At 67.1% G+C, this 56541-nt stretch carries 55 protein-coding genes (2 of these 55 only partly in view); 20 read left to right on the forward strand and 35 right to left on the reverse strand.

Annotated elements, in window-relative coordinates; all coding sequences use genetic code 11:
- The 7 genes from ACFXNW_RS01330 to ACFXNW_RS01360 form a co-directional block, all read right to left on the reverse strand.
- Positions 1 to 121, reverse strand: partial view of a helix-turn-helix domain-containing protein gene (locus ACFXNW_RS01330; RefSeq protein ID WP_379415033.1) — the 5' portion only. 254 nt of this gene lie to the left of the window's left edge; 121 of the gene's 375 nt are visible here — the first part of the coding sequence; its start codon is at positions 119 to 121; its stop codon lies off the left edge, out of view.
- Positions 118 to 420 (reverse strand): WhiB family transcriptional regulator, encoded by a 303-nt coding sequence (locus ACFXNW_RS01335; protein WP_379415034.1) that lies wholly within the window; start codon positions 418 to 420, stop codon positions 118 to 120. Before ACFXNW_RS01335 ends, ACFXNW_RS01330 begins: the two co-directional genes overlap by 4 nt.
- Entirely contained in the window at positions 417 to 668 is a 252-nt protein-coding gene (locus ACFXNW_RS01340) for a hypothetical protein (RefSeq protein WP_379415036.1), read from the reverse strand. The genes ACFXNW_RS01335 and ACFXNW_RS01340 overlap by 4 nt, the downstream gene beginning before the upstream one ends.
- 213 nt (positions 669 to 881) lie before the next feature.
- Positions 882 to 2288, reverse strand: coding sequence for a hypothetical protein (locus ACFXNW_RS01345; protein WP_379415037.1), 1407 nt, complete (start codon positions 2286 to 2288; stop codon positions 882 to 884).
- Positions 2285 to 2692, reverse strand: coding sequence for a hypothetical protein (locus ACFXNW_RS01350; protein ID WP_379415038.1), 408 nt, complete (start codon positions 2690 to 2692; stop codon positions 2285 to 2287). Before ACFXNW_RS01350 ends, ACFXNW_RS01345 begins: the two co-directional genes overlap by 4 nt.
- Before the next feature lie 61 nt (positions 2693 to 2753).
- Positions 2754 to 3515 (reverse strand): hypothetical protein, encoded by a 762-nt coding sequence (locus ACFXNW_RS01355; RefSeq protein ID WP_379415040.1) that lies wholly within the window; start codon positions 3513 to 3515, stop codon positions 2754 to 2756.
- Positions 3515 to 3715 (reverse strand): helix-turn-helix transcriptional regulator, encoded by a 201-nt coding sequence (locus ACFXNW_RS01360; RefSeq protein WP_379415041.1) that lies wholly within the window; start codon positions 3713 to 3715, stop codon positions 3515 to 3517. Before ACFXNW_RS01360 ends, ACFXNW_RS01355 begins: the two co-directional genes overlap by 1 nt.
- Before the next feature lie 122 nt (positions 3716 to 3837).
- On the opposite strand from ACFXNW_RS01360, the gene ACFXNW_RS01365 reads away from it, so the two are divergent.
- Together ACFXNW_RS01365 and ACFXNW_RS01370 are read left to right on the forward strand one after the other, a co-directional pair.
- The gene (locus ACFXNW_RS01365) at positions 3838 to 4281 is read left to right on the forward strand and encodes a helix-turn-helix domain-containing protein (RefSeq protein ID WP_379415042.1); all 444 of its coding nucleotides are present in this window, start codon (positions 3838 to 3840) and stop codon (positions 4279 to 4281) included.
- 118 nt (positions 4282 to 4399) lie between these two features.
- A complete protein-coding gene (locus tag ACFXNW_RS01370) occupies positions 4400 to 5470 on the forward strand; it encodes a tyrosine-type recombinase/integrase (protein ID WP_379416234.1) in 1071 nt (356 codons plus the stop codon).
- 56 nt (positions 5471 to 5526) lie between these two features.
- On the opposite strand, the gene ACFXNW_RS01375 is transcribed toward ACFXNW_RS01370, so the two are convergent.
- The 10 genes from ACFXNW_RS01375 to ACFXNW_RS01420 all read right to left on the reverse strand — a co-directional run bounded on the left by ACFXNW_RS01375 (position 5527) and on the right by ACFXNW_RS01420 (position 15854).
- Positions 5527 to 6147: a hypothetical protein gene (locus tag ACFXNW_RS01375; protein ID WP_379415043.1), complete on the reverse strand. Its 621-nt coding sequence runs from the start codon at positions 6145 to 6147 to the stop codon at positions 5527 to 5529.
- A gap of 36 nt (positions 6148 to 6183) precedes the next feature.
- On the reverse strand, positions 6184 to 7152 hold the full coding sequence (locus ACFXNW_RS01380; RefSeq protein WP_379415045.1) for a hypothetical protein: 969 nt from the start codon (positions 7150 to 7152) through the stop codon (positions 6184 to 6186).
- Between the two features lie 130 nt (positions 7153 to 7282).
- Positions 7283 to 8443: an MlaD family protein gene (locus tag ACFXNW_RS01385; RefSeq protein ID WP_379415047.1), complete on the reverse strand. Its 1161-nt coding sequence runs from the start codon at positions 8441 to 8443 to the stop codon at positions 7283 to 7285.
- The gene (locus ACFXNW_RS01390; protein WP_379415048.1) at positions 8440 to 9543 is read right to left on the reverse strand and encodes an MCE family protein; all 1104 of its coding nucleotides are present in this window, start codon (positions 9541 to 9543) and stop codon (positions 8440 to 8442) included. The genes ACFXNW_RS01385 and ACFXNW_RS01390 overlap by 4 nt, the downstream gene beginning before the upstream one ends.
- Entirely contained in the window at positions 9540 to 10619 is a 1080-nt protein-coding gene (locus tag ACFXNW_RS01395) for an MCE family protein (protein WP_379415049.1), read from the reverse strand. Before ACFXNW_RS01395 ends, ACFXNW_RS01390 begins: the two co-directional genes overlap by 4 nt.
- Positions 10619 to 11611, reverse strand: a complete 993-nt coding sequence (locus ACFXNW_RS01400; protein ID WP_379415051.1) for an MCE family protein — start codon at positions 11609 to 11611, stop codon at positions 10619 to 10621. Before ACFXNW_RS01400 ends, ACFXNW_RS01395 begins: the two co-directional genes overlap by 1 nt.
- Positions 11608 to 12636, reverse strand: coding sequence for an MCE family protein (locus ACFXNW_RS01405; protein WP_379415052.1), 1029 nt, complete (start codon positions 12634 to 12636; stop codon positions 11608 to 11610). Before ACFXNW_RS01405 ends, ACFXNW_RS01400 begins: the two co-directional genes overlap by 4 nt.
- Complete coding sequence (locus ACFXNW_RS01410; protein ID WP_379415053.1) at positions 12633 to 14165, reverse strand: MlaD family protein; 1533 nt, start codon at positions 14163 to 14165, stop codon at positions 12633 to 12635. The genes ACFXNW_RS01405 and ACFXNW_RS01410 overlap by 4 nt, the downstream gene beginning before the upstream one ends.
- Positions 14166 to 14168: 3 nt before the next feature.
- Entirely contained in the window at positions 14169 to 15032 is an 864-nt protein-coding gene (locus ACFXNW_RS01415; protein WP_379415055.1) for an MlaE family ABC transporter permease, read from the reverse strand.
- 3 nt (positions 15033 to 15035) lie between these two features.
- A complete protein-coding gene (locus ACFXNW_RS01420) occupies positions 15036 to 15854 on the reverse strand; it encodes an MlaE family ABC transporter permease (RefSeq protein WP_379415056.1) in 819 nt (272 codons plus the stop codon).
- Between the two features lie 550 nt (positions 15855 to 16404).
- On the opposite strand from ACFXNW_RS01420, the gene ACFXNW_RS01425 reads away from it, so the two are divergent.
- A complete protein-coding gene (locus tag ACFXNW_RS01425; protein WP_379415057.1) occupies positions 16405 to 17079 on the forward strand; it encodes a S1 family peptidase in 675 nt (224 codons plus the stop codon).
- Positions 17080 to 17198: 119 nt separating this feature from the next.
- Here ACFXNW_RS01425 and ACFXNW_RS01430 read toward each other — a convergent pair whose 3' ends face one another.
- Positions 17199 to 18656, reverse strand: a complete 1458-nt coding sequence (locus tag ACFXNW_RS01430; RefSeq protein ID WP_379415059.1) for an MFS transporter — start codon at positions 18654 to 18656, stop codon at positions 17199 to 17201.
- A gap of 21 nt (positions 18657 to 18677) precedes the next feature.
- Positions 18678 to 19316, reverse strand: a complete 639-nt coding sequence (locus tag ACFXNW_RS01435) for a hypothetical protein (RefSeq protein ID WP_379415061.1) — start codon at positions 19314 to 19316, stop codon at positions 18678 to 18680.
- A gap of 209 nt (positions 19317 to 19525) precedes the next feature.
- Between ACFXNW_RS01435 and ACFXNW_RS01440 the strand changes: the two genes are divergently transcribed.
- The 3 genes from ACFXNW_RS01440 to ACFXNW_RS01450 are packed head-to-tail and all read left to right on the forward strand — an operon-like array spanning position 19526 to position 22664.
- Positions 19526 to 20044 (forward strand): DUF6764 family protein, encoded by a 519-nt coding sequence (locus tag ACFXNW_RS01440; protein WP_379415063.1) that lies wholly within the window; start codon positions 19526 to 19528, stop codon positions 20042 to 20044.
- Positions 20045 to 20085: 41 nt separating this feature from the next.
- Positions 20086 to 21300, forward strand: coding sequence for a serine hydrolase domain-containing protein (locus ACFXNW_RS01445; RefSeq protein WP_379416235.1), 1215 nt, complete (start codon positions 20086 to 20088; stop codon positions 21298 to 21300).
- A gap of 32 nt (positions 21301 to 21332) precedes the next feature.
- Positions 21333 to 22664, forward strand: a complete 1332-nt coding sequence (locus tag ACFXNW_RS01450; protein ID WP_379415065.1) for a cytochrome P450 — start codon at positions 21333 to 21335, stop codon at positions 22662 to 22664.
- A gap of 152 nt (positions 22665 to 22816) precedes the next feature.
- Here ACFXNW_RS01450 and ACFXNW_RS01455 read toward each other — a convergent pair whose 3' ends face one another.
- Positions 22817 to 23008: a hypothetical protein gene (locus ACFXNW_RS01455; protein ID WP_163822471.1), complete on the reverse strand. Its 192-nt coding sequence runs from the start codon at positions 23006 to 23008 to the stop codon at positions 22817 to 22819.
- Between the two features lie 135 nt (positions 23009 to 23143).
- Between ACFXNW_RS01455 and ACFXNW_RS01460 the strand changes: the two genes are divergently transcribed.
- Complete coding sequence (locus tag ACFXNW_RS01460) at positions 23144 to 24031, forward strand: Ig-like domain-containing protein (RefSeq protein WP_379416236.1); 888 nt, start codon at positions 23144 to 23146, stop codon at positions 24029 to 24031.
- A 66-nt stretch (positions 24032 to 24097) separates the two neighbouring features.
- Here the strand turns inward: ACFXNW_RS01460 and ACFXNW_RS01465 are convergent, their stop codons facing one another.
- The 3 genes from ACFXNW_RS01465 to ACFXNW_RS01475 are packed head-to-tail and all read right to left on the reverse strand — an operon-like array spanning position 24098 to position 27387.
- Positions 24098 to 26101, reverse strand: coding sequence for a M13 family metallopeptidase (locus ACFXNW_RS01465; protein WP_379415066.1), 2004 nt, complete (start codon positions 26099 to 26101; stop codon positions 24098 to 24100).
- 43 nt (positions 26102 to 26144) lie between these two features.
- Entirely contained in the window at positions 26145 to 26525 is a 381-nt protein-coding gene (locus ACFXNW_RS01470) for a DUF397 domain-containing protein (RefSeq protein ID WP_379415068.1), read from the reverse strand.
- 10 nt (positions 26526 to 26535) lie between these two features.
- Positions 26536 to 27387 (reverse strand): helix-turn-helix domain-containing protein, encoded by an 852-nt coding sequence (locus ACFXNW_RS01475; protein ID WP_379415069.1) that lies wholly within the window; start codon positions 27385 to 27387, stop codon positions 26536 to 26538.
- Positions 27388 to 27519: 132 nt separating this feature from the next.
- On the opposite strand from ACFXNW_RS01475, the gene ACFXNW_RS01480 reads away from it, so the two are divergent.
- The gene (locus tag ACFXNW_RS01480; protein ID WP_379415070.1) at positions 27520 to 28044 is read left to right on the forward strand and encodes a hypothetical protein; all 525 of its coding nucleotides are present in this window, start codon (positions 27520 to 27522) and stop codon (positions 28042 to 28044) included.
- On the opposite strand, the gene ACFXNW_RS01485 is transcribed toward ACFXNW_RS01480, so the two are convergent.
- Positions 28022 to 28495 (reverse strand): DUF4190 domain-containing protein, encoded by a 474-nt coding sequence (locus ACFXNW_RS01485; RefSeq protein ID WP_379415071.1) that lies wholly within the window; start codon positions 28493 to 28495, stop codon positions 28022 to 28024. The two genes, ACFXNW_RS01480 and ACFXNW_RS01485, sit on opposite strands and share 23 nt — an antisense overlap.
- Positions 28496 to 28658: 163 nt before the next feature.
- On the reverse strand, positions 28659 to 29450 hold the full coding sequence (locus ACFXNW_RS01490; RefSeq protein ID WP_379415072.1) for a pirin family protein: 792 nt from the start codon (positions 29448 to 29450) through the stop codon (positions 28659 to 28661).
- 223 nt (positions 29451 to 29673) lie between these two features.
- Here ACFXNW_RS01490 and ACFXNW_RS01495 point away from each other — a divergent pair, with 223 nt between their 5' ends.
- Together ACFXNW_RS01495 and ACFXNW_RS01500 are read left to right on the forward strand one after the other, a co-directional pair.
- Positions 29674 to 30141, forward strand: a complete 468-nt coding sequence (locus ACFXNW_RS01495) for an NUDIX hydrolase (RefSeq protein WP_379415073.1) — start codon at positions 29674 to 29676, stop codon at positions 30139 to 30141.
- 150 nt (positions 30142 to 30291) lie between these two features.
- Complete coding sequence (locus tag ACFXNW_RS01500; protein ID WP_379416238.1) at positions 30292 to 31623, forward strand: hypothetical protein; 1332 nt, start codon at positions 30292 to 30294, stop codon at positions 31621 to 31623.
- A gap of 127 nt (positions 31624 to 31750) precedes the next feature.
- On the opposite strand, the gene ACFXNW_RS01505 is transcribed toward ACFXNW_RS01500, so the two are convergent.
- Positions 31751 to 32530 (reverse strand): hypothetical protein, encoded by a 780-nt coding sequence (locus ACFXNW_RS01505; RefSeq protein WP_379415075.1) that lies wholly within the window; start codon positions 32528 to 32530, stop codon positions 31751 to 31753.
- 210 nt (positions 32531 to 32740) lie between these two features.
- Between ACFXNW_RS01505 and ACFXNW_RS01510 the strand changes: the two genes are divergently transcribed.
- Complete coding sequence (locus ACFXNW_RS01510) at positions 32741 to 34357, forward strand: DUF4185 domain-containing protein (RefSeq protein ID WP_379415076.1); 1617 nt, start codon at positions 32741 to 32743, stop codon at positions 34355 to 34357.
- Between the two features lie 6 nt (positions 34358 to 34363).
- Here ACFXNW_RS01510 and ACFXNW_RS01515 read toward each other — a convergent pair whose 3' ends face one another.
- The 3 genes from ACFXNW_RS01515 to ACFXNW_RS01525 form a co-directional block, all read right to left on the reverse strand.
- Positions 34364 to 35233, reverse strand: coding sequence for a biotin-dependent carboxyltransferase family protein (locus ACFXNW_RS01515; RefSeq protein ID WP_379416240.1), 870 nt, complete (start codon positions 35231 to 35233; stop codon positions 34364 to 34366).
- A 79-nt stretch (positions 35234 to 35312) separates the two neighbouring features.
- A complete protein-coding gene (locus ACFXNW_RS01520; protein ID WP_379415077.1) occupies positions 35313 to 36023 on the reverse strand; it encodes an allophanate hydrolase subunit 1 in 711 nt (236 codons plus the stop codon).
- 172 nt (positions 36024 to 36195) lie between these two features.
- Positions 36196 to 36951 (reverse strand): LamB/YcsF family protein, encoded by a 756-nt coding sequence (locus ACFXNW_RS01525; protein WP_379415079.1) that lies wholly within the window; start codon positions 36949 to 36951, stop codon positions 36196 to 36198.
- A gap of 152 nt (positions 36952 to 37103) precedes the next feature.
- On the opposite strand from ACFXNW_RS01525, the gene ACFXNW_RS01530 reads away from it, so the two are divergent.
- Positions 37104 to 37919: a hypothetical protein gene (locus ACFXNW_RS01530; protein ID WP_379415081.1), complete on the forward strand. Its 816-nt coding sequence runs from the start codon at positions 37104 to 37106 to the stop codon at positions 37917 to 37919.
- Between the two features lie 6 nt (positions 37920 to 37925).
- On the opposite strand, the gene ACFXNW_RS01535 is transcribed toward ACFXNW_RS01530, so the two are convergent.
- Positions 37926 to 39392 (reverse strand): CCA tRNA nucleotidyltransferase, encoded by a 1467-nt coding sequence (locus ACFXNW_RS01535; protein WP_379416242.1) that lies wholly within the window; start codon positions 39390 to 39392, stop codon positions 37926 to 37928.
- A 150-nt stretch (positions 39393 to 39542) separates the two neighbouring features.
- On the opposite strand from ACFXNW_RS01535, the gene ACFXNW_RS01540 reads away from it, so the two are divergent.
- From ACFXNW_RS01540 to ACFXNW_RS01575, 8 genes are all read left to right on the forward strand, one after another.
- Positions 39543 to 40079 carry an NUDIX hydrolase gene (locus ACFXNW_RS01540; protein WP_379415082.1) on the forward strand — a complete coding sequence of 179 codons (537 nt, stop codon included), beginning with the start codon at positions 39543 to 39545 and terminating at the stop codon, positions 40077 to 40079.
- The gene (locus tag ACFXNW_RS01545) at positions 40076 to 42628 is read left to right on the forward strand and encodes a DUF6049 family protein (protein ID WP_379415083.1); all 2553 of its coding nucleotides are present in this window, start codon (positions 40076 to 40078) and stop codon (positions 42626 to 42628) included. The genes ACFXNW_RS01540 and ACFXNW_RS01545 overlap by 4 nt, the downstream gene beginning before the upstream one ends.
- A gap of 802 nt (positions 42629 to 43430) precedes the next feature.
- On the forward strand, positions 43431 to 47147 hold the full coding sequence (locus tag ACFXNW_RS01550; protein WP_379416243.1) for a murein biosynthesis integral membrane protein MurJ: 3717 nt from the start codon (positions 43431 to 43433) through the stop codon (positions 47145 to 47147).
- Between the two features lie 291 nt (positions 47148 to 47438).
- Positions 47439 to 48017, forward strand: coding sequence for an RNA polymerase sigma factor SigM (sigM, locus tag ACFXNW_RS01555; RefSeq protein ID WP_379415085.1), 579 nt, complete (start codon positions 47439 to 47441; stop codon positions 48015 to 48017).
- 105 nt (positions 48018 to 48122) lie between these two features.
- Complete coding sequence (locus tag ACFXNW_RS01560) at positions 48123 to 48926, forward strand: hypothetical protein (RefSeq protein WP_379415087.1); 804 nt, start codon at positions 48123 to 48125, stop codon at positions 48924 to 48926.
- Positions 48927 to 49003: 77 nt separating this feature from the next.
- Positions 49004 to 49990, forward strand: coding sequence for a thioredoxin-disulfide reductase (gene trxB, locus ACFXNW_RS01565; protein ID WP_379415089.1), 987 nt, complete (start codon positions 49004 to 49006; stop codon positions 49988 to 49990).
- 43 nt (positions 49991 to 50033) lie between these two features.
- Positions 50034 to 50360, forward strand: coding sequence for a thioredoxin (gene trxA / locus ACFXNW_RS01570; protein ID WP_379415091.1), 327 nt, complete (start codon positions 50034 to 50036; stop codon positions 50358 to 50360).
- Positions 50361 to 50555: 195 nt separating this feature from the next.
- Positions 50556 to 51746, forward strand: a complete 1191-nt coding sequence (locus tag ACFXNW_RS01575) for an N-acetylmuramoyl-L-alanine amidase (RefSeq protein WP_379415092.1) — start codon at positions 50556 to 50558, stop codon at positions 51744 to 51746.
- Between the two features lie 78 nt (positions 51747 to 51824).
- On the opposite strand, the gene ACFXNW_RS01580 is transcribed toward ACFXNW_RS01575, so the two are convergent.
- The 5 genes from ACFXNW_RS01580 to ACFXNW_RS01600 all read right to left on the reverse strand — a co-directional run.
- On the reverse strand, positions 51825 to 52562 hold the full coding sequence (locus tag ACFXNW_RS01580; RefSeq protein WP_379415094.1) for a GNAT family N-acetyltransferase: 738 nt from the start codon (positions 52560 to 52562) through the stop codon (positions 51825 to 51827).
- Between the two features lie 207 nt (positions 52563 to 52769).
- Positions 52770 to 53783: a ParB/RepB/Spo0J family partition protein gene (locus ACFXNW_RS01585; protein WP_379415095.1), complete on the reverse strand. Its 1014-nt coding sequence runs from the start codon at positions 53781 to 53783 to the stop codon at positions 52770 to 52772.
- Between the two features lie 52 nt (positions 53784 to 53835).
- Positions 53836 to 54792, reverse strand: coding sequence for an AAA family ATPase (locus ACFXNW_RS01590; protein ID WP_256668416.1), 957 nt, complete (start codon positions 54790 to 54792; stop codon positions 53836 to 53838).
- A gap of 364 nt (positions 54793 to 55156) precedes the next feature.
- Entirely contained in the window at positions 55157 to 55909 is a 753-nt protein-coding gene (gene rsmG, locus ACFXNW_RS01595) for a 16S rRNA (guanine(527)-N(7))-methyltransferase RsmG (RefSeq protein WP_379415097.1), read from the reverse strand.
- Positions 55910 to 56039: 130 nt separating this feature from the next.
- Positions 56040 to 56541 carry the 3' portion of a protein jag gene (locus ACFXNW_RS01600; RefSeq protein WP_379415098.1) on the reverse strand. 50 nt of this gene lie beyond the right edge of the window, so the window shows 502 of its 552 coding nt (coding positions 51-552); its start codon lies off the right edge, out of view — the gene reads right to left on this strand; it ends in the stop codon at positions 56040 to 56042.

Consider the following 56541-nt stretch of genomic DNA (forward strand, 5'->3'; position numbering starts at 1 on the left):
CGGTCATGCCGCGCGGGGGCGGCTGCCCTTGGCTGGCGAATCGCTGTAGGGCGAGCTTGACCGCGACCGCGGCGAGCAGAACGTCGCGGCCGTCGAGGCACACCCCGCTGGTGATGCTCATGACGCGACCCTCGGCGGTCGACCGATCGGCCGTCCCGCGTTGCGGACGCGCCCGGCCCACACCCCGGAGGCCGCGCGGTCGAGTTCCGCGGCGGCGGTGTCGCATTGGTCCCGGACCGGGCAGCGACCGCAGATCCTTGCGGCCTCGGCGTGGCGGTCGGCGGTCTGCTGCTCGTCCTCGCCATGGCGGTGGTCGTCGAACAGGTTGGCGCGGCCGACGCACGCGGCGCCGACGAGCCGCTCGTCGAACAGGTTGGCCAACAATTCCGGCGCGGCCGGCCACTTGCCCTTGCCGGTCACGGCGCACCCCCGTTCGCCCACAGTTCGGCTCGGCGGATTCCATCGGCGAGCGCGGCGTCGTACTGGTCGATCTTGGCGAGCGCGGCGGCGACCTGTAGCCCGGCCGCCACCTCGCGGCGCCGGTGCATTTCAGCCTTCGCGTGTAGCTCGGCGATCACCCGATCTATCTCGGCCGGTGTGCACTCGCGGAACCGCTTCCCGGTCCTCGGCCACACGATTGCGTCGAGGCGCTGCTCGTCGTAGCTCATACGGCACCGACGGGGACGCATGGTAGGACCGGTAGGACTCCGGTCCTACCTGAGTTTCCGCAGATAGGACGGGTGGACGACAGTCCTACCCCGGTCCTACCGGCGCCGGGCAGGGTAGGACCGGGTAGGACGTTGGTAGGACCGTGTTTGCGCAGGTCGGCAGGGTAGGACCAGAGCCCTACCGTCCTACCCGCCCCGAAGGGTCCTACCGGCCTACGCATCGGCCAGCCTGAATGTCGTCTCGCTGATCGCGACGATGGATCCGGCGTCGAGCAAGTCGACGAGCTCGGCGTCGAATCGGTCGCGTAGAGACGATTTGAGAGTGTTGCGAAGGTCCTTGCGGCTGACCGTGCCGCGGCGCTCGAGGCATCGGAGGATGGCGCCGCGGATCCGTTCGCGTTCGCGGTCTTCGGCGCGGTCGGCGATGATCCCGGCCTCGTCGGCCTTCGCTACCGCGCGCGCGTGATTCGCGGCCCGTGCGCGTTCGGTGAGCACTCGCTGTACCCCGGCGCGTGTCCGGTCCGATACCCGGATCACGGTTCCGGCGAGCTGCCAGTCGTCCTCGGTGATGAACTCGCGGCCGTCGAGGATGGCCAGGGCGGCGGCGACCTTCAATCCGGTGAGCATTCGGTGGCCGTCGAGCGGGTCGACATCCTCACCGCGGAGCACCGCGAGCCGGTGGCTGTCCATCGCGGCGCGCGCGACGTCCGGCACGGCCAGCTCGACACGCGCGGCCCAACTTCGGACCTTCACGTGTAGCGGTTTCGGTTCGGCCGGTCGCTGTTCCGGTGCGTCCGGGTCGCCGACGGGCAGCCACAGGAACCGCTGTGGTGTACCACCGTCGGCGTCGTCGAGCAGCGGGCCTGCCTTCAACGGCTGCACACCGATAGTGAGGCAGGCCCGATAACTATGCGCCGGGATGGCCGTGCGAGTGTGCTTGTTCGCGTTGGCGAATCCGACCTGCTCGCCCATGAACACCTTCCGCAACTCGGCCATGAGGGTCGAGCCCTGCCGGGATCCGATGGCGGCGAGGGTGTCTACCTCGGCCGCGGTGAACATGGCGCGCGTCCGCCGGTCGGTTTTGTCGTCGACTGATCCGGGCTGGAACGTCCGGGCGATTCCCTCACCGCTGCCCACGGGGAACTCGTCAATGCCAATCGACTTGGCCTCACCGCCGACGTACTCGATTGCGTCGGCCGCGGCCCCTTCGGCAGCGCCCTTGCCACCACCGGACGGGCCGACCAGCGCGACAAACAGATTGGTCGACTTCGCCGAGCCGATGATCGGCGGAAGCAACACGTTCGGTTCGGTCGCGGCAACCGTGCGCGCCAAGACCACGCCGAGCACGGCCCACGGCCCGGCCCGGCGAGCACGGGCGAACTCGCGAATGTGGTCGAGCGCGGGCCGGGCACACCAAAATGCCTCGAATGCGTCTGGCTGTTCGTCTCGGCGCGCGTTGCGCCATGCGATCCCCGCATCGAGTAGAGCTGTGCACTGGCCGCAGTCGGGCATCCACTCGTCGGGGTGCTCGGGGTGATGCTTCGGCGGCGGACCGTCCGCCGCCTCGGCCTCGAGTTGGGCCCGAACCGCGATGGCGGTCGGCGATAGGAACGGCTTCACATGGCCTCCTTGGTGATCTTGCGCAGGACTTCGGCGGTGACCTCCACCCGTCGCAGCACCTCGGCGGCGTCGGCGTAGTCGACGGCCCGCAGCGCGTCGGCGAGGTAGGCGACTGCGGTATCGGTGAACCGCTGCGCGGCGTCGGTGCGTTCGCGTTCGCGCGCCGCCCGGATCGGGGCGTAGGCGCCGAATCCAGCTGCGGGCCAGGACTCCGGCATCGGGTCGTCCATCGCGCGATCCAGTGCGGTGGTGGCTTGGCGGCGACCCCGGCGGTGCTCGGCGTCGACACGACGCTCGGCGCTGCGGCGGTCCGGGATGGCGCGGCGACGAGCTGCCGCTCGGTCGGCCACGGTCCGGCACTCGGTCCGTCCGGGCGGGATAGTCTGGGTAGGCGTTGCGGTCATGGGCGTGACCGTTCCTTTCTGAGAGCCGCCGCGGAATCGGCACCGCGGCGGCTCTCGCATGTCAGAGGCCAGCGCAGACCATGCAGACGACGGACATCGGCGGCAACGGGTAGCGGCTCATGCAGACGACACCGCCGCACTCGTCGCAGACCAGGCCGAAGCGGCCCGTCCCCGGCTCGTCGTCCGGGATCTCACGCACCTCGCGGACCCGGATGGGCGCCGCCTCGGCACGCCGCACAATGCGCTCGGCAGGCAGGTGCTCCACGTACGCGCGGATGTCGTCGCCGGTCCAGGTGGCACGCTTGGGTTCGTCGTCGAACCATCGAGCCCACGACACACCGAGTACGTACGACAGCAGGATCGCCGCGGGCACGGTCCAGTCGTGCCGCCCGTCGACGAGTCGCCGGAACTCCTGCGGGTCGGCCCCGAGCTTCTCGGCGATATCGGCGTCGGTGCGTCCGGACGCGGCCACGTCGGCAGCAATGCGCGCGCCCACCGCGGCGGCGTAGTCGGCAGCCTCGTCGCGCTCGGCGGTAGCGGCGTCGATCTGCTCGAGGTGTTCCGGTCGGCAGATCCGCCAATCCGAATCGTCTACGTCATCGGTGCATACGACGGTGACCTTGTCCCACGACCGCAACACCTTCTCCACGGTCAACAACTCGCCGGTTTCGATGAGGCGCACGCGGTTGCCGGGTCGGAACTGCTGCTGGGTGCGATCTACCATGGCGGTGGAGCCTTCTTCCTGGTTGGGAGTGGATTCCTTGGCCCGGCGAGCGGCGGCCACCGCTCCCGGGCCGTTCTTGTCAGCAGGGCGAATCGACATCACGCAGCACCCGAGTGCTCGCCGGTGCTGGTGCGTGTGTTCGCTGTGAGGTAGTCCTCGATATCGCTGCGCCGGTACAAAACCCGCGCGCCTCGCTTGATGAATTTCGGACCCTTGCCCAGGTACCGCAGCTGTGCGAGCCCCTGGGGCGTGGTGCGCAGCATCGGGGCGACTTCGGCGGCGACGAGTATTTCGCTCATGCTTCATCCTTGATGTGGTGTTGCGCCATGTTCGATATGACGTAGCTACAGGAATACACCGTGAAGCATGAGGAATCAAGGATATGCGCGACGGCATCATTTTGATATGCCATCCTTAGGTCATGGCAGGGAAGAAGAACGAACTTGGCCCGACCGGCGAGGCTCTCCGGTCGAACATCAAGCAAATCCGCGAACAGCGGCGGCTCTCTTACGCGGAGCTGAGTCGAAAGCTCGCGGATCTGGGCAGACCTATTGCGACGCTTGGCCTGTCGCGGATCGAGAATGGCGAGCGGCGTGTCGATGTCGATGACCTGACCGCACTCGCAGCCGCGCTTGGGGTCTCGCCGGTGTTGCTTCTCATGCCGACGGACGTAGGCGAGGACGACCGCGTGCACCTGACCGGAGTAGACATGCCCGGGCCGGATGACCTTCTGGAATGGCTGACCGGGCCGGTGTTGACTCATGCAGAATGGCCCGCACTCGGCGGCCGCACCGTATTCGATGCCATTGCCGCGCTTGAGAAGCGGCTGGAAGACATCAAGGGCGCCGAGCATGGCAACGTTTGAGCCGTACCAATCGACAGCCTGCCTGGACGAGTGCGCCAGGAAGTACTACGGCAGCAAGGGGCGACCGGACGGCACCGGCCCGGATGAGGTGTGCAAGAAGCGCGACCACACCTTGCACATGGTTCGCTACCGCAAGCCGGACGGGAAGCAGACCAAGAAGCGCGGGTTTCGGCGGAAGATCGACGCCGAGCGGTTCGCTGCCACGGTCGAAGTGTCGAAGATGACCGGCGACTACGTGGCGCCTGCCCTCGGCCGGATCACGGTCGCCGAACTAGCTCCAAAGTGGTTGGAACACAAGCAATCCAGCGTGGCCAAGTCGCACTATCGACCCATCGAATCGGCGTGGCGGATCCACGTACAGCCGAAGTGGGGCGCGCGGCGGATTGCCGATATCGAGCTACCCGACGTCGAGGAGTGGATCGGTGCCATGCGCCGCGCCGGGCACAGCACGACGGCGATCATTCGGATGCACAGCGTGCTCGCGGGCATCCTGGATACCGCGGTCAAGGCGAAGCGGTTGCGGGTGAACCCGGCCCGCGGCGTCGACAACCTGCCCGCCAAGTCGGCGAAGCGGCATGTCTACCTGACCTCGGACGACGTGCAGCGGCTCGCCGTCGAGGCCAAGCACCGGATGCTCGTGCTGACGCTGGCGTATACGGGCCTGCGATGGGGTGAGGCGATCGCGCTGCGGGTGCGCGATATCGAGTTCTTGCGGCGGCGCCTGGCGGTGAACGACAACGCGGTGCAGGTGGGCGACGAGCACGACGAGAAGGCGCCGAAGAACAACCAGCGGCGCTCGGTTCCGGTGCCGCAATTCGTGCTCGATGAACTCGCCGAGCATGTGAAAGGCCGCGACCGTGACGCGCTGGTGTTCGGCGACGGCACCGACTACCTCGCTCGGCCGAAGTCCGGCGACGGGTGGTTTGCCGGGGCGGTCAAGCGGTCCGGTGTGCAGACGGTGACGCCGCACGACTTGCGGCACACCTGCGCCAGCCTGGCAGTGGCCGCGGGCGCGAACGTGCTGGCGCTGGCGCGGATGCTCGGGCACAGCAATCCGGCGATCACGCTGAAGGTGTACTCGGATCTGTTCGACACCGATCTCGACAAGGTGGCCAAGGCGATTCACACGGCATACAGGCCGGGGGAGTGTGCCCAAAATGTGCCCAAAACAGCAGAAAAGCCCTGTTAACCAGGGCTTTCCTGTGGTGGCTCGACCCACCGCCGGGGGTCGCTTTCTCTATCGAATCAGTTGCCGGGCTCCGGCGCGGGCTGATCGGCCGGCGGGGCAGGCTGGTCGGCCGGCGGCGCGGGCTGCTGCTGGACGGCATTCGGATCGAGAGCGGGCAGCATGGCCAGCTCCCACTTGTTGACCAGCCACTTGTCGCCCGACTTCTCCATGCCTGCGATGACGGCGACGTCAAGGCGCTTGGGCTGGGGAGTCCCGATGTTGGTATTCATCAGGCTGAGGTTCACCAGCACCTGCGTGTTCTCGGCGTCGCCGGAACGGAAACCGCAGGTCGACTTGTCCACCCAGGCCTTGACTTTGTTCTCGCCGAGCAACCCGCGCAGCGCTTCCCAGTTCTGCTCCAGATCCGAGACCACATTCTCGGTCGCCCGGCCCTTCAGCTCAGGGAGGAAGCTGTCGAGATCGCCCGCGTAGTCATAGGTGTTGGTCACCCGCGCGAAATCGCAGGCGGCCTGGCTCGACTCGTCCTGCGCTGCCAGTTCATCGCCGCGCTCCTTCGACTGCATGAAGAACACGACGGCGGTGACGACAAGCGCCACCAGCACCACACCCGCCACGAACGCGAGGACGACGGGCAGCAGACCGCGCTCATCGCCGCTGTTGTTGGCGTCTTCGACCATAGGTCCGGTCCCACTCTCTTTCATCACGCCGGTCGGCTATCGCATTGCCGGGAAGTCGAACTTGGCCACGAGCCAGCGCCCGTCGACCTCTTCCATCTCGACATTGGCCGCCACCCGGACCTTGCCAGGGGGGGAGTTCGGAACATCCGCGGTGGAGAAACTCTGGTCGATAACCAGGACCACGGTCGCCTTGGTGTCGTCACCCGAGGCGAAACCGCACTTGACCTCTTCGGCCCTGGAGTCGACCTGCCTGCCCTCGAACCTGGCCTTCAGATCCGGGCCGAGCTGAGCGACCATCTGCTTCCACTCACCGGTCGCGGTGTCGTTCAACCGGCCGAGGTAGTCGTCGATCTTGTCGCCGCTGTAGGTGGCGAACTGGTTACCGAAATCGCAGGCCGCCTTGGTGGCGTCGGCGCGGGTGTCCAGCTCGTCCTGGCGGCTGCCCGATTGAAAGAAGAACACGACGCCGGCGATTGCCGCAGCGATCGCGAGCACGAGTGCCACGACCGCGGCGATGATCAGCGGGTTGCGGCGGCCTGAAGCTTCGGCGGCCTTGGCGGCGGCGGGGGTGCGCACCTTGACGGTGGTGGCGTCGTCGGCCTTGGCCTCCTTGTCCTTCTTGGCCGACTTGGTGACCTTGACGGTCTTATCGGCGTCGTCGGTGGTATCCGCGTCGGCTTTGTCGATCTCGACTGCTTTGTCGGCGTCGGAGGCTTCGCCGGCCTTGTCGACCTTCACGGTGGCATCCGCGTCGGCCGCCTCGGACTCCGACTCGGCGGCGGTCTCGGCCTTCACGGTCTTGTCGGCATCCTCGGCCGCCGCGTCGACGTCGTCCTTGCCGACGTCCTCGGCTTTGTCGGCACCACTGTCGGTAGCGTCCGTGGACTCGGCGTCGACGTCCGCGGCCGATGTGGTCGCCTCGGCAGGTTCGGCGTCGCCCGCCGATCCCGTCGTCGCGCCATCCTTCACGGCGTCCGCGTCGGAAGCGGCGTCATCTTTGGACATGAGTACTGTTCACACCTTCCCGGCGCACATTCGAGTGCGCCGTGTATTTCGTCCGGCCACGCGCGCCGGGCCGCAGGCATTCAACTGCGAGTATGCCCCGGCGCACGCGACACCGATCAGCCGGTCGGAATTACCGCACCGGCGGCATGGTCCGTTCGTTCGGGTCCACACCCGGCGGCATATGCGAGCCGTTGTTCGGAATATTCGGCCGCGGCGCGTTCACCGAACCACGAATCTGCTGTCCCGGCGCCGGATTCTCGCAGTAGTTCCACATCGGCATGGTCCCGTCGGAGACGACCTGCGGGCTGGCCGGAGTGGACTGGTACTGGCAGTAGGGCCGGAACCAGATATCGAGGATGGTGTGGAATTCGTTGTCGTGCGCGGGCACGCCGAGCGCCGCACCGCCGAGTTCGAGCGCCGGGAACAGCGCCTGCATGGCGGGAGTGCGCAGCTGCGCCGCCTTGGTGATGGCGACGAAGTTGTTCACGAGTCCGGTGATCGGATCGGTGGTCGTATCGAGCACCGCGCCGAGGCTGGCGAACTGGCCGGGCGCCTGGGAAAGCACCGACTGCAGCTCGGCGTTGGCATTGTTGAACTGCTCGAACAGCACACCCGAGTTGCTGGTCAGCGTCCCGAGATCGGGCTGGGCATTCGACGTTGTCGCCGCGATGGTCCGCAGATTCGCGATCAAGTTCGTGGTCTGCGGCAGCAGCGAATCCAGACCCGCCACCACCAGGCTGACACCGTCGATCAACGACCGGAGCTGATCCGGGCCACCGCTGAGCGCGATATCGAGCTCGTTGAGGATGACGTCGAAATGCTTCGGATCGACCTGGGCGATCAGCGCGCTGGTGTCATCGAGCACCGCCCACACCGGGGTGGGTGTGTGCACGGTGTCCGGGTTGTACTCGATCACCGAGCCGTCGGTCAGGAACGGGGCCTGATCGGTATCGGGACGGAAGTCGATGTACTGCTCACCGGCCGCCGACAGTGCCTGCACCGCGACCACGGTGTCCACCGCGATGTCGTAGCGGTCGTCGATCTCGGCGCTCGCCGCGATGGCGGAGCCGCCGTTGATCAGCTTGATCGAATCGACCTTGCCGACCCGGAAACCGCGCAGGGTGACGTCGTTGCCCGGTTGCAGACCGCCGGAGCGGTCGAGCGTCACCGTGACCGTGTAGGTCCCGCGGAACGGGTTGATTCGCATGACGTTGACCATCAGATACGCCACACCGATGATCAGGACCAGTACCAGGCCCGCGGTCGAGTAGAGGATCTTGTGGTTTTTCACCGGTGGCCTCCCGTCACCCGGCCGTAGACGACCTGGAGCACTTGGACCAAGCTGCCCGCGAAGTCGTTCAGATCATTGAGATCGAAGAACTTGCTGGTGCCGGGTGCGGTGAGCAGGGCGATATCGAGGTTGGTGACATTGACCTGCGCGGCGAGGCTGTTGCCGCGGAAGGTCGAGTTGACTCCGGGTTTGATCTCGTGCAGCGCGTCGAGCACCGCACCGAAGTTGTCACCGGTGGCGGCCAGCGCCCCCATCAACTTGTCCAGGTTGTCCAGCAGGCCGGCCAACTCACCGCCGGAGGTGTTGGCGTAGTCGCCGAGCGCCGCGCTGGCGGTGGCGATCTTGGTGAGCAGATCGCCGATGGCACGGTTGTTCTCCGCGACCGCGCCGATCATGTTCGGCAGGGTGTCGGCGACTTGACCGAGATCCGAGCGACTGGCCTCCAGGGTGGTGGCCAGCGCACCGAATTCGGCGAGCACGCTGTCGATATTGGCGGAGTTGTCGTTCAAGCTGGTGACGACGCCGGTCATCTCGTTGACCAGATGCACGACCTGGTCCTGACGCCCGCCGACGATGGAGTCGAGTTCGGCGCCGAGCCTGGCCAGATGCGCGATACCGCCGCCGTTGAACATCAGCGACACCGACAGCAGCAGCTCCTCGACGGTGGCACCCGCCGAGGTCTGCTCCAAGGGCAGCGTTTCGCCGCTCTGCATCATCTGGGTGCCGGGTTCGGCCGGCGGCATGGACAGCGCGACGAACACGTCACCGAGCGGGGTGGCCTGGCGCAGTTCCGCGGTGCTGCCGACCGGGAGCTGGATATCGGTGCTGATATCCATATCGACGATCGCCTGGAAGTTCGAGGTCTTGATATTGGTGACCACACCGACATCGGAACCACCGACCTTCACCTTCGCCTGGTCGGGCAGGTTCAACGCATTGTCGAACACGGCCGTCAGTGAATAGGTGTCGCCGGAGGCACCCGGCTTGGGCAGCGGCAGCTTCTCCACGGTGAGGCCACAGCCGGAGGTCACCGACATGGCCCCGACCGCCGCGACCGCGACCATGCTGCGGCGGGCTCGTCTGCTGATTCGATTCATCATTTCGTCAGTCCAAGCAGTGCGGCGGTGAGTCCGAAGTCGGGACCGAAGTCCTCCATGCGACCGGTGCGGCAACCGTCGGCTCGCATCTGAATGCGCTCACAGAACAGGCTGATCTGCTCGCCGGTCAGCGTGGTGCCGACCAGAGCGTGCAGCCGGATGTAGCCACGCTCATGGTTCATCGACCTGTCGATGCTCTGCAACAGCATCGGCGCGACGTCGATGACCTCGGTGAGCCCGCGCGCGTTCTGGCGCAGCTGATCGGTGACCGCGGTCATCCGGGTGAGGGTGTCGGAGATCTGGTCCTGATGCTCGGCGAAGATCGAGCTCGTGTTGGTCAGGAAGCTGTTGAGCTGGTTCAGCGTGGCCTGCAGACCCGGGGCCTGCTCGGCGAGCAGCGTCGTCATCTGGGTGGCCTGGTTGCTGAAATCCCGTACCGACTGATCGTTTTCGGCCAGCATCGTGGTCAGCTCGTTGAGCTTGATGATGATGGTCGAGATAGCGTCCTTGTTGTCCAGACCGACCTTGAGCGCGCTGGACAACGCGTTCAAGGTGTCGCGGATGTTCTCACCGTTGCCGTCGAGCATCGGGTACAGCACCCGGCCGGACAGCGGGCCGAGCCCTTCTTGGCCCTCCTCCGGTTTGAGCGCGGCCGCGAACTGATCGATGGTCTTGATCATCGTGTCGAGTTCGACCGGGACGTCGGTCTGTTCCAGCGTCAGATGGTCACCGTCGGACAGCGTCTCACCCTCGGTGAAGGGCGGGGTGATCTCGATGTGCCGGTCGGTCACGATCGACGGCGAGATCACCACGGCCATGGCGTCCTTGGGGAACTTCACATCACCGTCGAGGGTCATATGCACCTCGACGAAGGTGCCGCGCGGCACGATCTTGTCGACCTTGCCGACATCGATGCCGAGCACCTGGATGCTGTTGCCCTCGTACATACCCGCGATGTTCTCGAAGTCCGCGGTGATCTTGATGTCGTTGTTCAACGGACCGGGCAGCAGCGAGCAGCTGCCCACCAGAAGTGCTGTGGCGCCGACGAACAGCGACTGGGCGATTGTTTTCAGTCTCATCACGCACACCCCTCGGCGACTTGGGCGAAGCACAACCAGTTGTCCGGGAAGAGCCAGGGGATGCCGACCTCGGCGTAGTTGCCGTTACCCCAGGCATTGGCCAGGTAACGCACCGCGGGCGGCATGATCGACAGCAGCCGGTCCAGGTTGTCCTTGTTCTTCTGCAGGCCCGAGGCCATGACGTTGAGCTGATCGAGGGTGCCCGAGAACTGGTTGTCGTTCTGTGCACCGATCTGCTGCAACTGCGCGGTCAGCGTGGCGACGTTGTCCAGCAGTTGACGCAGCAGGTTCTGCCGTTCCATCACCCGGCTGGCGATCGCCTCACCCTGGGTGACCACCAGCAGCACGCTGTTGCGGTTGTCGGCCAGGATGGTGGTGACCCGATCCAGATCCTTGAGCAGCGTGTCGACCTGGGTCTTGCGGGAGTCGATGGTCTTGGCCAGCGCGCCGACGCTGTTGAGCGCCTGTGCGATCAGTTCCGGCGAACCACCGAGCTGCTGGTTGAACATGTTCAGCGATTCGGCCAGCTTGGTGGTGTCGAGTTCCTCGAACTTCGGGGTGCCGCGCTGCACGACATCGGCGAGGTTGTAGGGAACGGTGGTGTTGGACTTGGGGATCCGGTCGTCCTTCAGACCGGAGCCGTCGCCGGGCTCCAGATCGACGTAGCGGGCACCGAGCAGCGTCGCCATCTTGATGGAGGCGTGCGCGTCCGGGCCGAGATCCACATCGTTGTTGATCTGCAGGGTGATCACCACGTGATCGCCCTCTAGCTCGGCGGCCGCGACCCGGCCGACCGGGACGCCTGCGACGTCGACCTTGTCGCCGACCTTGATACCCGCGGCCTGGACGAACTCGGCCTTGATCTTCTGCTCGCCGAGGCCGAGGCTCTGGAAGCCGGTGGACACGATCACCAGCAGCGCTACCAGTGCGGCACCGATGATGCCGAGCCCGAAGTACCGGTTGGCCCTGAACCAGGTTTTGATTTTGCTCATGGGCGGCACACCGCCGACTGTCCGTTGCCACCGATCTGCGAGAACAGCCCGCGCGGGAAGAGGATTCCGTAGAGGGAGATGTCGAGGCGGCAGATGTAGGCGTTGGCGTAGGCGCCCTCGGAGGTGAACCGGCCCACGTCGGCGAGCACCGATGGCAGGTCGATCGCGGCCTGGTCGAGTTTGGCGCCGTTGGCCAGCAGCAGCGTCAGCGCGTCGCGGGTCGAATTCTGCGCGGCATCCAGCTTCGGCTGGATGGTGCCGACCATATCGACCAAAGCTGTGGTGGCGTCGGCGATCTGCACGGTGGACTGCTGCAGCGACTGGCCCTGTTCATAGAGCCCGCCGATCAGCGCCCGGGTCTGGGTTACCAGCGTCTCCAATTCGCCCCCTCGTTTTGCCAACCCCGACATGACGCCGCTGAGGTTGGTGATCACATCGCTGAGAATCGCGTCCCTGCGCTCGAAATCGGTGGCCAGGGTCGCGGCCTGGGTGATGAACGCGCCCAGCGAGACCTTGTCACCCTGCAACGCCAGCACGAACGTCTCCGACAGGCGGTTGACCTGCTCGGGCTCGAGCGCCTGGAACAACGGCTGGAATCCGTTGAGCAGCGCCGAGATGTCGAACGACGGCTCGGTGCGCTCGAGCGGGATGGTCGCGTTGTTGTCCATCGGGGTGGCGTCCCCGCCGGTGCCGGGCGCCAGCGCGATATAGCGCTGACCGATCAGGTTCTGGTAGCGGACCAGAGCCTTGGTGTTGCCGTACAGGGTCTGCTCGTCCTGAACGATGAACGAGACGTGGGCGTCGTTGTTGTCGTCGAGCTCGATCTTCTCGACCTTGCCCACCCGCACACCTGCCATGCGGACGTCGTCGCCCTCACGCAGGCCGAGCACATCGGTGAAGGTCGCCGAATAGGTGTTGGTATCGCCGTCGACGGTGCGGGCCAGCGTGTTCCAGATGACCACGGTGACCAGAACCGATACCAGGGCGAAGAGGCTGAAGCCGATCAGCGGTTTGCGGATGCTCATCGGCGGGCCTCCTCTCCGGTGACCTGCACAGTGCCGCCTTCCAGGATCGTGCTCAACATCATGTATTCGAGGGTGGAGGCCCGCCGGCCGAGCATCGCGGTCAGCGCCGGATCGTCGGTGTAGGCGATCGGCCGGGCCGCAGGCTTCACACCGGGGACCTGGGTGTCACCCTCGGGTGCCGGTGCGTCCTGCTCGGACTGCGCCGCGGGTGCGGTACCCGGCTGCGGCGCGGCAGGTGCGGGCGCACCGGGCGGCAGCAGATTCGGGAACAGGCCCTCGAGCGGGGTGCCCGCGAACGGATTCGGAATGGCCGCCGTCGGTGCGACCGGGGCGGGCGCGGTGGCCTGCGTGGTCACGCCGGGGATGGCGGGCATGCCAGGCATCGGCGGCAGCAACGGCAGTCCGTCGGCCGACTTCAACCGGCCGGGCTTCATCGATTCCGGCAGCACACCGGGATCGGCGACCGCGGGGGCGGTGGCACAGCTCGGGCCGGCCAGGTCGCCGTAGCGCGGGCAGTCCGCGACGGTGTTCGGCTTCCACGGCGTGAACGTGACACCCGCGTTCCACACCATCTGCCGCTGCGGGCCCCAGGTGAAGACCGTGTTCAGCTTCCTGGTGGAGCTGTTCAGGTTGGCGATCGAGTTGGTGATCGCGCTCGGGTCCGAAGCGAGCGCGCCGATGGTGGCGTTCAAGCCTGCGGTGACCTCTTTACCCGAGTTCGGATTGGCCGCGAACAGGCCGTTGACCTTGTCCATCGTGCTCGAGGCTCCGCTGATCAACGCGGCGAGATCGGAACGGCGGTCCGAGATCGTGCGTGCGGTGGTGACCGAGCTGGCCAGCACGTCCATCAGTTCGGGCGCGGACTGGTTCAGCGCGTGCGCCGAGGCGGAGAAATCACCGAGCAGCGCACCGAGATCCGGAATGGACTCGTCGACCGCGAGCAGCCAGCGATCCAGGCGTTCGATGGTGGAACCGGGTACCCGGCCGCTGCCGTCGAGCGCGTAGGACAGCGTGCCGAGCACGCGGCCGAACTGCATCGGGTCGATCTGGTCGAGGATGTTCTGCACCGTGGTGAGAGTGTCCTGCAGCGCGACGGTGCCCTTGCTGGTGTCCTCCTCGATGACCGAGCCCTCTTCCAGGTGCTCGTCGGAGGTGCCGTTGAAGACCAGCTCGACCGAGGTCACCGCGAACAGGTTGCTCGGCACCACACGTGCGGTGACCGTGTTCGGGATGCCGTCGACGAACTCCGGCTTCAACTCGATGTGGACCTGCTGCAGTTCGCCTTTCGCGGCGACCGACACATTGTCGACGGCGCCGACCAGCACACCGCGGAACTTGACGTCGGCGTCCTGCGGCAACCCGTCACCGGTGGTGGTCAGGTTCGCGGTGACCTTCACCTTGGGCACGAAGTAGCCCTGATAGCGAGCCATCAGGAAGCCGAGGATGATTGCGAAGACGATGAGGCCGCAGACACCGGCGATGAGCAACTGCCGCATGGTGGGCCCGCGCCCACTGGGATCGATGATCATTGCCTACCCCGAGATCCTGATGCCGGGGTTGACACCCCAGATGGCCAAGGTCATGAACAGATCGGCGAAGACGACGAGGATGATGCACATCTTGATCGCGCGACCTGCTGCCACACCGACACCCTCGGGTCCGCCCGAGGCGAAGAAGCCGTAGTAGCACTGGATGAACGTGGTGATCGCGACGAAGATAATCGCTTTGAGCAGCGAATACAGCACGTCGGTCGGTATCAGGAATTGGTAGAAGTAGTGCATGTAGGTACCGCTGTCGGTACCGCCGATCATCTGCACTGTCAGCGCGCAGGAGATATAGGCCATGGCGAGGCCGAGGCAGTACAGCGGGACGATGGTGATCATCGCCGCGATCATCCGGGTGCTGACCAGATAGGGCAGCGGGCGGATGGCGATCGATTCGAGTGCGTCGATCTCCTCGGAGATGCGCATGGCGCCCAATTGGGCGGTGAAGCGGCAGCCGGCCTGGGCCGCGAAGGCCAGGGCGGCCAGTAGCGGACCGAGTTCACGAGTGGTCGCGAAGGCGGAGATGGCGCCGGTGATCGGACTCAAGCCGAGCAGTTCGAGCGAGGTATGGCCCTGGATACCGACGGTCATGCCACCGAAGGCGGACAAGATCAGGATGACGCCGATCGTGCCGCCACCGACGACGAGATTGCCATTGCCCCACGTGACATCGGAGAGCAGCCGCCAGACTTCCTTCGGGTACTGCTTGAACGCCAGCGGCATCGAGCCGAGCGAGCGCAGGAAGAAGAACACCTGGTGGCCGAGGCGGGCCAGCATGTCCTTGGGCGCAGTCGCCGCGGACTTGAGTTTCTGGAGAGGCCGCAGCAGGGGCGGCACATAGGTTGCGGACACCGGCTACACCACCGTCGGGGGGAAGAGGGTGTTGTAGACCTGCGTGAAGATCACGTTCACGCCGAACAACATCACCGCGGACATGACGACGGCCGTGTTCACCGAGTTCGCGACACCACCCGGGCCGCCGCGGGTGTTGAGCCCGGTATCGCAGGCGATGATCGCCGCGAGCAGACCGAACAGCAGCGATTTGATCAGTGCCACCAGCAGATCGATGGTCACCGCGAACGAGGAGAAGGTCGCGATATAGGAACCGGGTGTGCCGCCCTGGGCGAAAATATTGAAGATGTAGCCGGTCAGGAAGCCGACGAAGACGACGAAGCCGCACAGCAGCACGCTGACGATCATCGCGGCGCCGAGCCGGGGGGCGACCAGTCGCCGCATCGGATCGACGCCCATGACCTTCATGGCGTCGATTTCCTCGCGGATGGTCCGGGAGCCGAGGTCGGCACAAATGGCCGAACCGACGGCACCGGCGATCATCAGCACGGTGACCAGTGGTGCGCCCTGCTGGATGATGCCGAGACCGTTGGCCGCGCCGATGAACGAGGTGGCGCCGACCTGACCGGCGACCGCGCCGACCTGAATCGAAACGATGACACCGATCGGGATGGCGACCAGCAATGTGGGCGCCGCGGCGACACTGGCCATGAACGCGCATTGGCGGATGAACTCGTCGAACGGAAACCGGCGGCGGAAGATGGCGACGACGAGTTCCGTGATCGCCTGCGCGCCCATGGTCATCTGACGACCGAGCGTTTCCAGCGACTTTTTGGGATGGTCGCGCCAGTAGCCCTTCGTCCACTCGACCGCATCGCTCATCCGCGAACCTGCTGGTGGACTCTTGGTCGACTGCACTGACTAACCCCTCTCGACGTCGGTTTACCTGCCCCGACGACTTGTTTGCTTGACGCACCTTACTACGGAGTAGCGCAGAACACACCATAGACATGTGATTGCGGTCATAGACCGTTGTCACTATCCATCGCGACCACTGAGTTATCGCTCTCGGGTTGGTATTGGTCCCAATCTTTCATGGAAAAGAACTGGAACGAGTTACAGTTCACCTGCGCGAACGCCGGGCTCGGCATCGAGTCAGCTCCTAATTAATAGGGAAACCATTCATTCAAAATTGCGCGGATTCAATTCTGGACAAGCGACCACGACCGAACTCGGTTTGTAAAGTTCAGTTCGAATAATGCGATCGTTGATAGCAAGAGGCTATCTCCGTGGAATGAGACAGCCCTGCCGCGATGTATTGAAATCGGGGTCCCGGTGGGCACCTCGAAGCCGGTGGCGCGCCCGAGCGCAATTACTGACACGATGGGTGCCACAGCTTGATATCGTGCGGGCTTCCGACGTCTGGAGGGACATGTTCAGCAAACTCGCCAAGGCGGCCAACGCCGTCCTCGCCGTCGCCATCGGAGCGGCGCTGCTCGGGACCGGTGCTGGCGCCGCCGGCGCCGCTCCAGGCGCGCCGGTCATCGGCGGTGGATCTGGAATCGTCATCGACAATCAGTTCGAGTGCACGGTGACCACGGTCGGCCACGATGCGGCGGGACGCCTGGTCGGGCTCACCGCAGGGCACTGCGGCGACGCGGGCGCGCAGGTGTATGCCGAGGTGGACCGCGGCTACGGCCCGATCGGCAAGTTCGTCTTCTCCAACCACGAACTCGACTACGCCGTCATCCAGTTCGACCCGAACCGGATCACGCCGGTGAACCGGATCGGCAATGTCAGCATCACCGGGATCGGCGCGCCGCCGCAGTTCCCGACCATCGTCTGCAAGGAAGGCCGGACCACCGGCAACACCTGCGGCGTCACCTGGGGCGATATCTTCCAGACCAATTACGAGACCTGGGCCCAGATGTGCGTGGTCGAAGGTGATTCCGGCGCGCCGGTCGTCGTCGGGTCCACCCTGGTCGGCATGGTGAACGCCTACCTGGCCATCGCCTGCTTCGGTCCCGAGGTCGGCACCAACCTGACCGCGATCATGGACGACGTCAACGCGCGCGGCGGGGCGGGAGCGGGTTTCCGGCCGATCTAGGTCCTTCGGACTCCAGATCTTCGAATGAGCGGGCAGCGATGCCCGCTCATTCGGCTTTTCGGGGGAGTTCACCGCGCCACGACGGCCCCGCGCTGTCTCTACGCGGCGGCCCGAGACCGTTACCCGCTGCGATCGACGACCGGAGCCAGCGCCGGCGCGGACACTCCGCACTGGGGCATGCAATCCACGTTGTCCAACGTCGGCGCGCGCTTGCGCGGCTCGCGCAGCAGCACCGCGGCGAGCAACGCGCCGGTGAGCAGCAGGCCGGCACAGATCCACATGGCGACACCGAACCCGGAATCGAACTCCGCGGGATCACCGAGAGCGCCGGAGATTCCGGCCAGGCCGGGCAGCGCCGCCACCGCGAGCAGTTGTGCGGTGCGGGCGACGGCGTTGTTGACCCCGGAGGCGATGCCCGCCTCGCTCGGCGCGACGGCCCCGAGCACCGCGCCGGTGAGCGGAGCGACCAGCACCGCGAGACCGAGACCGAACAGCAGCACTCCGGGCAGCACATCCACCACGTACGTGGTGCCGGGACCGATGCCGAGCAGCAGCACCAGGCCGAGCGCAGCCAACATCGGTCCGGCCGTCATCGGCAACCGTGGACCGTGGCGCTGCGCCCACCGGCCCGCGGGCGCGGACAACAGCAGCATCAGAATCGTGACCGGCACCGTCGCCATCCCCGCTTCCAGCGGCGAATACCCGGCGACCACTTGCAGTTCCAGCACGAGCAGGAAGAACACTCCGCCCAGCGCGGCGTAGACGGCCAGAGTCACCAGATTCGCCGCAGTGAACACCCGGGAGGCGAACAAGGTGGGCGGCACCAGCGGATGGTCGCTGCGCAGTTCGATCATCACGAACACCCCGAGCAGCACCGCACCCGCGACCACCAGCCACGGCATGGCGTCGATCAAACCGAGCGTGAGCGCGGCGAGGGCCACCGCGACGACGAAAGCGCCCGGAATGTCGAGCCTGCTGTCGGCCTTCGGGTCGCGGCTCTCCGGCACATGCCGCACGGCCACCAGCACCACGATCACCGCCAGCGGGACGTTGAGAAAGAAGATCGATCGCCATCCGCCCAGCTCGATCAACCACCCACCCAACAGCGGGCCGAACGCACCGGCCACCCCACCGAAACCGGACCACAGCCCGATCGCGGCGCCCTGATCACGGGAATCAATGGAGGAGGAGATCAACGCCAGACTGCCGGGGGTGAGCATCGCGCCGGCCACGCCCTGCAGGACCCGCGCCGCGACCAGCATTTCGATGGTGACCGCCGCCCCGCACAGCACCGAGGTGATCGCGAATCCGATGACGCCCCAGACGAACACCTTGCGCCTGCCGAGCCGGTCGCCGAGCGAACCGCCGAGCAGAATGAACGAGGCGAGGGTCAGGGTGTAGCCGTTGAGCGTCCACTGCAGGCCTGCGACATCGGTGTCGAGCGAGGCCCCGATGCGTGGCAGGGCGATATTGACCACGGTCGCGTCCAGCGACGCCACCGACGACCCGAGCACGGTGGCCAGCAGAATCCAGCGGCCGGTACCCGAGCGCAGACGTGGCAGCTCAGCGGTGCTCACCGCTCCCAAGATACGGCTGTTTTACAACTCTTCGACGCACACCACGAAACGGCGTTCCGGGTAGACGTAGCCGCTGCCGCCCGAACCGCAGGCATTGGCGTCGTCGGCGTCCTTCTCGATCGAAAGCACCTTCACTCCGTCGACCGCCGGTTCGGTGCAGTCGACCCGCTTCGGGTCTTCGCCACCGACGTCCATGCAGCCGCCGACCACCCAGTCGATATCCAGGCACAGCGCGCCCTGCTCGACGCCGTTGACGGTCTCGGCGTAGTAGCTGTCGGCGTCGCTGACGCATTCGGATCGCTTGGCGACCTTGCCGATGACCTTGTAGTTGGCCGCGCGGCTGCCACAGGAGGCCTTATCGATCTCGGCGTCGGTGGTGGTGCCGCCGAGGGTTACGCAGTCGCCGATCTCGGCCTCGAACGAGGTGCTGCCACCGGTGGGTGCGGTACTCGTGGTCGAGCGGGGCGTGCGCCGGGTGGTGGTCGGCTCCGAATCGGACGACGTTTCGGGCGTGCTCGTGGTCGAGATGGCGTTGTCCAGCGCGGGCTGTGCCGTGCCGGAGACCGTGTTGCTACACCCTGCGGCGAACGGTACGGCGAGCGCCGCCGCGACGGCACAGGCCGCGAGCGCACGATGGGCGAGGGTCGATCGACCAGACACGAAAAGTCCTCCCGAGCAGCAACGCCGAACTCACACCCCCGGCAGAATCCGAAGTTCACAACAGTGCATGAAATACCTCGAAATGAATACACCACAGCTGCGGCGAGGTCGAGTCGAGCGGCGCGGCGCGCGTCGCCGAGAGCCCAGGAACCGCCCCCGCAGCAACAATCTCGCCTATGGTGAGAAGGCCGGTGCGAGAGGAGTCGGACATGAAGCTGATCAGTGCGATCGTCTGCGCCACCGCGGCAGCCGGAGCCTGCCTCGCGGCTCCGGCGGTGGCCTCGGCAAATACTGTGCAATGCGCTGCGGATAACGGTGCCGATGTCATGATCCTCGACGGCGACCACGGTTGCCGCGCACGCACCGGCGACGTCGGCAAGGCTCGATCGGCCGGAGTCGACGGCATCGGTTACGCCGTGGCGACCTCGGGTGCCACGGCGGTCGGAATCGGTGCGGCCGGTGGTCTCGGCGCCAGCGAAGGGGTCGGCGGCATGCCGATCGCGGTCGGCGTCGGACCGGATGCGGTGGCGTTGACCTCGCTGCTGCCGGTGGGCGACGCGCCGACATCGTCGGCGATGGCGGTCTCGCTGGCATTGGACGGATCGCGCGCCCAAGTCCTCTCCGATGAGGACGCCGTGGTGTGCCTCGGCGTCGCGGCGTTCGCCTGGAATGCCGGCACGGGGGATGCCTGCCTGGCGACTCCGGTGGGCCGCTGGCAGCGGTCGTGAGCACGGCAGAACCGGCGCGCGGTTTCTCGGCACCGCGCGAGATGCTCGTCGACCCGCGCTTCATCCGGCTTGCCGACCATTTCTTCGCCATGTTCACCCAGCCGAGCCGCGGTGGCGGCGCGCTGGCGATCTATCTGGACGGCGAACCGGTCGTCGATATCTGGGCGGGCTGGGCCGCCAAGGACAAGCGCTGGAACGGCGAGAATGTAGCGCTCACCTTCTCCACCGGCAAAGGCGTCGCCTCGACGGTGCTGCATCGGGTGGCCGAACGCGGGCTCATCGACTACGAGACTCCGGTGGCCCAATACTGGCCGGAATTCGCCGCACACGGCAAGGACGAGATCACCGTGCGCGATGTGCTCTCCCATCGCGCGGGCCTGCACCGGGTACGCGGGCTGGTGCCTGGACGCGAGGGCATCCTCGACTACGGCTCGGTGGTGCGCGCACTCGCCGACAGCCCACCGGATCCGCGGCGCATCCGCACCTCGGGCTATCACGCCATCACCTTCGGTTGGCTGGTCGCCGAACTGGTGCAGCGGGTCACCGGCGATCCGTTCACCGATGTGCTGCGGCGTGAGATCGCGATCCCGCTCGGCATGGACGAATTCTGGTTCCGGGTACCGGAATCCGAGCGCTACCGGATCGCCAAGACCTTCCCGCATCTGGCGCCGCCCGGCATCCGCTGGAACACCGCGTCGTCGGTGCTGTCGTGGGTGCGGCCGGTGCGCGGGCTGGCCGAGGCCGGGATGCCGGAGAGTTTCGACGAGTTGGTGCGCGATCCACGCGTGCACGATGCGGTGATGCCGGGCTGGAACGGGGTGTTCTCGGCGCGGGCGCTGGCCAGGATGTACGGCGCGCTCGCCAATGGCGGGCAGGTCACGGGGCTCGGTGCCGACAGCGGGCGCATGATCAGCTTTCTGAAACCGGAAACCATCGACAAGATCAATCAGGTGCAGCCCACCGAGAGCCGGGATTACGTGCTCGGATTTCCGTTGCGGTTCACCCTCGGCTATCACCGCCCCGTGCTGATGACCAAACAGCAGCCGCGAAAGGCGTTCGGACACTACGGTGTCGGCGGTTCCGGCGCGTACGCCGATCCATTGCTCGGAATGTCGGTCGCCTTCGTCACCAACCGGCTCGGCAACGCGGTCACCGCGCTCGGTGACGCACGGCTGGCACGGCTGGCGGCGATGGCACGCAATACAGTCCAGAAACAGCGACCGGTCGACGACCTCGACGCGATCCGCGAGCACTGAACCGCTGCCGCCCACGGTCCGTATCCAGCGGTATGGACTCGACCACCCACGGCGGCGCGGTCGCATTACGGCGCCCACGCCCGGCGCTGGCGCATGCCGCGGCCGCGGGCATCGACTTCCAGTGGTACTTCCGCAGGCGGCGCGACCGGGACGGCGATCCGTTCCTGCTTCGCTTCCCCGGACTCGGCGAAGCGGTGTTCACCGGAACCCCCGAGGGCGCACAGCAGCTGTTCCGCGCGCCGATCGCCGCGCTCGAGCCGCCGCGACCGAATCCGATCGAACCGCTGGTCGGCACCGCATCACTCATCCTCACCGGCGGTGAACGACACCGCCGTGACCGCGCGCTGCTCGCGCCGGCGCTGCACGGGTCGCGGGTGCGCGCATACGGCGAACTCATCGAGGAATCGGTGCGGTTCGAAGTCGACCGATGGCAGCCGGGAACCGTGATCGACGCGCGTTCGGCCGCAACCGCCATCACGCTGCGGGTGATCCTGGACGCGGTATTCGGCGTCGGCAGCGAACGCCGCGCCGCCTGCACGGCCGCGATCGGCGCCTTCCTCGGCAGCTTCTCCGGGCCGCTGATGCTGCTGCCCGCGCTGCGTCACGGCCTGTTCGGGCGGGCGCCGTGGGACCGGTTCGTCGCGGCCCGCGACCGGCTGGATCGGCTGCTGCTCGCCGAAATCGCCGAGCGACGCGGCGGTGGGGCGGGCGCGGACATCCTGTCGACCCTGCTCGACACTCGCTACGAGGACGGCAGTGCGATCTCCGACAGCGACCTGTGCGATCAACTGCGGACATTGCTCGTCGCCGGGCATGAGACCACGGCGAACACGCTGGTGTGGGCGCTGCTGCGGCTGCACCGCGAACCCGTCGTGCTCGACCGGCTGCGGACCGAACTGCGGGAGACGAGCCCGGCCGCGAATCCGGTGGAGCTGCCCTACCTGGATGCGGTCTGCCAAGAAACATTGCGCCTGCATCCACCCGTGCCGATCGTGCTGCGCAGGCTCATCGAACCGTTCTGTTTGCGCGGTGCGGCGCTGGCGGCCGGCGACATCATGGGCATCGCGGTGCCGCTACTGCACTCGGATCCGGCGGTGTGGACCGAACCGGACCGGTTCCGGCCCGAACGCTTCCTCGAACGCCGCTACACCCCGTTCGAGTTCGCGCCGTTCGGCGGTGGACATCGCCGCTGTGTGGGCGCCGCCCTCGCCGACCTCGAACTGCGCATCGCCGTGGCGACGATCCTCGCCCGCGCCGAGTTGCGGCTCACGCCGCCGCTGCGGAACGGTGGCCTGCCCCGCGCCGTCCCGCGCGGAATCGCCACCGGGCCCAGCCGCCGCGTCCGGTTCGAGGTACTCGGGTGATTTAGCTCACCAAGATGTTTGGAGCTGCCGATCTCCGAGCGCGCGGCAGGATTTCCGCACCGAGCGCGACTCACCGTTGTGAGCGGGGCGTTTCGCGGTGGATCTGCCTGCCGCCGCGAGGCATGCGCAATCGAACAGCCGGTGACGGCTGCCTATGACCGGCGGACCCGGCTGGAAACGTCGGCGCGCGGACGGTAGGAATGGTCGGCGGAGCGGTAGGTGTAGCCGCCAGGGTCGCCGTCGTCATCGACTGCGGATCCGCGGATACCCGGTCGGGGCCGCTCCGGGCTCCACGAACCCGTCGGTGCGCCGAGATCGATGCGCTCGCCGCGGGTGCCGCGCATGTTCGATGCCGATCCGTGGGGTGCTCCGCAGGTCGGGTGAGTATTCACCGGGCCGCTCCGCAGGTCGCGCATGACCGCGCCGTGCAATCCACGGTGGGTCGAGTACGACCGAGAGATGGAATGGACGAAGAACATATGTTTGCCGCCAAGACCACCGAGTCGACGACCGCGCGCCGCCGTGGCGCGCACCGGCTCCGCCAGGGCGTCCTGTTGACCGCGGCGATCGCCGCCGCGGGCGCGTTGCTCGTCGCTCCTGCCCAGGCTGCCCCCCACCTGCCCTCGGGTTCGGCGGAGATGGCCACCGAACCGGTGCCGCCGCAGGCGAGTTTCGCGCCGCCGAGCCTCAATCCCGGTGAGGGCGAGGTCGTCGGTGTCGCGCAGCCGATCATCATCAACTTCAAGGACCCGGTGGGCGATCGCGCCGCCGCCGAGCGGGCCATCAAGATCACCTCGTCGAATCCGGCCGAAGGCCACTTCTACTGGATCAACGACAAGCAGGTGCGCTGGCGGCCCAACGAGTTCTGGCCGGCCGAGACCGACGTGGTGGTGGAGGCAGGCGGCAGCCGTAGCGCCTTCCGGATCGGCGAATCCCTGATCGCCACCGCCGACGACAACACCAAGACCATCACCGTCACCCGCAACGGCGAGGTGGTCAAGACCATGCCGACCTCGATGGGCAAGACCGACCACGAGACCCCCAACGGCACCTACATCGTCGGTGAGAAGCGCCGCGAGATGGTGATGGACTCCTCCACCTACGGTGTGCCGATCGACGATCCCGAGGGCTACAAGCTCGACGTCGAGTACGCCACCCGCATCTCCTACAGCGGCATCTTCGTGCACGCCGCGCCGTGGTCGGTGGGCCAGCAGGGCGTGTCGAACGTCAGCCACGGCTGCCTCAATGTCAGCACCGAGGACGCCAAATGGTTCTTCGAGAACGTGAAGAAAGGCGACGCGGTGGTCGTGCAGAACACCGCGGGCGGCACCCTGAACAAGGGTGACGGCCTGGGCGACTGGAACTGACCTTCCTGAGTCATAGCAACGGCGGCGCGTCCCTCGAGGACGCGCCGCCGTTGTCGTTTCCGCCCCCTACCAGATCTTGACGCGCTCTTCGGGCTCCAGGAACAGGGCGTCACCAGGCTGGATATCGAAGGCCTCATGGAAGGCGTCGATATTGCGGACCACCGCATTGCAGCGGAACTCCGGCGGCGAATGCGGGTCGGTGGCCAGCCTGCGGATGGCCTCCTCCGGGCGAGCCTTCGTGCGCCACACCTGCGCCCAGCCGTAGAACACGCGCTGCAAACCGGACAGCCCATCGATGACCGGTGGCTCGGCGCCGTCGAGGGAGATCCGGTACGCCGCCAACGCGATCGAGAGCCCGCCGAGGTCGCCGATGTTCTCGCCGATGGTGAATTCACCGTTGACGGTGTGCTCGTCGGCGAGATCCTTCGGCGACAGCACCCCGTACTGGTCGATCAATGCCTTTGTGCGCTTGGCGAATTCGGAACGATCGGCATCGGTCCACCAGTCGACCATATTGCCGTCACCGTCGTACTTGGCGCCCTGATCGTCGAAGCCGTGGCCGATCTCGTGCCCGATCACCGCACCGATACCGCCGTAGTTCGCGGCGTCGTCGGCGTTCATATCGAAGAACGGCGGCTGCAGAATCGCTGCGGGGAACACGATTTCGTTCATCCCGGGGTTGTAGTAGGCGTTGACGGTCTGCGGCGTCATATGCCATTCGTCCCGGTCGACCGGGCCGCCGAGCTTGTTCAGGTCGCGGTCGACCTCGAAGGCGTAGCCGCGCCGGTAGTTGCCGACCAGGTCATCGGCGGCGATCTCCAGCGCCGAATAGTCGCGCCAGCGGTCGGGGTAGCCGATCTTCGGGGTGAATTTGTCCAGCTTGGCCAGGGCGGCGGTCCTGGTGTCGGGTCCCATCCACTCGAGCTCGGAGATATTGCGGCGGTAGGCCTCCCGCAGATTCTCCACCAGCTCGACCATCCGCTCCTTGGCCGCGGGCGGAAAGTGCTGCTCCACATACAGTTTGCCGACCGACTCGCCGAGCAGATCCTGCACCAGCGACACAGCCCGCTTCCAGCGCTCCCGATTCTCCTTGGCGCCGGTGAGGGTACGGCCATAGAAGTCGAAGCTCTCATCCACCAGTGCGTCGGTGAGATACGCGGCGCGCGAACGCAATACCCGCCACATCGCCCACGCCTGCCAATCGGCCTGCGACTCCTGCTCCCAGGTGCGTGCGAAGACGCCGAGGTAGTCGGGCTGGCGGACGACGAGCTCGGCGAACAGTTCGCCCGCATCCTTCGTCGCGGTCTCCGACAGGGCGGCAGACCAAGCATGCCAATCGAATTCGGGATGCTCGGCGGCCAGTTCGGCGAAGGTCCGCAGGTTGTAGCTCAGTTCGGCCTCACGACGGCGCACCACATCCCAATGCCCGGCGGCGAGCTTGCGTTCGAGTTCGAATACGCGCTGCCCGACGGGTTCGGCCGGCAGCAGAGCGGCGAGGGCCTCATCGGCGGCGGCAAGCGCGAACATCCGGTCGATATGGGCGATATAGGCGGCGCGGATCGCGTCGAATTCGTCCTGGCGGTAATAGGACTCGTCGGGCAGCCCGATACCGGACTGGGTGAGGTTCACCAGGTAGCGCTGGGAATCCTTGTCGTCGGTGTCGACGTAGACCGCGAGCGCGCCACCGACGCCGGTGCGTTGCAGTCTGCCGAGCAGTGCGGCGAACGCGGCGCGATCGGCGACCTCGCCGATCGCCGACAGCTCGTTCGCGATCGGGGTGAGCCCGGCCGCGGACACGCGTCCGGTGTCCATGAAGCTCGCGTACAGGTCGGCGACCTTGCGGCCTTCGGTGCCCGGCGCACCGCCTGCCTGCTGGATGATGGCCTTGACATCGAGTTCGGCCTGGTCGTAGAGCGTGCGGAAGGCGCCGTCGACGGCACGGTCGGCCGGAATCTCATAGGACTGCAGCCAGGAGCCGTTGACGTGCGCGAACAGGTCGTCCTGCACCCGAACGCCCGGGTCGAGGTAGGACAGGTCGATACCGGAGGGACTGGTCAGTTCGGAGGTCACGACCACCAGTATGCCGGTGGCAGTGACCTCCGTGGGGTGACGTTCAAGCGGGCAGGATGATGCGGTCGAACTCGCCGTCGGTGGCGCCGGCGAGGAAGGCTTCCCACTCCTCGGGGGTGTAGGTAAGGGTGGTAGAGCCGTGGCCGAGCCTGGTGTGGCCGTCCTCGGCGGTGTGCACGGTCAAGACGCAGGCGGTGTGCCCGCGTCCGGTGACGGTGGCGATGAATACGGTCCATTCGCATGTGGTGACGGTGATGACGGGCTCTTCGTCGGGGCGATTGGCCGGGTTGCGGCGATATTTGCTGTCACGGATGAGCACCGCATCACCATCGAACCGAACCTCGACACATTGGTTTCCGTTGTTGGATCTGCTCGATGTGAACCAGCCGCGGGCATGCGGCCGGTACTTCGCGGTGGTGGCCATGTGCCGCATTTTACCCGACTACATACCGTCTGAGCAGGGATAATGACTCCTCTCGCGGCAATGATTGCTCGAGTGCGCGCACATAGGCGAAGCTCAGATCCCGTACCTGCTCCGGATCGTCGACGGCGCCGCCGAACACCGCGCCCTCGGCCCAGCCGAAGGTCGGTACCTGCTCGCCGGCGAAGTCGATCAGATGGAAACTCGACCCGCCGAGCACCGCGCCCGCCGGGGCGGTGAACGGGATGACGCGCACCTCGAGGGTGTCGAGTTCGGTCATCAGATCGACCAGGTGGCGCAGCTGGGCCCGCAGCACATCCGGCCCGCCGGTCTCCTGGCGCAGCGTGCCCTCGCCGACGACGGCGGTCAGCTCCACCGGGTCGGGCCCGCGCAGCCGCTGCTGCCTGTGCATTCGGATCGCCACCAGCTGCTCCACCTGGACCGGCCGGATCATGACATCGGCGCTGATCAGCGCCCTGGCATAGTCCTCGGTCTGCAGCAGCCCCGGCACCACCGAACTGTCGTAGCTGCGGATACTCTGCGCGCCGTATTCCATGCCGTAGAGCCGCTGCAATTCCGGGCCGATCAGCGCCGACGACTTCGCCCACCAGCCGCGCTGTTTGCTCGCCCGCAGCAAATCGACTAATTCGGCGCGTTCCTCGGGGACCACTTCGAGCAGATCGAGCACCGGGCCGATGGTGTTGGCGGTCAGCACCCGCCTGCCCTTCTCCACATGCGACCAGTTGGCGGGGGTGAAGCCGACCTGTTTTGCGAACCCGGCCGAATCGAACCCACGCTGTTCGCGCAGCTCACGTAGCCGCAGCACCAATTCCCAGCGGGCAACTGTCGGTGACACGGGTGCCATGGCTGCCGATGCTACGCCCGCGGAAGTCATCGGCGTGTGACTATTGTCAGGGCTGGTGGTCGGGTCTACTGTCGGAGTCAGCGGTTGATCCCTTCCTGTACGAGATCCACCAGCGCCGAGGCGAGGTTCGTCATGAGTACGTCCCGCACTGATTCCGAGCCGGGCAGTTATCCCGCGTCCGATCCGCCCCTGAATTTCCTTGCGGTCCAGGACGCCATTACCCGCTGCCGCAGCTACCGCAAAGAACACGGCCTGTTCGCCATCGTCGACCAGACGCTCGGCCGCATCATGCTCGAGATCGGGGCGGTCGGCGCGGTCGCCATGCCCGCCGCACTCGGCAAGCAGGTGCACGACCGGCTCGACAGCCGCGGCATGCGCAACGGGCCGATCGTCGCCCATCCGCGCTCGTCACGCTGGACCTTCCTGACCGAGCCGATCGACAACTCGTACCTGGACACCGAGCTGTTCGCGGACCTATTCCGCGAATGCGCGTCGGTGGCATTGCCGGGTAGCCAGATCGTGCTGCCCTCACCGGCCGATGAGCACAGCGGCTACCGGGTCTGGATCAACCCGCCCGAACGCGACTACCGGCCCGAGTTCGGCGACGTCGTCGCCGCGACCAGGGCCGTCGCGATCAGGGAGCGGGAGTCGGAGTGACCGTCACGCCGAGCTTGTCCTCGAGCCGCTGGTTGAATTCCGATTCGCACCGGTCGATCTCGGCCTGATCGTTGCCCGCTTTGGTGACGCAGTCGTAGAAGTCGGTGACGCCTGCGTCTTCGGCGATCCCCCAGTAGATGATTCCCATGATGATCGCGCCGACGATCGCGAGTACGCCCAGAACCAGCCCGATCCATGCCATGACGGCGCCGCCCGCGGTGCCACGCATCGCCTTGACCACCGCGATGACACCGAAGATCACCGCGAACACACCGAACAGCACACCGCCGAATACCGACCAGAACGTCACTGCGGCCAGGATGCCGAGCACCAGCGCCGTGATCGCGAGGCCCTTGCGCTGTGGGGACTCCTGCCAGTACTCCGGCTGACCCGGGTACTGACCGGGTGGAGGCGGCGGGTAGCTACCTGGAGGAGGCGGATATTGCGACATGGGGGTCCCTTCGGTCGGTGGCCGTTGGTCGAGGGTCCGGCGTCGGTTGATCGTGGCGTCGGTTGATCGCGTCTGCCGCCCCACGATGTTAATGGCGCACCGGCCGATTACGGCGGTGGTGCGCGCCCTGTTCCGGCGTGGTGTGCGCTGGCCGGCGCGGCGGTTACGGGCCGCCCAGGCGCGCGTGCATCTCCCAGACCAGCACCTCCGAGGGCATCTTCGCGTGGATGCGCTGGCCGCCGGAGCGGGTCATCCGCACCGCGTCACCCTCATACAGCGGGCCGACACCCTCCATCTCGACCTCGCCGCGCGCAACGAAGACGTGCAGGTACAGCGCGTCGGGGAGCTCGAAGACCGAATCCGAGCTGCCCGGCTCGGTGGCCGCGAGCCGGGCCACGTGCAGCGCGGAATGGCTGCTGTTGATGGCGATCGCGGTACGGTCGCGGTAGCGGGGCAGTCCGGAAGCGACGGTGACCAGCCCGCCCGCAGCCAGTTGATCGTCGATCTCGAGCTGCTGATAGCCCGGATCCACGCCCGGCTCGTCGGGCAACACCCACATCTGGACGAAATGAACCGGCTCGTCGTGTTCGGGACGGTTACCGTCCAGACGCCAGGAATCGTTCTTCTCCGAATGCATAATTCCGGTGCCCGCACTCATCCGCTGGGCCAGACCGGGATAGATGATTCCGCTGTGGCCGAGCGAATCCTGATGGACAAGGCTGCCGCCGAGTACCCAGGTCACGATCTCCATATCCCGGTGCGGATGCGTTTCGAAGCCCTGACCTGGCAGAACAATATCCTCGTTATTCACCAGCAACAGGCCGTGATGGGTGTTATCGGGGTCGTAGTGCTGTCCGAACGAGAACGAGTGTTTCGAATCGAGCCACGAGATTCGCGTTTTCATGCGATCGCCGCCGCGATGGACATCAATATGTGGAGTCGTAAGTGTGGACATCGCGGTCCTCCTCTCGGGCCCGGGCACCATCGCCTTTCCGGTTCGAAGTACCACGGCGCCGCTGCGGCGCGCGATACTCGATATTCCTTGTAAATTGTCTGCACTCGGCATTTTACGCGAGCAACCAGCGGATGAACGGTAGGTGAGCAGTACCGGCCGATCTGTCGAATCGGAGCGGCGGCGTAACAGAATGTGCCCCAACGGAACCGGAGGGATGGGCCGGATGCGACCGGAAACACTCGCACGCGTCGAGCGGCAGCTCCGAACCGAGGCGCAACGGGACGGGATCACCGACTTCGTTGTCGGCGTCGCGGTATTTCGCGAGCGGAAACTGCTGGTCGTGCGGCGCGTGCCCGACGACTATCACGGCGGCATGTACGAACTACCCGGCGGCGGCGTCGAATCCGGGGAAACCTTCGCCGACAGCGTCGTCCGGGAACTACGTGAGGAAACCGGCCTGCGAGTTCGCACGATCACCGATTTCCTCGGCAGCTTCGACTACGCCACCAGAACCAAGCCGAGGGTCCGCAAATTCGCTTTCGTGGTGGAGGCCGAACCGGGCGAGGTCGAACTGGCGCCCGGTGAACACGATGCCTACGCCTGGATAGATGCCGCCGCCCTCGCCGATCTACCCATGGCGCCGGATATGCGCCAAACCGTGAGTTCGCTGGTCAGCACCGGAATTCGCTGACCCGGATCGCGCAACTGCGAGGGGCACCACACGTGATCGGAAATATGCGCGTGGCCCGAGCCGGGTAGCCTCACGGCCGTGTCCAGTGCTCGCCCCGACAACCGCCACGCGGCGGACGAATCCGGCGAACCACCGGCCACCGAGCCCTCGATGACCGCGCGGGAGAAGGCCAGGGCGTTTCGGATCGCGCTGCGGGAGAGCCCCGGCGTGGCGCGACTGGCGCTGGTGCGGTTCACCGGCCAATTCGGCGATGGCATGTTCCAGGCGGCGCTTTCGGGTGCGATCCTGTTCAACCCCGAACGCGAAACCGATCCGCTGGCCATCGCGGCCGGGTTCGCGGTGCTGCTGCTGCCCTACTCCTTCATCGGTCCGTACGCGGGCGCGCTGCTGGATCGCTGGGATCGGCGGGCCGTGCTGCTGGTGGCGAATGTGCTGCGTGCGGTGCTGATCGCGGTGGTGAGCCTCGGCCTGCTCGCGGGTATCGGGGAAACGCCGCTGCTGCTGCTGGCGCTGGCCGTGGTCGGGATCAGCCGCTTCGTGATGGCGGGGGTGTCGGCCGCGCTGCCGCGGGTGCTCGCGCAACGCTGGCTGGTGCCGACCAATTCGGTGCTCGCCACCGTGGCTTCCGGCTGTGCCGGGGTGGGTGCGGCGGCCTCGGTCGCGGTGATCGGGTTGATCGGTGCTGGTGATACCGGGTCGGCGGTCGCGGTGGCGGCCAGTGCGCTCGGTTCGGTGGTCGGCGCACTGCTGGCGACGGGTTTCGCATCGCGTGCGCTCGGCCCCGAGGCGGGTGCGGCAGCGCGGACCGGCACGGTGCGCGCGATCGCCACCGGCTTACGTACCGGCGCCCTGGCGGTATGGGAATCTGTGCAGGTCACTACCGCGATGATCGGGATCGGCACCCATCGGATCGTGTTCGGCGTGAACACCCTGATCATGGTGCTTGTGTTGCGGCAGGCGCCGTCGGACGGCTCCGGGGTGGACAGCGGCCTGATCGGTTTCGGGATCGCCATCGCCGCGACGGCGAGCGGAATGCTGGTGGCGGCGGTGGTCGCGCCGGTTCTCATCCCACGTCTCGGCAGGCCGCGCACGGTGTTGGTTGGCCTGGTGACAGCGACGGCGGTGCAGTTGCTGCTGGTCACGCCCATCGCGGTGGCCGAGGCGGGCGATGCCGCGCAGCGTGCGCACCAATTACTGCTGGCCGGGGCGTTCCTGTTCGGTCTGGCCGGCCAAACCATCAAGCTCACCGGTGACGCGGCGATGCAGATCGATATCGACGACACCCGCCGCGGCCAGGTCTTCGCCCTCCAGGACACCGTGTTCAACGTGGCATTCGTGCTGGCCATCGCCCTGGCGGCACTCGTCGTGCCTGCCAACGGCCGATCACTGGCGGTGGTGTCGGCCGGTGCTGCCATCTACTGCGCCGGAATCGTGGCCATCATGCTGAACACCCGCCGCGGGCGCGCTGTCCGAACCGAATAGCCGGGTATCGCGCGGCTCGTGCCGAATAGCCAGATATCCAGGCGGATCGGCCGACCCCGCGCAGCGACCCCTCGAAACGTCGGCGAAGACCCCGACCCGGCCTGGACCGGCTGGACAAGCAGACCGATCAGCCCTGTCCGTCGGCTGCGAACCCGATCGGATCCGCGGGCGGTTCTTGGAGTCCGAGCGATGCGTTCAGCTGCACCTCGAGATTGAACTGCACCACCAGGCCCGCGGGATTGCCCGGCTGCACGTCCGGCCGCGCGAACGGGTCCGCGAATGGTGCGGGCATACCGGCGTGCGGGCCCGCCGGAGGCAGGAGTTGCGTCGGCGCAGGATTCCCGTCCGCGTGGTCGGTAGGTGGGAGCGGCGGGGCAAAGGGATCCGCAGGCGGAAGGGGATGCGGTGCACCACCGTGCCCAGCGAACGGGTCGTGGGGCGAACTCGGATGCGGCGGCGCAGAATTCGGGGCGGCCTGCCCGGCGAACGTTTCCATTGCCGGCGCAGGGTACGTGGCGGGGTGCCCGGTGAGCGGGTCGGTGGGGGGCTCGAAACCACCGGTCGCGGTGGTGATGTCGGAGGCCGGTGGGGCCTCGCCGCGCACGACCCAGTCCAGGGGTTCGCTGGCGGCGTCGGCGGCGGTGCCGGTGATCTGGTGGTCCCAGACGCCGGTGCCGGAGGGGTCGGTGAAGAAGGCGTCGAGTACGCCGTCGTCGTTCAGGTCGAGGGCGGCGACGTCGGCGACGCCGTCGCGCTGGGTGTCCCACATGGCATCGTCGGCCAGTCCGTCGCCGTCGAAGTCCAGTTGCACGGCGTCCGGCGATCCGGTCAGTTCCAGATTCGCCTGCGTCGACCAGACGTCGACGGTGCCGTCGCCGGTGCCGAAGGCGTACTCGATCTCGTTCATATCTGCTTGGACGCGGCCCAGGCCGATCCGGTTCCACCGCGAGCAACATTCGTCGAAGCAACGCCCTTATCCACGGGTTTCCCCTCCGCGCGCGGTAAGTTGATCTTCGACTGATCCGGTCGGGCCCGGAGACGGTAGCGTCGCAGCACCACGCAGGGCCGCAGGATCAGGCGTACACCCGATCCGATCCGACCCGGGAGCCGCCGCGCTATGGGACTTCTGCCGAACCCGCTCGGTACCCGCTCCCACCCGGCCACCCCGTACCGGCCCGCGCTGTTCGGCGTGCTGATCACGGGTTTGCTCGCGGTTCCCGCGCCGGTGCAGGCTGCACCGCACCCGTGGGCGCCGCCACCGGTGAACAGTTGCGGTGAGGTCGGTTTCGATCCGCTCGCGCGCGAGCCGGACCCGTCGCAGCCGCCCGCACCGCCGCTGCCACCGCAGATCGATATCCCGATCCCGGTTCCGCAACTCACGCCGGTGCCGGTGCCCGATCCACCGCATGACAACACCCGGATCGCGCCGGAGCCGTTGCCCACCGATCCCTGCCGTAATCCGTGTCCGGATATCCGCGACTCCGACAAGCCCGAGGAACCGGCCCCCGGCCCGCAGTCACCGCAGGCACCCGGCTCCGGTTCGGGCTCCGGTAGTGGTTCCGGTTCGGGCAGTGGGAGCGCATCCGGTTCGGCCGAACCGATCAAACTGCCGAAGATCCAGATCAAACCCGAAATCGAGCCCATCCCGATTCCGGTACCCGGTGAGCCGGGCGACCCGCCGCAACCCGCACCGCCGCACGTGGTACATCCCGCCGAGCCCGGACCGCTGACACCGGCGGTCGCACCGGCCCGGGTGGAGTCGGTGCGGCTGGTCGAGCAGGTGACCGGCCCTGGTTCCGAGAATCGAACCGATATGCGCTGGCAGGTCGACGGCACCGACCTCGGTCTCATGTGGGAGACCGAGCCCGGTGAGGTCGCGGTGGTTTTCGGCGACACCTTCGGCAAGGGCTGGAGCGCGGGCGGTGCCGGCGGCGATGACGAGGACTGGCGCAGCAACGTCCTCGGCTACAGCACCGACCGCGAGCTGTCCGACGGATTGACCCTCGACACGATGGTGCAGGACAGCCGCTGTCACGCCGCCGAACTGCTCGGCAGCCGCAAGGTGAAGAATTGGGAGACCACCACCATCCCGACCTCCGGGTTCGCCCTCGGCGACCGGCAGTACATGAGCTACATGTCGGTGAACCGATGGAGCCGCATCCCCGGCCTGTGGTGGACCAACTACGGCGGCATCGCCTACTCCGACGACAACGGCAGCACCTGGGTCAAGGACCAGCATGCCAAGTGGGAGAACCTGTTCGGCCTCGGCCGGTTCCAGGTGGCGGCCATGGTGCCGCAGGGTGACTACGTCTATATGTTCGGCACACCCAACGGGCGCATCGGGCTGATCGGCCTGGCCAGGGTGCCCAAGGACGAGGTGCTCAACAAGTCCGCCTACCAGTACTGGGTGGGCGGCACCTGGGCGCCTGCCGCCGAAAACCTCGCTACACCGCTGGTTCCCGGTATCGCCTCGGAGCTCTCGGTTCGATATGACGCGGAATCGGACCGGTGGCAGATGGTGTATCTGGATTCGGCACGCGGCGCGATCGTCTTACGTACCGCCGCGTCACCGCAGGGCGCGTGGACCGACGCGGTGCCGCTGGTCTCGACCGCCGAATACCCCAAGTCCTACGGCGGATTCATCCATCCGTGGTCGACCGCGCGGGATCTGTACTTCACCATCTCGGCCTGGGACAGCTACAACGTCTACCTCATGCACGCAGAACTGGACTGACCGCATTCAGCAGCGGCGGAATCGTACGGTCTGACCGGGTCGCGCCTGCGCCATCAGGTCGACATCGGCGTCGGCGACCACCGCGATGACCGGATAGCCACCGGTGATCGGATGATCGGCGAGGAACACCACCGGTTGCCCGGAAGGCGGCACCTGGACAGCACCGAGCGCGACACCTTCGGTCGGAAGTTCTTGTCCGATGCCGCGTTCCAGCGCGGGACCGGTATTTCGCCGTAGCCGGGCGCCGATCCGGTCGACGTCGGCGCTGACCGTCCAACTGCCCGAGAACAACGCGGAGGCGTCGGTGAACCAATCGTCACGCGGACCAGGGATCGCTCGAATATCGAGTACCGCGGGCATATCCGCGAGCGGCGCGAGGTCGATGATCGGAAAAGAGCGCGGCGCAGGGCCGATGGGCAGTTCGTCCCCGCGACGCAGTGGCTCCGGGCCGATTCCGGACATGGTGTCCCGGCTGCGCGATCCGAGCACCGGCACGACATCGACACCGCCACGAACCCCGACGTAGCTGCGCAATCCGGTCGCCGAAAGGCCTAGCGAGAGTGACTGATCGGGCTCGAGCTCGAGCACGCTCGCGTGCCCGACCGGACGACCATCGACCGCAGCGGGTGCCGGTGCCCCAGTGACGGCCAGTGTGGTGTGCCGTAGCACCCGCAGCGTCAATCCGCCCAGCAGCACTTCGATTCCGGCGTGCCCCTCGGGATTACCGACGAGCCGGTTGGCCAGCCGCAGGGCACCGCGGTCGGCCGCGCCGGAGACACCTACGCCCGAATCGAACCAGCCGGGGCGGCCGAGGTCTTGGACCGTCGCCAGTGGGCCCACCCGCTCGACCAGCAGTTTCGCGTCGTCGGTGGTCATATGCGTACCCACGGCCCGTAGCGTCGGCGCCGCACCGGAGCGCAGGCCGTCCCCTCCTCGACGTGTGTGCGCTCAGCTCTCATCGGCTCTCCCTGGCGTCGACGAAACGCACCGCGGTACCGGCCCGGATCAACGCGGGCGGGTCACGCTCGACATCCCACATGGTCTGCTCGGTACGCCCGATCAGCTGCCAACCACCCGGTGACTTGCGCGGGTAGACGGCCGAATAGCCGCCGGCCAGCGCGACGCTGCCCGCCGGTATGGCGGTGCGCGCCTCGGTGCGACGCGGGACGGTGAGGCGTTCATCGGGGGAGCGCAGGTACCCGAATCCGGGTGCGAAACCGACGAAGGCGCAACGCCATACGGTCCCGGTATGCGCGGCGATCACCGCGTCGACGGTCATCTCGAGGATCCGGGCGACGTCGGCCAGGTCTGCACCGTCGTAGTGCACGGGAATCAGGATCGGATCGCTGTCGGAGGATGTTCCACGGGAAACGTTGCCGGAATCGACGCGTTCTGCGACCTCGTCGATCACGATGCTCAAGGCCTTGCGCACTCGCTCGACATCCCGGCTCGACCGCAGCGTCACCAGCACGGTTTCGGCGGCAGGCAACACATCCTGAACGCCATCGAGCCGCCGATCGCGCAGTGTCGCAGCCAGTCCGGCTACCGCCTCCACCTGATGCGGGGTGATCAGAAAGGCGCGATCACCGGCCGCACGGATCACCGATCCGCCGGCATCCGGGGACGGCAGCGCCCCATGCGGCGCCGAACCCACCGGTTTCGTCATCAGCGCCTCCCTCCAGGCCAACGATGGTACGGCCCCCACGCCACCCGCACCGGCGATCGTGGGTGCCCGATCCACCCGCGACACGCATCCCTACCGGCGAGCCCACCCGCGCGACGCAACTGCGTCGGGCGGCGCAATCGCGCAACATCGGTTCTGCCGAGGCGATCTCACCTCAGCTGAACGGCGCGACCACCACCCCGATCTCGTCGAGGGTCTCCCGGATCAGCCGCGCCATGCCCACCGCCTCGGGGGTATCGCCGTGCACGCAGATACTGGCCGCACGCACGGTGACCTCGCCCGACCCACCGACGGTGCGGGCGGTACCGGACATGGCGATCGAGACCGCCTGGGCGACCGCCTCGTTCGTATGCAGTACTGCGCCGGGGTTCCCGCGATCGGCGAGCTCACCCGACGGGGTGTAGCCACGATCGGCGAAACCCTCACCGATGAACCGCACCCCGATATGGCCCGCGGCGTGTTCGAGATGGGTGCCCGCAGGCCCGAGCAGCGCGAGCTCGGGATCGTATTCGGCCACCGCGGCCAGCACGGCGTCGGCGACCTTCCGGTCCCTGGCCGCCGCGTGATAGAGCGCGCCGTGCGGCTTCACATAGCGGACCCGGTCGCCCTCGGCGCGGGCGAAACCGTCCAGGCCACCGATCTGGTACAGCACCTCATCGCGCAATTCGGCCGGCGCCACCTCGATCACCCGGCGGCCGAATCCCGCCAGATCGCGGTAGCCGACGTGGGCGCCGATGCGGACGCCCTTCTCGACGGCCGACGCGCAGGTCCGGCGCATGATCGACGGATCACCGGCATGGAAACCACAGGCGATATTGGCGCTGGTGACGATATCGAGCATCGCCTCGTCGTCGCCCATCGTCCACGGCCCGAAACCCTCGCCGAGATCGCTGTTCAGATCCAGCGCCATGCGCGTCCTTCCCGTCCGATACCCATTGTCCTCGGGGTGTGATTCCCGAGACAAGGATCGCAGTTCGGCGCCGGTCACGGAGTATCGGCAGCCGTCGATGCCGTATTCGCCCGTGGTCGCGCCACGGGTAGGCCAGTACGCTCGGAGCAATCATGGCCACGTATTTCGACCCGAAGTCCTGGTCACCGCTGTGGGCAGTGGACTTCGGCAAGCGGCTGTTCGAGCAATCCTGGCTGGAGCAGTGGATTTCCTACACCACCTCGTGGGTGGATCCGGTGGCCGATCTGGGGGCGGGCACGGTGACCGCGCTGATGCCCGATGTGCTGATGACGATGCTCAGCGAAGGCATTCTCAGCCGGTTCGGCGGCCAAGAAGTCAGCGCCGCCCTGCTCGGACACGATCTGACCGCGACCCTCGACGTGTTGAAGGTCCGCCGCCGCGGCGCGCATTTCCAGACCAAGACCGTGCTGACCGAGCTGAGCTGGGATAAGCATCCGATCCGCGAGATGACGGTCATCGCGCACGGCGTCCGGCTCATCCCCGGCGTTCCGACCAGAGTGCGCACCGCGCAGCTCGATATCGAAGGCACCGTCACCACTGCCGCACTGATCGACTGGCTCAATGATCAGCAGCTGGACTGGAAGCTGTCGGTCGCGCCGGAAGGCCTGGTCAAGGCTGTGCACCGGCAGCGGCGGATCACCGCGGTCGCCGACGCAACGGTGCAGGACAATATGCTCGCGCTCGATATCCGCCGAGCAGGCTGGTTCGGCATCCCGATTCCGCGCCGGATGCGCACCTTGCGCCCGATCCGGCTGCCCGAGCTGCCGAACAACGCGCGCGTCGTGCACGCAACCCGCGATGGGGAGCTGGTGCGGTTCCGGGTCGAGCTACCGGAGGTCAGCGGTTCGTTCGACCTCGCGCAGATGCGCTCGGCGATCGTCGCGGGGACGACGCTGATCGTCTTCTGATCGGGCTCAGGCCTGGGTTTTCCACCACTCGACGAGCGCTGCTTCGGCGTCGTCCCTGGTCAGCGGGCCGCGGTCGAGCCGAAGCTCCTTCAGGAAACGCCAGGCCTTACCGACATCGGGGCCCGGTTTCAGATCGAGCAGCTCCATGATGGCGTTGCCGTCCAAGTCCGGGCGGACCCGATCGAGATCCTCCTGCTCCTGCAGCCGGGCGATCCGGATCTCCAGATCGTCGTAGGTGGCGCGCAGGGCGGCGGCGCGACGCTTGTTGCGGGTGGTGCAATCCGCGCGCACCAGCTTGTGCAGCCGGGGCAGCAGGTCACCGGCGTCGGTGACGTAGCGGCGCACCGCCGAATCGGTCCACTGACCCTTGCCGTAGCCGTGGAACCGCAGGTGCAAGAAGACCAGCCGGGCCACGTCCTCGGTGAACTGCTTCGGATACTTCAGCGCCCGCATCCGCTTGCGCACCATCTTGGCGCCGACCACCTCGTGGTGATGGAAGCTGACACCGCCGCCCGCTTCGTTGCGCTTGGTGTCCGGTTTGCCGATGTCGTGCAGCAGCGCCGCCCAGCGCAACACCAGGTCGGGGTCGCCCTCTTCCTGGTCGATGGCTTGGTCGAGGACGGTCAGCGAATGCCAGTACACGTCCTTGTGCTGGTGGTGCTCGTCGATCTCCAGCTTCATCGCGGGCACCTCGGGCAGCACCAGCTGGGCGAGCCCCGTCTCGCACATGATGTTGATGCCGTCGATGGGATGCGCACCCGCGATCAGCTTGTCCAGTTCGGTGCGGACCCGTTCGGCGGTGATGCGTTCGATCTCGCCGGCCATTTCGGTGATGGCGGCACTCACCCGCGGATGCAATTCGAAACCGAGCTGGGAAACGAATCGAGCGGCGCGCAGCATGCGCAACGGATCGTCGCCGAAGGATTCCTGCGGCGTCGACGGCGTGTCGAGCAGGCCCTCGAGCAGGGCATCCAGCCCGCCCAGCGGGTCGACGAACTCCAGCGAACCGTCCGCGGCGATCTTCACCGCCATCGCGTTGACGGTGAAATCGCGCCGCACCAGATCACCCTCGAGGGTGTCGCCGAAGGTGACCTCGGGATTGCGCGTGACCCGGTCGTAGCTGTCGCTGCGGAAGGTGGTGATCTCCAGCTGCTGATCGGCCTTGGACGCGCTGACCGTGCCGAAGGCCAGGCCGCCGGTGTCCCACAGGTGGTCGGCCCAGCCGCGCAGGATGTCCTGCACCTGCTCGGGTCTGGCGTCGGTGGTGAAGTCCAGGTCGGTGCCGAGCCTGCCGAGGACCGCGTCGCGGACGCTGCCGCCGACCAGATAAAGGTGGAACCCGCGCGCGGCGAACAGCTCGCCGAGCGGAGTCAGCACATCGTCGAGCCTGCCGAGCGTCACCGCCGCCGCGGCCAGCAGCCGAGTACGGCGCTGTTCGGGCGCGAGCTGCGCGTGATCGGACTGCGCAGGCAGCTGGGCTGGGTCGGGGCCGGTCGAAACCACGAACGTGAACCTTACCCAGCGGGGCGGTGGGACGGACACCGCCGTCGGGCGCCGGAGGAACCCCCGGCCACGCGGCGGACTGTGGACTGCTGTGCCGACTGCGTCGATTAGGATTGCTTGGTGTCCCCGGCCGATCGCGCGAACAGTCGACGCCGCCAGCCCCGGCGCCGTGGTTCGGCCGGAAACGCGGCGAGACCACGCATGCGTACGGTCAAGGAGACCTCGGCGGGCGGGCTCGTCGTCGACGGCCTCGACGGACCACGCGAACAGCGCAGCGCGGCACTGATCGGACGCACCGATCGGCGCGGGCGGCTGCTGTGGTCGCTACCCAAGGGCCATATCGAAGAGGGCGAGACCTCCGAGCAGACCGCGATCCGGGAAGTCGCCGAGGAAACCGGCATCGACGGCGTGGTGGTCGCCGAACTCGGCAGCATCGATTACTGGTTCGTGACCGACGGCCGGCGGGTACACAAAACGGTGCACCATTTCCTTTTGCGTTCGGTCGGTGGTGAACTGTCGGACGCGGACATCGAAGTCACCCAGGTGGCGTGGGTTCCGTTGAGTGAACTGGATTCCCGACTCGCCTATGCCGACGAGCGGCGCCTGGCCGAGGTAGCGAACCGGCTGATCGACCGGATGGAGACCGGCAAGCAATGACGCGTGGACTGCGGATCATCGTGGCGGTCCTGACGATCCTCGGCGCGGCAGCGACGCTGCCGGTGCTGAGCGAACTGCCCGCGGACGCGCAGCCGAGCGAGTCCGGTGAAGCCTCGTCGCCCAAATTTCTCAAACTCTCGCTCGATTCGGTGACCCCGACCACGGTGACCACGACCAGCGATCCGGTACTGACCGTGTCCGGCACCGTCACCAACATCGGCGACCGCGTCGTCGACGACGTCAGCGTCCGGGTGCAGCGCGCGCGTGCGGTCACCGAACCGAGCGGCCTGCGCACGGCCCTGCGACTCGATCAGGCCAACTACGACATGGCCGGCCCCTTCGAGGACGTCGCCGAGCGGCTGAGCCCTGGTCAGCGCCGCCAGTTCACGCTGAGCATCGCATTGCGGGCCGACGACGCCGGCGCCTCGCTCGGCATCACCGAGCCCGGGGTGTATCCGCTGCTGCTCAACGTCAACGGGGAACCGGCCTACGGCAATCAGGCCCGGCTCGACGACGCTCGATTCCTGCTCCCGGTCCTCGGCCTGCCGCCAGCTTCGGCCGGTGATACCCAACCGGTGCCCGCACCGCCCGCACCACCGGTGGCGACCACCCTGGTGTGGCCGCTGGCGGATCGGCCGCGACTGGTGGCCGGGCGGCCGGGGACGGTGGATGAGATCCCCGAACTGACCGACGATGAATTGGCCTCCTCGCTCGGCAAGGGCGGCAGGCTCGAGCAGCTGCTCGATGCGCTGGAGACCGCGCTCGGCACCGACGCGGGCCGGGACAAGCGGCTGGCGTCAGCGGTCTGCGTGGCCGTCGACCCCGATCTGCTGCTCACCGTGCAGGCGATGACCGAGGACTACCGGGTGCTGGCCAGCCCGTCGGATCCCGACGGCGCGACCAGGGCGGGCACCGGTTCGGAACAGGCACAAGCCTGGCTGGACCGGCTGCGCGCGCTCGCATCCTCGGTGTGCACGGTCGCGCTGCCGTTCGCGCAGGTCGACGTGTCCGCGCTGGCCGCGGTGGACGATCCGCAACTCACGGCGCGGGCGTTGAAAGCGCCTGCCGACGTCGTCGATTCCATCCTGTCCACCCGGTCGGTGCGCGGGGTGAGCCTGCCCGACTCCGGCAGTATCGACGCGGGCGCCGGTGTGCTGCTGCGTACCAATGGTTTCAGCACGGCGGTACTGGCCGACAATGCCGTCGCACCGGCCGACAACCCCGATATCTCCTCGGCACGCACGGGCCGCAGCGCCGCGACCCGCACCGCTCGCACCGAGCCGGAGCCGGGCACACCCGATGTGGTCCGGCTGCCCGGTGTCACCGCGCCCGCGCCCGCGGATCCCACTCCGCCCGTCGGAACACCACCATCCGCCGCACCGGCCCCGACGCCGCGCACCACGGAACCGGCCGTCGATCCGGCATTGCGCGCGGCCACCTTCGACATCTGGTCGGCGACCGCGCTCGCGGCCATGGGTTCCAACCCGCCGACGCCCTCGTTCACCCCCGATCAGGTCCGCTATGAGGTCACCAAGGACTCCAGGACCGCCCGGCTACAGGACGCACTCGGTGCGGTGTCGTGGAGCGCGCTCAATCCGCGCCCGGACCGGCCGCGCTCGACGCTGCTGGTGCCACCGCAGCAATGGGGCGCCAACCGGGACGAGGCCGCCGCACTGTTGAAGCAGCTCGACCTGTTGTTCAAGAATAATCTGGCGACGCCACGCACGTTCGATCAACTGCTGGCCCAGCCCGCCGACAGCACCTCGTACCAGGTCGACTACCTCGCGCAGGCGAGCCAGGACGCGGCACCTGCCCGGTTCATCGGACCGGTGCGAGATCAGGGGCATCGAATCACCGAGCTGATGAGCGCGCTGGTCGAGGTGCCGCAGTCGGAGCCGACGCCACAGGAATTCCTGACCCCGATACGCGACGATCTGATACGGACGCTGAGCCTGTCGGATCGCCGTGGCGAGACCGCGCTGGCCGACACCTTCGCCCAACGCCGGGTGGAACAGGCCACGATCGCACTGGACAACATGTTCGGTTCGGTCACTGTGCTGCCACCGGGCGGGGTGTACACACTGGCCTCGGAGCAGAGCCCGTTGCTGCTGGTCGCCCGCAACGATCTGCCGGTCGCGGTGCGGATCAGGTTCCGAATCGACGCACCCGCCGAGACGAAGATCACCGATATCGGTGAGCAGCAGCTGCCGCCCCGCGGCACCCGCTCGTTCCAGATCCCCACCGAGGTCAGCGACTCCCGTAACCTGGTCATTCCGATTTCGCTTACCACGCCGGAGGGGGTGCCGCTCGGCAACGCCACGTCGGTATCGGTGCGTTCGAACGCGTACGGTCAAACGCTGGCGATAATTACCGCATGTGCCGGGATACTGCTGTTCCTGTTGGCCGGACGCCGCCTGTGGCGCCGGTTCCACGGAGAGCCGGATCCCGCCGACAAGGGCGTCGATCCGGGCATCCGGCGACGGGTCAACAGGTACCGGCGGGCGCGTAAGCGCGTACTTCGGCAGCAGGGACAGCAACAGGAGGTGTAGATGAGCGAGTTTCGCGCGACGTGCTTCGGTACGACGCAGCTCATCGCATCCGCCTGGTTCCGCTGCCCGGCGAGGCACAGGAGGCATGATGGGCGACGATGATCAATTCGCTCATCAGCGACCTGACGCCCGCCCCGACGGACCGCCGGCCCGCCGGGCACCCGCGGCGCCCTGGGAGCGCGGGCCGCATTCGGAGCCTGGGATGACCGGCGATACCCACGATGGACCGCCGCCAGGGGCCCCTCGCATCAGCCGTCCGGCCGAACCCCCCGGCCATGGCCGCCGCATGCCACCGCAGCAACGGCCCGCACCGCCCGCACACCCCGGCCAACAGAGTTATCCGGCCGAGCCGCGTCCGCAGCGGCCGGGCCCGCCGCCGCAGCCCGGTCGACCCGGACAGCCGGGGCAGCCGGGCCGCATGCCGCCACCGCAGCGGATTCCGCCACAGGGCAGACCACCGCAGGGTGGGGGCTATCCGCGCAGCGGTGAGATCCCGCAGCAACGACCGCCCGCCCGTCCGGCGCCTCCGGGTCGCCCCCCGCAGCCCGGTCAGCCACAGCGGCCCGAACCGCCGCACGGCCAGGGCAGGCCGCAGCACCCGGGGCAGCCGCATCGCGCAGGCGGACCGCCGCCGGGTCGGACTCGGCCGCCGCAGAACCGCCCGGCACACCAGGGTGAACAAGCTCCGAACCGCCCGCCGACCCAGCCGCAGCCGCAGGTGCGTCGACCCGCCCAACGCCCGGCGCCGCCCGAGCGGGTCGCGGCCCGCGCCGAATCCGGCAGCAGGCCCGGTACCAAGGGCATGCCTGTCGTCGTGGCCGAGAAGGAATCGAAGGAGAGCGCCAACGCTCGCCTACTTCGTGATTCCGGCTCCATCGCCTTCGCCACCCTGATCAGCCGAATCACCGGTTTCGGCAAGCAGCTGCTGCTGCTCACCATCCTCGGCCCTGCCATCGCCAGTGCGTTCCTCTCGGCGAGCCTGATCCCGAACATGGTCGCGGAACTGGTGCTCGGCGCGGTGCTCACCGCGATCGTGGTGCCGACACTGGTGCGCGCCGAACAGGAGGACCCCGACGGTGGTGCCGCGTTCGTGCGGCGACTGGTCACCGCGGCGTTCGTGGTGCTCGCGACCGCGGCCCTGCTGGCGACGGCGTCCGCGCCGATCCTGGCCACTCATCTGTTCGTCGCCGCCGACGGCGAGGTCAATACCGAACTGACCACCGCGCTGACGTTCCTGCTGGTACCGGCCATCCTGTTCTACGGCATGTCCGCGCTGTTCACGGCCATTTTGAACACCAGGCAGAACTTCAAACCCGGTGCCTGGGCGCCGGTGTTCAACAACATCGTCGTGCTGGCCACGCTCGGCTTGTACGCACTGAGCCCGGGCGAGATCTCGCTGGACCCGGTGCGGATGGGTGATCCCAAGCTGCTGATCCTCGGCGTCGGCGTGACCCTCGGCGTCGTCACCCAGGCACTGGTGCTGATTCCCGCCATCCGGCGCGAAGACATCGACCTTCGCCCGCTGTGGGGTGTCGACGAGCGGCTCAAGCAGTTCGGCACCATGGGCGCCGCGATCATCCTCTATGTCTTGATCAGCCAGATCGGCACGATCTTCGCCAACCACATCTCCTCGCAGGCCGACGCGGCGGGCCCGGCGATCTACAACAACGCCTGGGCGCTGCTGCAGCTGCCCTACGGCGTGCTCGGTGTCACCCTGCTCACCGCGATCATGCCGCGGTTGAGCCGCAACGCCGCCAACGACGACACTCCCGCGGTGGTCGACGACCTGTCGGCCGCGACCAGGCTGACGATGATCGCGCTGATCCCCATCGTCATCTTCCTGACCTTGGCAGGCCCCCAGGTCGGTGACGCGCTGTTCGGCTACGCCCGCTTCGCCGAGGACGCCGAACGCCTCGGCCAGGCGGTCAGCTGGTCGGCCTTCACGTTGATCCCGTACTCGCTGGTGCTGATCCATCTGCGGGTCTTCTACGCCAGGGAACAGGCGTGGACGCCGACCTGGATCATTCTCGGCATCGTGACGGTCAAGATCATCGGCTCCGCGCTGGCGCCGGTGATCGCCAGCAACGGCGATCAGGTCGTGATGGTGCTCGGCGCGGCCACCGGTATCGGGTTCACCGCAGGCGCCTTCATCGGCGGCTACCTGCTGCACCGCAGCCTCGGCGATTTGCGCATGGCCAATGTCGGGCACACCATCACCCGTGTCGTGCTGGCCTCTGCCGCCGGCGGTGCGGTGATGCTGATCGTGGACAAGGTGCTCGGCCTGTACCGGCTCTCGGATTCGCTGCACGGGCCCGGCTCGTTCATCCGGGTCGTCATCACCTCGCTGGTGATGTTCGGTGTCGCATTCGGCCTCATGCGCCTTGCGGGCATCCCGGAGATCGTGGCCATCACCGTGGCCGTCTCGCGCAAACTCGGCATCACCCCGCCCGCCCCCGATCTGGGGCTGGACGAATCGGCCGAGGACGATTACGCCACCACGATCCTGCGCAGGCCGGATCCGTACCTGGCCTACTCCCATTACGACCCCATGGACGCACAGACCATGGTGCTACCCGTTATCCGCTCGAATGCTGTTGACATCACCGGGGTCGGCGAGTTCCCGTACCCTGTTCGGCAGAGAAGCACAAGTGGCGAATTCGCCGGGGTTGCGACACATCAGGGCGAAGGAGGACCGAGGGTGAGCGACGACGCGGTGGGCGGCGTCCCAGCCGCCGAATCAGCTGCGAACACGGCCGGCGGGCTCTCCACCGACGTTCCGCTCGCCGCGGGGGAGCAGTCCGATTCCGCATCCGCGCACCAGCCGGGTGAGTTCGACCCGCAGGTCGCGCAATCGGCGCCTGACGCCGAGCACGCAGACGACCGGACCGAGCATCACGCGCCGCCACGCGATCCGATGTACGACACCGGAATGCTGCCGGTCATGCCGCCCGTCGGCGGCGGTGACGGTGGCGGTCCGCGTCGGATTCCGCGTGGCCCGAAGCTGCTGCCCGGTGCCTCCGTCGCGGGCGGCCGTTATCGGTTGCTCGCCAGTCACGGCGGTGCCCGCGGACTGAAGTTCTGGCAGGCGCTCGATATCAAACTCGATCGCGAGGTCGCGCTGACCTTCGTCGACGCCGACCAGCAGGCTTCCGATAATTCCGGTCACGACGGCCCGCAGGCCATCCTGTCGCGCACGCTGCGCCTCGGCCGGATCAATTCGCCCGGCCTTGCCCGCGTCCTTGACGTGGTGCGCGGCAGCTCCGGCGGCATCGTGGTGGCCGAATGGACTCCCGGCCGCTCGCTGCGGGAGATGGCCGATACCGTGCCATCGCCCATCGGCGCCGCTCGCGCGATCCGGGCCCTGTCCGCGGCGGCCGAGATGGCTCACCGCGGCGGCGGCTCGCTGTCGATCGACCATCCGGATCGGGTGCGGATCAGCGCCTCCGGTGATGCGGTCCTCGCGTTCCCCGGCACCCTGGCCGACTCCGATGCCCAATCCGACGTACGTGGTCTCGGCGCCATGCTCTACGCCCTGATCACCGCACGCTGGCCGCTGCGCGCCGGCGGTGTCACCGGCAGCGCCGCCACGGTCGGCGGGCTGCGCCTTGCCGATTTCGGCCCCGACGGCACCCCCGTCGAACCACGTCAGATCCGGCCCGAGGTGCCGTTCGAGATCTCCGCCGTCGCGGTCAGGTCGCTCGAGCCCAACAAGGGTGTGCGTACTGCGGCGACAGTGCAGCATGTGCTCGAGCAGGCATCGGTGGTCGACCAGAAGACCGATTTCATTCCGGTGCTTCGACTCGGCCAGCGGGCCACCGCCCCTGCCGACGATTCGCTTGCCGATCCCGAACTGCTTGCGGCAGAACGGGAGAAGTCGCAGCGGATGATGTGGATCATGGTGGGGCTCGGCATCCTCACCGCGCTGGTGGTCGGCATCATCATCTGGTGGATGGTGAGCATCTTCGCGCCCGGCGCCTCCGATGAACCGCTCAATGAGCAGCGCAATATCGGCCTGACCACCGCCAATTCGGCGCCCGCCGAGCCGGCCGCGACGCCGGGTGATCCCGCTCCAAAGGCCGGTGTGCCGGTCCCGGTCACGGGTGTTTCGGTGTTCTCGCCCGAGGGCACCCCGGACAACGTCAGCGGCGTCGGCTCGGTCCTGGACAACAACGCCTCCACCATGTGGCGCACCGATCAGTACTTCCAACAGTTCCCGGCGCTGAAGAAGGGCGTCGGCCTGCTGGCCACGTTGCCGAGCCCGGCCAAGCTCAGCAACGTCGCGATCAACTCGCCGAGCCCGGGCACCACCGTGGAGATCCGTACCTCGCCGACCACCTCGCCGACGCTCGATCAGACCCAGCTCATCGGCACCGCGACCCTGGTCGACGGCGTCACCCAGATCCCCGTCGAGGCCGATCAGGCCGCCCGTTATGTCCTGGTGTGGATCACCGGTCTCGGCAACTCCGACGGGCAGTTCCAGTCCTCTATCGCCGATATCCGGTTCGACGCCGCGCGCTGATCTGCCCCGGCACACGGCCCTCACCAGGCATAACGTCGCAAGATAACGGCTAGGTCACGCTGACTGGCCGATCATGGTTCGGTTGCTACCGAATCGTTACCCACGTTATGATTCTGCTCGCGCTCTCAGCAGGGGAGCCTCTCGGGATCAGGCGTTTCGATCCCTGCATGCTGCGATTTCTTCGGTGTTCGGCCATGCCGGCCGGTCACCCCGGTGAGCGCGTCCAAGGGGTTGGCATTGTCGTCCGAGGTGAACGAGGGCTCCCGCAGAGGGAGGCCGCAGTCCGTTTCCGTGCGCACGGGCACATTCGTTCCGGGCGAGGCCACCGACGCCGAATTGCTGCGCGCCCACGCGGGCGGCGCCCCGCACGCCTTCGCCGAGCTGCTGCGCAGGCATAACGACCACCTCTGGCAGACGGCGGTGCGCACCTCCTACACCCGTGAGGACGCCGCCGACTCGCTGCAAGACGCGCTGCTGTCGGCGCACCGCACCGCGGGCTCCTTCCGTGCCGAATCCGAGGTACGCAGCTGGTTGCACGCGATCGTGGTCAACGCCTGCCTGGACCGCATCCGCCGCAACAAGACCAGGCGCGCGTTCTCATTGACACCGGAGAACATGCCGGAACCGGCCGACGAACGCGACGACATCGCCCGGCTGGAGATGTCGATGGTGGTCGACCGCGCGCTGTTCTCACTGCCGCCGGACCAGCGCACCGCCATCGTCGCGGTCGATTTGGAGGGGTATAGCGTGTCGGACGCGGCCGCAATGCTCGGTGTGCCGGAGGGGACCATCAAAAGCCGATGCGCCCGCGCCAGGCAGCGGCTCGGAGAACGTTTGGAATTTCTGCGGGATCCAGGGAACCGGATGTGACCCTGTTGCGTCAGTAATAGTGACGAACCACGAGACGATGTAACCGCCGCCTGGCATTCGCCGGGCTGCGTGCAAGGTCAAATGTAAGAACACTTTGGAGGTGCGATGGCGACCCGATCCGTTCCGCAGCCTCCGTTTTCGGCGGAGCTGCTCGCCGACCTGCACGCCGACAACCTCTCGCGCGAACAGAGCGAACAGTTGTGGCCCGCGGTCCACGGCGATCCGGAGGCCCAGCAGTACCTACAGTCGCTCGATGAGGTCAGCGCACACGTGCGCGCCCTCGGCCGCGACGACCGGATCATCCATCCGATGCCCGACGATGTGTCCGCGCGACTGCGGCAATGGGCCGAGGAACTGGGGCACGCCGAACCGGACGAGGAACCGACCGCACGGACAACCGACCTACCCCGGCTGGTAGCGGATCCGCGGTCCGATGTCGAATCGCCCGACGCGCCAACAGATTCGGTGGCGCCGGTGGTATCGCTCGATGAGCGGCGCCGGCGCAGGATGCGCAGGATCACTGCGGCCGCGGCGGCCGTCGCGGTCATCGCCTGCGCCGCCATCGTGGTCGCCACCGTGCGAGACGACAGCACCGTCAGCCCCACCGCTGGGCCGACCACCGTCGATACTTCGCCCGGAGATGATCTGAACTCCGCGGTCGCCCTCGGCGCTCTCGGCCGCCACGACGTCGCCGGACCGCTCGCCGATTCCGCCCGACTGGCCGGCTGCGTGGCGGCCGCCGGATACGACCGTAAAATCCTCGGCTCCTCCGATATCACCTTCCGCGGTGCGGACGCGGTCCTGATCTTGGTCGCGGGCACCGCACCGGGAAAGATCACCGCCCTCGTGGTCGAGCCGAGCTGCAGCGCCGGCGACCCGAGAGTGTTGGCCGTCACCGACATCGGATAGCGCGCTCACCCGGGGAACAAGTGCGTTTACGCTGTTGTTGACCGACACGTCCCGTTGATGTCTTTCGGAAGGGCCCCATGAGCACGCCAGTTCGCGACCTGATCATCGTCGGCTCCGGCCCCGCCGGCTATACCGCCGCGGTATACGCGGCCCGCGCGGAGCTGCAGCCGCTGCTGTTCGAGGGAACGCAGTTCGGTGGCGCCCTGATGACCACCACCGAGGTGGAGAACTTCCCCGGCTTCCGCGACGGCATCATGGGCCCGGACCTGATGGAGCAGATGCGCGACCAAGCGAAGCGCTTCGGTGCCGACATCCGCACCGAGGACGTCGACGCCATCGACCTGAGCGGACCGATCAAGAAGGTCACCGTCGGTGACGAGACCTTCCAGGCCTACGCCGTGATCCTCGCCATGGGCTCGGCCGCCCGCTACCTCGACGTTCCCGGTGAGCAGGATCTGCTCGGCCGCGGCGTCAGCGCGTGCGCCACTTGCGATGGCTTCTTCTTCAAGGGCCAGGACATTGTCGTGGTCGGCGGCGGCGACTCCGCCATGGAAGAGGCGACCTTCCTCACCAAGTTCGCCTCCAGCGTCACCATCGTGCACCGGCGCGACGAATTCCGTGCCTCACGCATCATGCTGGAGCGGGCCAAGGCCAACGAGAAGATCCGCTTCGTCACCAACGCCGACGTCGTGCGGGTCAACGGCGACACCAGCGTGACAAGCCTCACCCTGCGCGACACCCGCACCGGCGAAACCTCCGAACTCGCCGCCACCGGCATGTTCGTCGCGATCGGCCACGACCCGCGCAGCGAACTGGTGCGCGGCCAGGTCGAACTCGATGACGAGGGCTATGTGCAGGTGTCGGATCCGTCCACCGCCACCGCGGTGCCCGGCGTCTTCGCCGCGGGCGACCTCGTCGATCACACCTACCGTCAGGCGATCACCGCCGCGGGCACCGGCTGCCGCGCCGCTATCGACGCCGAACGCTGGCTCGCCGAACAGGGCGATATCACCGCCAACACTCTCGACCACGCCGGACGTCCGGTCGCGGTCCCCGCCAACTGATCTCGCTGACCAGGCGATTCACAGCTTCACGAGGAGAACACCCATGTCCGAAACCACCATCACCGTCACCGACGCCACCTTCGCCGATGACGTCCTGCTCAGCGAGAAGCCGGTTCTGGTCGACTTCTGGGCGGACTGGTGCGGCCCGTGCAAGATGGTCGCGCCGGTGCTGGAGGAAATCGCGGGCACCCATGCCGATAAGCTGACCGTCGCCAAGCTGGATGTGGACGCCAACCCGGTCACCGCCAAGGATTATCAGATCCTGTCGCTGCCCACTATGATGCTGTTCGCCGGTGGCAAGCCGGTCAAGCAGATCGTCGGAGCCAAGGGCAAAGCCGCTCTGCTGCGCGAACTCGATGGCGTCATCTGACTCCCTCGACGATCACCGCGGCGAACTCCGCCGTAAGGCATCGCACATCAGCGACGCGCCGTAGTATGCCCAGACCCGGAATTGCCGAAATTCGGTCCGGGTCTGAGACAATCGACCGACGCTCCGGTGGTGCGAGGGTGTAACCCATCGCATTGGTGGGTACCCGGGCTGACGGAAGGGAAAGGGCTCTCACGCATGCACCGACTTCGTCACGGCGATACCGGTCCAGCCGTCGCAGAGGTTCGGAGCACCCTGGCAAGTCTGGGTTTCCTGCACGCGCACAACCTCGATGGCGAGGACCCGCGTGAGTACTGGAAAGACACCGACGCCACCTTCGATCACCAGCTCGACTCCGCGGTGCGCGCATTCCAGCAGCACCGCGGGCTGCTCGTGGACGGAATCGTCGGTCCCGCGACGTATCGGGCCCTCAAAGAGGCCTCCTACCGGCTCGGCGCGCGCACGCTGATCTATCAGCTGTCCGCGCCGCTCTACGGTGACGACGTGGCGACACTGCAACGGCGGCTCCAAGACCTCGGCTTCTACGTGCACCGTGTCGACGGCTACTTCGGTCCGCATACCCACGACGGCCTCACCGCGTTCCAGCGCGAGATCGGGCTGTCCGCCGACGGTATCTGCGGCCCGGACACGCTGCGCTCGCTCGAACTGCTCGGTGCCAGGGTGACCGGCGGAAACCCGCATCGCATCGCCGAAGAAGAGGTGGTGCACCGGGCCGGCCCGCAGCTGACCGGCAAGCGGATCGTCATCGACCCGGGCCTCGGCGGACCGGACAAGGGCCACGCCGTGCCGACGGAGTTCGGTGACGTCTACGAATCGGAAATCCTGTGGGATCTCGCCAGCAGGCTCGAGGGCCGGATGGCGGCGACCGGAATGGAGACCTTCCTGTCGCGGCCATGGGGAGCCAACCCCACCGACGCCGAGCGTGCCGAGACCTCCAACGCCTTCGACGCCGATCTGATGATCTCGCTGCGCAGCGCCAACAACCCCAGCTCCTCGGCCAACGGGGTCGCGGGCTTCTACTTCGGTAATTCGCACGGTTCGGTCTCGATGATCGGTCAGGTGCTGGCCGGTTTCATCCAGCGTGAGGTGGTCGCACGAACCTCGTTGCAGGACTGCCGGACCCATCAGCGCACCTGGGATCTGCTGCGGCTCACCAAGATGCCGACGGTTCAGGTCGATATCGGTTACCTGACAAACGAATACGATGCGTCCGTACTCACGAACCCCCGGATGCGCGATGTCATCGCCGAAGCGATCCTGGTGTCGGTGAAGCGGCTGTACCTGCTCGGTCAGGACGATCAGCCGACCGGTACCTACACTTTCGCCGAGCTGCTGGCCGAGGAGCTGGCCGCTGCCGATCGCGGGTAACCGAGAGCCCACACACGAATCTGCCCCGCCGCACATACAGTCGGCGGGGCAGTGTCGTTCGTGGGGCAGTGGCTGTCGTCAGAGACTGAGCACCCGCGTCGGCACCGTCATCGAGGCCGCCGCGAGCAGTTGATCCAGCGCTCGCTCCACGTCTTCCTTCCACCCGTGATCGGAATCGAGTTCCAGCCGCAGCCGGGGGAATCGGTGATGCGGTGCGACGACCTCGAACCCGGCCTCCTCGAGGAAGTCGGCGTCGATCATGCAGGTTTCCGGCGAACAGCGCGCAGTGGCCCGCCCGGTGCTGCGCAAGCGGTCACGAACCGGGGTCGCGATGCGTTCCATCAAGGTCATGGAACCCATGGACCGATCCGAGAGCGCGGTGCTCGGCGGATCGGCTCGGAGACCGAAGACTTCGAGCGCCCGGACGCCGCGGCGCATCAGATCGGTCACTGCGGCCTGAATCAACCGGTAGGCGACGTCGGTGTCCTGATTCGGCTGCTCGGCCCGCAGCGTGGTCAGCAGGATGGCGTCCGGGCTGACGGGGGACGTGGGGAACAGTGTCGCCCGGGGGACGGCACTCGGCGGGGCGTAGAGCGCGCAACCGGCGGAGATCCCGTCGACGGTCGCGACCTGCCCGCAGGAACCCCATTCCAGCATGACCGTGGAGAGCCAGGCCTCCTTCTCGAAGACCGGATCGCTGAACTCTTGTGAGTCGGCCGCGACGGCCGGATCGATCTCCCAGAACACACAGCGCCGTGCATGTGCGGGCAGTTTGTCCAGCCCGTCCAGGGTCAATGCTGTGACGCTGGTCGACACCGCTCTGCTCAGCCTCCAGCTGTCTGATTCTTCCACGCTCACGCCGCATCACTGTCTTCTCGCCAGCAAGAATATGCGATCAAAGCGAACCCGCCTCATTCCACGTCACTGTGTTGTTCGGTCAGGGGCTCTGTGCGGTTTTCGACTGCCGTCACAGTGACGTTTCGGCGCCGGGGTTGTCTTCATGGGTGCACAGGCTCTATTTCGTTAGGTTCCGATGTTGTCCTGCTGCATCAGACCGACAATGCGCTCGAGATCGTCGACCGAGCCGAACTCGACGACGATTTTTCCTTTGCGCTTGCCCAGACTCACTGTTACACGAGTATCGAACGATTCCGAGAGTCGTTCGGCCACATCCTGTAATCCCGGCGCATGCAGCGGCTTGCGGCGGGGGGTGGGGGGAGCGGCGTTCTCGGGTTCCCGGTTCGCGAGCGTGACGGCTTCCTCGGTGGCTCGCACCGACATGCCCTCGGCAACGATGCGGGCCGCGAGCACCTCTTGGGCATCGGCACCGGCTTCCAGTCCGAGGACCGCCCGTGCATGTCCGGCGGACAACACCCCGGCGGCAACCCGCCGCTGCACCGGCACCGGCAGCTTCAGCAGCCGGATCATGTTCGTCACCGCTGAACGCGAGCGGCCGATCCGGTCCGCCAGTTCCTCATGGGTGACGTCGAACTCCTCGAGCAGCTGCTGGTAAGCGGCTGCCTCTTCGAGGGGGTTGAGCTGCACGCGGTGGATGTTCTCCAGGAGCGCGTCACGCAGCATCGAGCCGTCGTCGGTTTCCCGGACAATGGCCGGAATCGTGGTCAGGCCGGCTTCTTGGCAGGCCCGCCAGCGCCGCTCGCCCATGACGAGCTGGTAGCGGTCCGGGGTGGAGTCCAGGCGCCGCACCACGATCGGCTGCATGAGCCCGAACTCACGGATCGAATGCACCAGCTCGGCGAGCGCGTCCTCCTGGAAGACCTGACGCGGCTGCTTCGGGTTCGGCTCGATGGCGTCCGGCGGAATCTCGCGGTAGACCGCGTCGCTCGCTGAATCGAGTTCAACCGCGTCGGTGGAGTCGGGCACCCGATGCAAGAACGCGGTGGCCGGCTGCAACGGTCCGGGGTCGACCCCGATGACCACGCTCGCCGCGGCGTCACCGAGGCCGGTCGATGCCGGTCCGGTCGGGATCAGCGCTGCGAGACCGCGTCCCAGCCCACCCTTCTTAGCCTGACTCATCGGGCCTACCCCTTTCTCGTTCCACCACCGCCACAGGTCGGCACGACCTGCGTCACTCCGCACCTTCGGTGACAGCCGCGCGTTTCGCCGCCGCGCGGGCCGACATTTCCCGGCCGGCATCAAGGTAGCTCATCGCCCCTCGGGAGCCCGGGTCGTAGTCCAGCACCGTCATGCCGTAGCCGGGTGCCTCGGAGACCTTCACGCTGCGTGGAATGACCGATCGCAGCACGACGTCACCGAAGTGGCCACGCACCTCCTCGGCGACCTGATCGGCCAGTTTGGTCCGGCCGTCGTACATCGTGAGAATCACGGTGGAAACATGCAGTTCGGGGTTGAGGTGCGACTGAACGAGACCGATATTGCGGATCAGCTGCCCGACGCCCTCGAGCGCGTAGTACTCACACTGGATCGGGATCAGCACTTCCTTGGCCGCGACCATCGCGTTGACCGTCAGCAGACCCAGCGACGGCGGGCAGTCGATCATCACGTAATCGATGTCGTAGCCGGCGATATTGGCCTCCTGGATGGCGGCCTTCAGCCTGCCTTCCCGGGCAACCATGGACACCAATTCGATCTCGGCACCGGCGAGGTCGATCGTGGCCGGAATGCAGAGCAGCCGTTCACTATGCGGGCTCTGCTGGATCGCGTCTTTGACCGAGATCTCGCCGATGAGCAGTTCATAACTCGACGGCACACCCGAGTGGTGTTCGACGCCCAGTGCAGTGCTGGCATTGCCCTGCGGGTCGAGATCGATCACGAGCACCTTCATCCCCTGATGAGCCAGGGCCGCCGCCAGATTCACCGCGGTGGTCGTTTTACCGACACCGCCCTTCTGGTTAGCGATCGTGATGATCCGTTGCTCATGCGGTTTCGGCACTGTCACCTTTCCTGGATGCAGTATCTGACTCGCGCGGTGCGCCTCCGCCGCTATCGGGGTCTCACTGGGGGAGATGTTCCCGAACGGTGTGCTTCCGAATGCTTCCGGACCGGCGTTGCTGGAATCCAGCATTCCCGGAACTCGCGATGTTTCCCGTGAAACATTCGCTGAACCGCTCGACATAGACAGCTCCTAACGCGAGAACTCCAGATCACGTGCCCGACCGCGTCGGCGCCGTGTCTTCAAACAAGCCGTGTCGGATCGAACTTGATGCTCAACCGGGACCGCGGCGCCCGATCGACCGAGCGGAGCTCCTGCCGCTGTGACATCCAGATCCCTCCGTGGCACCAACGCTCACGCCCGACGCCCATTAGCTTGCCAGCCCCGGGCGCGATTAGAAAGCTGAATCGCGGTGACGCGCGCACGACACGCGCATCCGTGACCATTCGCATGCGCCGGTCCATGTTTCCCGTGAAACATCGGCCACGAAAAGCGGTTAGTTCGCCTTCTTGGCAGCCCGCGCCGCTCGACGCGCAGACTTCTCCGCACGTGGCTTCGGCGACCGCTCGGAGCGCGGGAGTCGCTCCGCACTGATGACGAGCGTCGGTGTCTCGACGATCCCGACACCGCACTCCACCACCGCTGCCGAACCCGCACCGGCCCGAGCGAGCGCATCCGCGTCGCGCACCAACTCCTCGGCCGCGCTGACACCCTTGAGTGCGAGCATCCGACCGTGGTCGCGAACCAGGGGGAGTGACCACTGAGCAAGCTTGGCCAGCGGGGCCACGGCACGCGACGTAACTACGTCCGCGCCACCGGCTTCATGGATCACGCCCGACTGCTCGGCGCGGCCACGAACGACGATCACCTCGAGGCCGGCCTCTTCGATGAACTCACTCAGAAAGATCGTGCGCCGCAACAGTGGTTCCACCAACGTGATACGGAGATCCGGCCGGGCAATGGCCAGGGGGATACCGGGCAGGCCCGCGCCGCTGCCGATGTCGACGACCGACGCGCCTTCGGGAATCAGCTCGCCGATCACGGCGCAATTCATAATGTGACGATCCCAGAGCCGAGGGACCTCACGCGGCCCGATCAGCCCGCGCTCCACTCCGGCCGTTGCCAGTGCGGCACAGTAGCGGCGGGCGAGATCGAGACGGTCACCGAAAACCGTGGCGGCTACCGCCGGCGGCTCCAGCTCGGCCGGCAACTCGGTCGCTCCGCCGAGATCTCGTTCCACGTGAAACATCCTTCCGAGTACTCGTTTATCGGCATGGGCACCGGCACCCGGATATGGAGAAGGGCCCCGGTCCGAAGACCCGAGGCCCTATCCAACCATTGCGCACCCTGTCAGCGCACGGGGCGTGCCGGACTACCCGTCAAGCCGGAACGACAACCACGTGCCGGTTCGGCTCCACGCCCTCGCTCTCACTCGCGACGCCGTCGACGGCGGCGACGGCGTCGTGGACGATCTTGCGCTCGAACGGCGTCATCGGCGCCAGCGATTCGGGCGCTCCCGATTCCTGCACTCGCTTCGCGGCCTCGGTCCCGAGCGCGCTCAGCTCTTCGCGACGCTTGGCCCGCCAGCCCGCAACGTCCAGCATGAGCCGACTGCGCACACCGGTCGCCTGCTGCACCGCGAGGCGGGTCAGCTCCTGCAGCGCATCGAGCACCTCACCGTTGCGGCCAACGAGCTTCGACAGGTCGCGGCCGCCGTCGATGCTGACGATCGCGCGGTCGCCCTCGACGTCCAGATCGATATCGCCGTCGAAGTCGAGCACGTCGAGCAACTGCTCCAGGTAGTCGCCCGCGATCTCGCCTTCTTCGATCAGCGCTTCTTCGGCGTCGCCCGCGGCGTCGCCCGCTTCGGTGTCGGCATCA

It is taken from the genome of Nocardia sp. NPDC059180, from assembly GCF_042754945.1.
Classification (GTDB): domain Bacteria; phylum Actinomycetota; class Actinomycetes; order Mycobacteriales; family Mycobacteriaceae; genus Nocardia.

Coding starts and splice junctions, on each gene's coding strand:
- trxB (WP_379415089.1), top strand. CDS start 49,004: ATGAGCACGCCAGTTCGCGACCTGATCATCGTCGGCTCCGGCCCCGCC.
- ACFXNW_RS01340 (WP_379415036.1), bottom strand. CDS start 668: ATGAGCTACGACGAGCAGCGCCTCGACGCAATCGTGTGGCCGAGGACC.
- trxA (WP_379415091.1), top strand. CDS start 50,034: ATGTCCGAAACCACCATCACCGTCACCGACGCCACCTTCGCCGATGAC.
- ACFXNW_RS01495 (WP_379415073.1), top strand. CDS start 29,674: ATGCGACCGGAAACACTCGCACGCGTCGAGCGGCAGCTCCGAACCGAG.
- rsmG (WP_379415097.1), bottom strand. CDS start 55,909: ATGTTTCACGTGGAACGAGATCTCGGCGGAGCGACCGAGTTGCCGGCC.
- ACFXNW_RS01520 (WP_379415077.1), bottom strand. CDS start 36,023: ATGACGAAACCGGTGGGTTCGGCGCCGCATGGGGCGCTGCCGTCCCCG.
- ACFXNW_RS01515 (WP_379416240.1), bottom strand. CDS start 35,233: ATGACCACCGACGACGCGAAACTGCTGGTCGAGCGGGTGGGCCCACTG.
- ACFXNW_RS01360 (WP_379415041.1), bottom strand. CDS start 3,715: ATGAGCGAAATACTCGTCGCCGCCGAAGTCGCCCCGATGCTGCGCACC.
- ACFXNW_RS01480 (WP_379415070.1), top strand. CDS start 27,520: ATGAGTACGTCCCGCACTGATTCCGAGCCGGGCAGTTATCCCGCGTCC.
- ACFXNW_RS01440 (WP_379415063.1), top strand. CDS start 19,526: ATGAAGCTGATCAGTGCGATCGTCTGCGCCACCGCGGCAGCCGGAGCC.
- ACFXNW_RS01445 (WP_379416235.1), top strand. CDS start 20,086: ATGCTCGTCGACCCGCGCTTCATCCGGCTTGCCGACCATTTCTTCGCC.
- ACFXNW_RS01400 (WP_379415051.1), bottom strand. CDS start 11,611: ATGAGCAAAATCAAAACCTGGTTCAGGGCCAACCGGTACTTCGGGCTC.
- ACFXNW_RS01355 (WP_379415040.1), bottom strand. CDS start 3,515: ATGTCGATTCGCCCTGCTGACAAGAACGGCCCGGGAGCGGTGGCCGCC.
- ACFXNW_RS01380 (WP_379415045.1), bottom strand. CDS start 7,152: ATGTCCAAAGATGACGCCGCTTCCGACGCGGACGCCGTGAAGGATGGC.
- ACFXNW_RS01475 (WP_379415069.1), bottom strand. CDS start 27,387: ATGGCACCCGTGTCACCGACAGTTGCCCGCTGGGAATTGGTGCTGCGG.
- ACFXNW_RS01460 (WP_379416236.1), top strand. CDS start 23,144: ATGTTTGCCGCCAAGACCACCGAGTCGACGACCGCGCGCCGCCGTGGC.
- ACFXNW_RS01500 (WP_379416238.1), top strand. CDS start 30,292: ATGACCGCGCGGGAGAAGGCCAGGGCGTTTCGGATCGCGCTGCGGGAG.
- ACFXNW_RS01550 (WP_379416243.1), top strand. CDS start 43,431: ATGCCTGTCGTCGTGGCCGAGAAGGAATCGAAGGAGAGCGCCAACGCT.
- ACFXNW_RS01470 (WP_379415068.1), bottom strand. CDS start 26,525: ATGGCCACCACCGCGAAGTACCGGCCGCATGCCCGCGGCTGGTTCACA.
- ACFXNW_RS01590 (WP_256668416.1), bottom strand. CDS start 54,792: ATGCTGGATTCCAGCAACGCCGGTCCGGAAGCATTCGGAAGCACACCG.
- ACFXNW_RS01485 (WP_379415071.1), bottom strand. CDS start 28,495: ATGTCGCAATATCCGCCTCCTCCAGGTAGCTACCCGCCGCCTCCACCC.
- ACFXNW_RS01585 (WP_379415095.1), bottom strand. CDS start 53,783: ATGAGTCAGGCTAAGAAGGGTGGGCTGGGACGCGGTCTCGCAGCGCTG.
- ACFXNW_RS01350 (WP_379415038.1), bottom strand. CDS start 2,692: ATGACCGCAACGCCTACCCAGACTATCCCGCCCGGACGGACCGAGTGC.
- ACFXNW_RS01560 (WP_379415087.1), top strand. CDS start 48,123: ATGGCGACCCGATCCGTTCCGCAGCCTCCGTTTTCGGCGGAGCTGCTC.
- ACFXNW_RS01490 (WP_379415072.1), bottom strand. CDS start 29,450: ATGTCCACACTTACGACTCCACATATTGATGTCCATCGCGGCGGCGAT.
- ACFXNW_RS01530 (WP_379415081.1), top strand. CDS start 37,104: ATGGCCACGTATTTCGACCCGAAGTCCTGGTCACCGCTGTGGGCAGTG.
- ACFXNW_RS01390 (WP_379415048.1), bottom strand. CDS start 9,543: ATGATGAATCGAATCAGCAGACGAGCCCGCCGCAGCATGGTCGCGGTC.
- ACFXNW_RS01425 (WP_379415057.1), top strand. CDS start 16,405: ATGTTCAGCAAACTCGCCAAGGCGGCCAACGCCGTCCTCGCCGTCGCC.
- ACFXNW_RS01505 (WP_379415075.1), bottom strand. CDS start 32,530: ATGAACGAGATCGAGTACGCCTTCGGCACCGGCGACGGCACCGTCGAC.
- ACFXNW_RS01410 (WP_379415053.1), bottom strand. CDS start 14,165: ATGATCATCGATCCCAGTGGGCGCGGGCCCACCATGCGGCAGTTGCTC.
- ACFXNW_RS01450 (WP_379415065.1), top strand. CDS start 21,333: ATGGACTCGACCACCCACGGCGGCGCGGTCGCATTACGGCGCCCACGC.
- ACFXNW_RS01545 (WP_379415083.1), top strand. CDS start 40,076: ATGACGCGTGGACTGCGGATCATCGTGGCGGTCCTGACGATCCTCGGC.
- ACFXNW_RS01455 (WP_163822471.1), bottom strand. CDS start 23,008: ATGCGCGGCACCCGCGGCGAGCGCATCGATCTCGGCGCACCGACGGGT.
- ACFXNW_RS01405 (WP_379415052.1), bottom strand. CDS start 12,636: ATGAGCATCCGCAAACCGCTGATCGGCTTCAGCCTCTTCGCCCTGGTA.
- ACFXNW_RS01370 (WP_379416234.1), top strand. CDS start 4,400: ATGGTTCGCTACCGCAAGCCGGACGGGAAGCAGACCAAGAAGCGCGGG.
- ACFXNW_RS01365 (WP_379415042.1), top strand. CDS start 3,838: ATGGCAGGGAAGAAGAACGAACTTGGCCCGACCGGCGAGGCTCTCCGG.
- ACFXNW_RS01575 (WP_379415092.1), top strand. CDS start 50,556: ATGCACCGACTTCGTCACGGCGATACCGGTCCAGCCGTCGCAGAGGTT.
- ACFXNW_RS01510 (WP_379415076.1), top strand. CDS start 32,741: ATGGGACTTCTGCCGAACCCGCTCGGTACCCGCTCCCACCCGGCCACC.
- ACFXNW_RS01395 (WP_379415049.1), bottom strand. CDS start 10,619: ATGAGACTGAAAACAATCGCCCAGTCGCTGTTCGTCGGCGCCACAGCA.
- ACFXNW_RS01525 (WP_379415079.1), bottom strand. CDS start 36,951: ATGGCGCTGGATCTGAACAGCGATCTCGGCGAGGGTTTCGGGCCGTGG.
- ACFXNW_RS01420 (WP_379415056.1), bottom strand. CDS start 15,854: ATGAGCGATGCGGTCGAGTGGACGAAGGGCTACTGGCGCGACCATCCC.
- ACFXNW_RS01375 (WP_379415043.1), bottom strand. CDS start 6,147: ATGGTCGAAGACGCCAACAACAGCGGCGATGAGCGCGGTCTGCTGCCC.